The organism is Mycobacterium appelbergii, from assembly GCF_032883035.1.
Taxonomy (GTDB): domain Bacteria; phylum Actinomycetota; class Actinomycetes; order Mycobacteriales; family Mycobacteriaceae; genus Mycobacterium; species Mycobacterium appelbergii.
In genome coordinates, this window is the sequence record NZ_JAMQTH010000012.1 from 173,014 (window position 1) to 230,684 (window position 57,671).

Below are 57,671 nucleotides of genomic sequence, written 5' to 3' on the forward strand. Positions count from 1 at the left end.
CGCAGCCGACGCAAGGCTCGGAAGAGTGTCGCGCGCACTTGAGATCCGACGCCACCTCGGGATCCCCTCAGGTTGGGGGAGCGCAGCGGCTCACGCGGCTATTGGGAACGTTGACGCTGCGGACACTCGACTGTGCCGATAACGTTCAGTTAAACAGACGCTTGTACTTTCACCGCGTGGATTGCGGGTATGAGGTGTTCTCCGGCGAAATCGAGGAACTTGTCGATCTCGGTCGAACCGTCGACGAAGACGATCCCGTCGATGCCTGCCGCGGCATATGTTTGGGCTCGAGTCAGATAATCGGTGGGGTCGGAACCAGCTACGAGGATGGAGACCAGGTCACTGGGTTGGACGGACTGCGTGGCGGATACGAAGACCGACGCTCTTGGGATCTCTGAGAGGGCGACTGTGCCGAGCTCGGCCCAGCGGATGGAACGCAATGAGCTTTCACCACATTAATGTCCGGTGAGGTCATGAACATGCCGCCGTAGTCGGCGGCGATGCGCAGCCTTCGGACCGCTGGCTGCGACGAGGGAGGGCGCTCGTGCCACCCATCTGTCCAAACGAGCGATCGGCGCTGAGCATTCGGTATTACGGTGCTGTGGAGGATCTTTCGGTACTACTGCAAGCTCCGGCACCCCGCGGGCACATGCTGATCGGGCTGACTTTGCCACGCTACCTGATGGCAGGGCCGCGTTGTTGTCGTTGTGTGGGATGGGGCTCTGCGACAGCCGCATCAGACTGGATCTCCATCCACGGTGACCAGCTGCGATCGCTCTAATGAGGCAGGTGACGCTCCCGCGGCGCGTCGACGCCTTTTGTAGACGGCTACGAAACGTACGTCACAGCATTGAGTTTCTGTCTGTAGACGGTGCTTCACTCCAGGTCGGATAGTGACGTGGGCGTCCACTTCTCGTTCGACCTGCGTGGTCGGGTGGTAGCCACGGAAGGCGCATATTCCCAAGGAGTCGCCGTTGTTAACCCGCATCACCCGCCGCCGCCCCGCGCGGTTGAGGTCCAATCCCGTGCGACAGCTGATGGCGGCTTTCGTCGGCAACGCTGTCGAGTGGTTCGACTGGTATGTCTACGCGCTGCTCGCCGTGTATTTCGCGAACCAGTTCTTCCCGTCGAACACCGACAACACACTCGTCCCTCTCTTGGGCACTTTCGCAGTCTTTGCAGTCGGGTTCTTTGCCCGGCCCCTCGGAGGGCTGGCGATCGGTGTGTTCGCCGACCGTCGCGGGCGCAAAGCTGCACTCAGCGCGACGGTTATCGGGATGGGAGCTGGCAGTCTTGCCATCGCGGTGGCCCCGACCTACGAACAGGTGGGTGCGCTCGCGCCCGCTATTCTGGTCGGCGCGCGTCTTGTGCAGGGCATCTCGGCGGGCGGTGAGTTGTCGGCCAGCGCGGCCTTTCTGGTCGAATCCGCCCCTTCGTGCCGCCGCGGGCTGTTCTCGAGCTTCTTCTACATCAGCGCGACAACGGCCAACCTGGCCGCGATCGGCATCAGTGTGCTGCTCGTGAGCACACTGAGCGAGGATGCCATGTCCACGTGGGGCTGGCGTATCCCGTTCGTGCTCGGTGGGTTGCTCGCACTCGCGGGCTTCTGGATTCGTTCTCGAGCCGCGGAAACCCATCTGGCCAAAGACGCTGAGAAATCGGCGCAACGCGGCGACAAATCTGGTCGGTTCCGGTTCGTTCGCACGCATCGGCGCGAGTCACTGATGGTCTTCGGCATGATCGCCGCGCCTGCGCTGGTGTACTACGTCTGGACATCGTTCCTCCCGACCTACGCGAGTATCACGGTGGGCCTCGATACCACCAAAGGCCTTCTTTCCAGCGTGATTTCACTCGTGTGGTTTATGGCACTCCAGCCTCTGTTCGGGGTGCTCTCGGATCGGATCGGGCGCAAACCGTTGGCCCTGAGCTTCTCTATCGCGTTCACGTTCGGCTCGGTTCCGCTGCTGGGGTTGCTCAGCGACTCTTTTGTCAGCTTGCTGCTAGTGCAGATGGTCGGCCTGACTTTCATCGCTTGCTGGAGTTCGATCTCGTTGGCTGTGGTGACGGAGCTGTTCCCGGCGGAGGTGCGAGCGGCCGGGGTGGGGTTCCCCTATGCGGTGGGGGTGGCACTGTTCGGCGGGACTGGGCCGTATGTGGCGACGTGGCTCGCCGATTACGGCGACCCCACGATGTTTGCCTGGTATGTCGCCGCCATTTCGTTGCTGAGCTTGGCGTTCTTTGTCTTCATGCCTGAAACGGGACGTCGACCGCTCCGCTAAGCGCATGTCTGGGCGGGAAGAAAGGATGCGACGACCCCGAATGGCCATCATCGACTTTCTCGATCCAGGTCGCGTGCATCGCCCTTGCCGAGATGGCCGGAGGCTTCAGCAACCCCGAGGTCGCGGTCTGCGTGGTCAGGATCCTGCACCGCGGCTAGACCCACTGTGCAAGAATTCCGGGCACCATGGCAACGGTCGCGAGCGCTGATGGCAAGCACTGACCTTCGTCGGAACCTGCTGCGTCAGGTGCTTTGCTAGTGGCCGTCACGTTGCCGTCGCCGGCTCTGAGAAGCCTCGTCGAGGCACTACTGACCCAAGGGCAGAGGTGGGATGAGGTGGTTGTGCGTGAGGGGCGATCCCTCGTACCGGCCTACGACACCGTTCCCACCGGGGCACTGATCCGCGGTGTTCGTCGTAACCGCGAGCTTGCCGGACGGGTCCTCCTCACCGGGGTGGTGCCGAACATCGAGGACATCACCGAGGCGGACCTCATGACCGCGGAGAGACTGCACCAGGGCGTCGAGATCCAAGACGTAATGGCCGGCTTCCGAGTCGTGATCGGAGCGGTGCGGCGTTGGCTGATCGACAACGCATCGGGATTCGGTGTCGACAGTGACGAGGCGCTCCAGGTGGCACAAACGCTGTGGGGACTCAGCGACGCGTTCCTCGCGCGCGCTGCGATGACGTTCCGACGCGAAAGCATTGCGCAGGCGCTCGCCGATGAGCAGATGCGGGCGCAGTGGGCGCTCGAACTGTTGGCCGGAACTCTCGACTCGCGGAGGATCGACCACGGCTGTGATCTATACGGATTGGATCGGGACGCTCTGTACCATCCCTTCTGCACCCCAACTCTTCCGCACGACCAGGGATGGCGGGTCCGCCAGGAGTTGGGACGAACGAGTTCGACACAGGCTGGCAGCGAAAGCCAGGCTATCGTTGCGCCCGACGGCGGCCGGCTCGTGGGAGTGATGGCCGCCCCGCCGACCCATTGCACCGCCTTGGTGGGCCTGGGGCCGCCGGTTCGCCTGGAAGCCATGGCCACGGCATACGTTGTAGCCCAGCAGGTGCTGGCTGCCGCGACGTTGTCTGCCGACCACGGGATCAACACCGTCGACACGATGAGCTGGCGGCTCGCTGTGCCGGCGCATGAAGAGGTCAGCCGACTTTTGCTCGCCCGCTACGTCGACCCGTTGAAGACACAGGGAGGGTTCGGCCAGGTGGTGCTTGAAGCCGTCGACGCTTGGCTTGACAACGGCCGCAGCATTCCCCAAACCGCAGCCAAGATCCACGTCCACGTCAACACCCTGCGATACCGGTTGGCACGTTACGAATCATTGGTGGGGCGAACACTTGACGACACCGAGACCCTCATCGAACTGAGTTGGGCACTTCTGGCGCGCCGGGCCACATCAAACCCCTGATCAATGCGGGGTTTCGTACACACCTACGAAGCGTGCTGCACAACATTGAGCCTTCATCTGTAGACCGGTGCGCAGTCAGACCGGATAGTGGCATCGGCGCGAAAACAAAGCGGCACAACACTTCTGTGCCTAGTCAAGAAGAGGATCCTATTCATGAACGAGCTCGCGGGAAAAATTGCCGCCGTCGTCGGCGCCGGGTGCGTCGGTGACGAAATTGGCAACGGTCGCGCGACCGCCCTCACTCTCGCCCGAGAAGGGGCGACAGTCGTGTGCGCAGACATCGACATGACGTCGGCCGACCGCACCGCAGAAATGATCGCCGGCGAGGGCGGGCAATCCACCGGCGTACAACTGGACATCACCGACGAAGACGCTGTTGCAAGTTTTATCGAGGACATCGTGTCCGACCATGGCCGACTCGACATTCTGGACAACAACGCCGGAATTGGGGTGGTTGGCGGTGTGGCCGACCTTGACCGTGCAGACTGGGACCGCGTGTTCGCTGTCAACGTAACCGGTCCATATCTGACGATGAAGCACGCCATCCCTTACATGGTCACTCAGGGCTGCGGTTCCATCGTGAACATCTCGTCCATTGCGGGAATCCGATTCAGTGGCGTGCCATACGCGGCGTACTACGCCAGCAAGGCCGCGCTCAACCACCTCACTCGCACCACCGCGGTAGAGTTCGCGTCGAGCAATGTCCGCGTCAACGCAGTTCTGCCCGGGCTAATGAAAACTCCCATGGTGTCGGGAGCCTCTGGGCTCACAGCTGCCTATTCGGCCGCGGATGTCGAAGCCATGTGGGCGGCGCGTGATCGGCAGGTTCCCCTCGGACACATGGGAAGTCCGTGGGACGTCGCGAACGCCGTGCTCTACCTGGCCAGCGACCGCGCTTCCTACGTGACGGGGACCGAGCTGTGCGTCGACGGCGGCATCTCGGTCCATATCAACAGATGAAACTCGTCCGGCCACACACCCAGGAAACAACGTTATGACCTTCACGTCAGCTGACAGCCTACCCGTTCAGCGCACTTACCACGAAACAGCGTCGTGGGTTGACCTCCACGACAAAAACTTTGGAGGCGACGCGGCCGCGGTTGCCATTGGGCCCGATGACCTACTGTACGTATTCAATCGGGGCCAGGAGCGCATGGTCATTCTCGACAAAGAGGGCAAGTACAAGGGCGGCTGGGGAGATGCGGCTACCTATCCGAGACCGCACGGTGCCGCGTTCTGCGCCGACGGTGACCTGCTGCTGGTTGACGCCGGTTCCCACGTCGTGGTCAAGGCGCACCGAAACGGTGAGCAAGTGCTGACAATCGGCAGGCATGGGGTAGCGGCACCGCTCTACTCTGGTCAGCCCTTCAACCAGCCGACCGACGCCTTCGAGGATCCGCTCAGCCGCGACATCTTCGTCGCGGACGGCTATGGCAACTCCAGCATCCACCGGTTTGATGCCTCCGGAGAACACATCGCCTCGTGGGGGGAGCCGGGAAGCGGGGACGCGCAGCTGTCCAACCCGCACGGCATGTGCCTCCTAGACGACGACCACCTTGCAGTGTGCGACCGTGAGAATTACCGGATTCTGATTTTTGACCTGGCCGGCAAACTCGTCGACAGGTGGCATTGGCACCACCCCAGCGCTATCAGGGTCGTCGGCGATCTCCTGTACATCGCCGAACTGGGGCCGCCGGCGTACCTGCACGGGAAGATCCCGAACATGGGATGCACCGTGTCCGTCTGCACCAGGACCGGTAAAGTCCTCGAACGGTTGGGCGCTGAGCTTCCCGGTCTGGGGACCGGGCATTTTCTGGCCCCTCATAGCCTCGCGATCGACGAGGCGGGAACGGTGTACGTCGCCGAGGCGAATGCTGCCTACCTCAGCCTGTTGGGTACGCCAGCTGCGCGTGCGGAGTCACTGGCGTGTCTGCGGCGTTGGTCTGCGGCCTGACGCGGTGTAGGCGACAGCACCTCACGCGGTGGGGGGGTGAACCACGGCCCCGTTACTGCGCCGGGTGGCACTTAGGCTCGGTCTTCGAGTCATGCTGCGGTGGATGCCATCAGCTCAATGAAGGAAGTGGAACAATGCCTCCAGTAGGCCAAGATTCGCAATGTTTCGAGATCGCCGGCAAGAAGGTGTCGAGGCTCGGATTCGGCTCCATGCGGCTGACCGGCCGTGGGATCTGGGGTGAACCACTGGATCGCGATGAATGTGTCGCTGTCGCTCGCCGGGCCGTTGAACTGGGTGTGCAGTTCATCGACACCGCCGACTCGTACGGTCCCCATGTCGCAGAACAGATCCTTCGGGAGGCACTTCACCCGTATCCCGACGACGTCGTGATCGCCACGAAGGCCGGGCTGACGCGCAATGGCCCCGACCTGATCGACACCGAGAACGGGCCTAAACGGCTCGGACCCGCGGCCTGGCCGCCGCTCGGGCGGCCCGAGTATCTGCGGCAGCAGGTGCTGATGAGTATGCGGCGTCTAGGCGTGGACCAGATCGACCTGCTCCAGCTGCACCGTGTGGACCCCAAGGTGCCGCTGGCCGATCAAGTGGGAGAACTGAAGTCGCTTCAGGACGAAGGCAAGATCGTCGAGATCGGCATGTCGCAGTGCACGCCAGCACAACTCGCAGAAGCGCGGACGATCGCCGACATCGCGACCGTGCAGAGTCGCTATAACGTGATCGACCGCAGCGCCCAGGAGGTACTGGAAACCTGTCAACGTGACGGGCTCGGTTTCATTCCCTGGGCGCCGGTCGCGCAGGGCGGTCTCGGACAGGCGCACGCCGCACTCGCGGACGTCGCTCGGGCACATGACCGCACCGACGGGCAGGTGGCGATCGCGTGGTTACTCCAGGTTTCGCCAGTCATGCTTCCCATCCCCGGCACCTCGCGTCGTGCGCACTTGGAGGAGAACATGGCTGCGGCCGAAATTCGCCTGACTCCCGAAGAGATTGACAGGCTCTCCACAGCGGTGGCCTGATAGCAGAAAGCTTCTGATGCTCAATACCGTGAGGCGCTTCGTGCCCGCAACCGCTGCCGTCCTCGTGGGTGTCTGCAGCTCCGTACCGATGGCGCATGCTGACGATGCTGGTCCGCTGTATCGATTGGTAGACACAGCAGCGCAGCGCCTTCTGACCGCCGATCCGGTGGCCGCGTTCAAGTGGGTCAAAGGCGGCTCGATCGAGGACAGCGTCAGAGCGAACAAGGTGCTCGACGCAGTCGCCGCCGATGCCCGCAACCGAAGGCTCGACGACCAGTACGTCAGGCGAACCTTTGAGAATCAGATTCACGCCACCGAAGGCGTGGAGTACACGCGCTTCGCGCAGTGGAAAATGGACCCGGCGCATGCGCCGATCTCGGCTGAGGACCTTTCCCAAAGTCGGGCAGAAATAGACGGTTTCAACCGCGACATGGTCGCCGAGATGGCCGCCCAGCGCGATGTTCTACTAGGCCCGGGTTGCGCCATCGCCCTTAATATCGCGCGTGATTCGGTGACCGCCGGGCGCGCACTCGACCCGCTCTATCGGCAGGGGCTCGACGTCGCGACGTCGAGCTACTGCCGTTGACCGCTGTGCATCAGACTGCCCGGCTGTTGACGCCGGGCGAGGTACGTTCCACTGACCGCACGACATTCGCACGCGGAGGTGTTCGGTATGAATGAATCTGTCGTCCCTGCCGTTTTATCATTTTGATACGGCATTCTTCGAGACTGTTGTCCCGCAACGCAATGACACGCCTGGACGAGGCGGGCCCGCAGGTTCTCGGCGGCCAGATCAACGACGCTGCGATCGATCACCGTACGCCGTATGACTATTTCGTAGAGACGCTCTACGACACCGTGCGGATAGATGAACCTACCGTCGACCTGGGTGTGGGCGTCCATCTCTGTAGCAACACCACAATGGAAGGGAAGCATCAGACCGGTGAAACTTGGAATGGGACTACCGCAGTACGGATCGGCCATGGGTAGCGCCACAGATTTGTGCCGCTTCGCAACGCACATCGAAGAGATGGGTTACGACTCGCTCTGGGCTGGCGATCGGTTGTTCAGTCCGCTGACGATCCATAGCTATCCTCCCGGAGGTAATGACGACTTTTGGGCGGCGTACTTGGAAACGCTCAGCGCCTTTGGCGATCCGTTCCCGGTCATTGCCGCCGCTGCAGCTGTCACTACCCGGATACGGTTCAACATCGGGACTCTGAACGCACCGCTGTATCAACCGATTCACCTGGCCCGCACGCTGACAACGTTGGACGTTCTCTGCGACGGCCGGCTCGACGTCGGGCTCGGCCTCGGATGGATGCGCGACGAGTACGACGCGTTGAGATTGCCATGGTCGTCGCGCGGGCAGCGGCTCGATGACATCCTGTCGTTTCTGCACATCTGGTGGACTGCCAACCCGGTTGAGTACGAGAGTCCTTTCATCTCCGTGCCGCCGACCCGGGTTGATCTGCGCCCGATTCAACCCGGTGGGCCACCGATCTTCCTCGGCGGCTCAAGCCCCGCTGCGCTCGCCCGGGTCGGGCAGCGTGCCCGTGGATGGATCGGGTTTGACACGCTTCCTGAGGACACGGTCACGTCGTTGTGGTCGACGGCTCGCCGCGCGGCCGAGGAGAGTGGGCGCGACCCCGATGCACTGAAGAAAGTTGTCCGCGTCAACGGTGTGCAGGGTGAATCCTTGCGCCAATTGGCTGATCGCCTCACCCGCCTTGCTGAGCAGGACACTGACGAAGTGGTCGTGGACTTCGCCTTCACCTACTCGACCATCGACGAAAGGTTGGACGCCGCAGACCGTCTCAAGCACATGGCGGCGTGGTAGGCGCTGTAAGCCAAAACACTGTTCGGCTGTATCTCCGTCCATTCGTGAAAGGGGGGTCGGCAGATGACACTGCATACGCTCGCAGCAGGTTCGGCAGATGAGCAGACGGTCGTAGAAGAAGTTGTCGTACTCGTCAACACCGTGTACGCCGTGGCAGAGGAGGGGCTTTGGGCGGCAGGCGCATTGCGTACGTCGGCGGAGGAGATAGCGGACTACATACGCAGCGGACAGATCACCGTTTCAATTCTGGGTGACCGCATCGTCGGCTGCATCCGCACTCAGCAACTGGACGGCTACACCGGCGAATTCGGGATGCTTGCCGTCGCCGAGGGTCACCGCGGGACTGGATTGGGCTGTGAGCTCGTCGCGTTCGCCGAGCGGCAGAGTCTCGAGCAGGGGCGAGCCACGATGCAACTGGAGCTCTTGGTCCCTCGGACCTGGTCGCACACATCGAAGGAGTTTCTGGCCGGCTGGTATCGCCGTATCGGGTACCGCATCATTCGCAGAGGGACGATCGATGAGTACTATCCCCACCTCGCGCCACTGTTGGCGACGCCGTGTGACTTCGTCATATACAGCAAGGACCTGACGTCGCAATCAGCAGATTGATGGCGTTAGTTCTCCGAGTGCTTCCTTGACGATCAGTCGGCATGATGCGTACGATTGAACCGCACAGTGGTTTGGAAAACCGTTCTACGGTTAGATTGGGCTGATGGTCATGGCTGAAGAGTCGTCGGTGCGGGTCCTTGAACGGGCCTGCCAGGTTCTCGACTGCTTTACGGCGGATGCACCGCGGTTGAAGATCGCCGACCTTCGCCAGCTCACCGGGCTTCCTGCCACAACAGTCGCGCGTATCGTGAAAACGCTTGTCAGCCAGGACTTGCTGGACAGGGACGGTGACGAGTACCGGCTCGGCCTTCGGGTCCTGGTGTGGTCGGCTCCCGCGACCGTGGGGTCGGACGTCATTGCGGCTGCGGGACCGGTTGTCGAGCAGGTGCGCGACCTCACCCATGAGACGTCCGGGTTGTATGTTCGCCAAGGCGCGAGCCGTGTCACGGTGGCCGCGGAACTGTCTACGTACTCAGTTGTGTACCGCGCCTACGTCGGTCAAGTCCGCCCGCTGCACGCCGGTGCTGCGGGCAAGGTCTTCATGGCCGCTGACGGTGCGGCCCTCGATGCGGCGCTGAAGAAAGGTCTCAGCCGATTCACTCCTAGCACCACCTGCGATCCTGAGGCCTTGCAGCGCGAGCTCGATCTCGTCCGGGATCAGGGATGGGCGTTCGCCGCAGAAGAGATCGAGGTCGGGTTGAACTCAGTTGCTGCCCCGGTGTACGGGGCGACCGGCGCTGTGGTGGGCGTCCTGGCGTGTGGTGGTCCATCCTTACGTCTGACCGCGGAATCGGCCGATGAATACGGACCGATGCTGGCGGCTATCGGCCTGGCGTTGTCGAAGCGTCTCGGTTACACCCACCACCTCGATGCCATCGTCCCGGGAAGCCGGATGGCGGAGTGAGCGACACCATCCTCGCGCTACACGATCCGCAGGACGTCGCCATCGTGTCCTCGAACCACAGCTCGAAATTCTGCGAGAGGAGTTATCTGTGAGCAGGTATGACATTCCGGGTGACGCCCGGAAGATCTACGAGACGGTGGTAGCCGGTGGTGCGGTGATCATGCCGGGCGACATCGGGTATGGGGCCATGGCCAGCTCATCCGGCGCGCTGCTCCGGCTCTTCCAGGCCAAGCAACGTGCACCCCACAAGCGGCATGCCATGGCGGGCAACTATGAGCTCCACCGTGAGGTCCATCAACTTGGCTCGCGCGAGCGGGACATGGTTGATGCAGTCGTGCTCGATGCGGGACTCCCACTCACCGTTGTCGCACCCTACGATGCCTCCCATCCCGTGGTGGCGGCCATCGAGTCTGACACGCTCAAGGCGAGCACTGTCGGCAGCACCTTGGCGATGCTGGTCAACGGTGGCGCGCTGCAAGATGCGGTGGTCCGGATCGCACACGGCGACGGGGTGCCGTTGTTGGGGTCATCGGCGAATCTGACGGGTACTGGCACCAAGTTTCGCGTGCAAGATATCCAGCAGCCGATCCTTGATGCCGTTGACATGGTCGTCGACTATGGACTCCGCAAGTATCACCATTACCGTCGCTCGTCGACACTCATCGACTTCTCAACGATGGAGGTCGTACGCATCGGGTCGTGCTACGAACTGATCAGCGATATCTTTGCCAACCAGTTCGGCGTCACACTTCCCGCCGATCCAGGTCGGGAGGCGCTACCTTCGGGGCACCTGCGCGAACAGGCCGTCAATAGTTGATCGGCTTGTATTCCGCTGCGTTGCAATGTGAAACACGAGGTGCCAGAACATGAGGAGTGCGACTGCCACGTCACAGGAGACCATCCCGGTAGCCATCATTCGTGGCGGTACCAGCAAGGGCCTCTACTTTCACGCCGTCGATCTCCCGCCGGCAGGACCGGAACTCGATCGGATGCTGCTGCGCCTGATGGAGTCGCCTGCCCCACTTCAGATCGACGGTCTCGGTGGATCTCGGGCAGTCACATCCAAGGTGGCCATCATTTCTCCCTCGGCACGCCTCGACGCCGACGTCGAGTACACCTTCGCGGAAGTCTCAGTCGATCCCGAAGTCGTGGAGTGGGAAGGCAACTGCGGCAACATCTTGGCGGGGGTAGGCCCGTTCGCCATCGACGAAGGACTGATCCCGGCCACCGACGGAACAACGCGGGTACGGATCTTCAACACGAATACCGAACGGCTGATCACCGCCTACGTCCCGGCCAGCGATAATCGCCACGCTGTCCGGGACGATTTCGCGATTCCAGGTGTTCCCGGAACCGGCACCGAGATCGTCATGGACTGGTCGGCCACCGTGGGTGCGCACACGGGGCGACTGCTCCCGACCGGCAATGCGGTTGACGTTATGACGCTTAGTGACCGCAGCACTGTACGGGTCACCGTGTGTGACGTGGCGAACCCCATGGTCTGGGTGCACGCTGACGATGTGGGTGCTCGCGGCGATGAGTCGAAGGCCGAGATCTATCATTCCGGACGGTTGCTCGCCCGGCTGCGCGAGATTCGTTCCAGGACAGCTGAACTTCTCGGTATCGGGGTGAGCTGGCAGATGGCCGACGAGCAGTCCCCGGCCTTACCGCTTGTGGGTATGGTGGCGCCTCCGGTGAGCTACTACGCGTTGGACGGCACGCACATCGATTCAGACGCCATGGACGTGGCCGTGCGTTTGATGTACATGGGGCACCTGCACGAGAGCCTGGCGGGCACGGCTGCCATTAATCTCGGTGCCGCCTCCCGTGTTCCAGGCTCTACTGTCGCCGACGCGGCATCGCGTGTCGACTCGGGAATTCTGCGCGCAGGCCATATTTCGGGTGTGATGCCCGTGTCGGTCGAGCGCGACGGAGCCATTGACGACACGGCCACGATGTTCTCTGTCCTAGCGATCAGCAGAACATCGCGTCGGCTCACCGATGCCCGTGTCTACCTGCCCCGGCTAGTCTTCTAAGTCGGAGAAGCTCCCGGCGAGTTGTGGACCGGCTGCGCTGCCTTCGCGGTTTCCGGCCTGGGAGCTGTCGCCTCTGCGGATGTGGGGCGAGGGATCACAAACGACATGGCGAATGCGCCCGCCAGCATCAACACGCTGCCGATCACGGCGGCTATGTAACCGGCGGCGGGCATTGCGGGATCGGTGGTCGCGGCGGCCTGGATCGCGTATATGACAACGAAACTGAGGCCCGCGCCGATGTTGAACGCCCCGGTGTTCAGGCCGGGGAGGGAGCCTGGTCGCTCCGGAGGGCTCAGGACGACTCCAAGTCCGTTGAGCATGATGTTCGCCATGCCCGCGTACGTGATGCCCACACAGATGGCGACGATGAACAGGAATGCCGGCTCGTTACTGTGCACTCCGAAGGCGAGCGCGGTCATCCCCACCACCGTGCCGATCAGCCCCAACCGCAGAATGCTCTTGTAACCGAAGCTTGCGGCGAGTCGCCCGGACAGCGGTCCCATGAGCAGCCCGGCAATCGCGTACGGCGTCAGAGTAAGCGCTGACGTCGTTTCCGCGTCGAGGCGGAAACCGAGGGCGTCGTCCTGGGCGAGGGCAGGGACTATGCCGTTCATCATGGCGAACACGCCGCCCAGAGCGAGCGCCGTTGTGCTGATCAGGGCCCAGGTGGACCGTTGTCGCATCTGACTAACGGGGACCAGCGGCGCGGGAATTCGCTCCTCGACCATCCAGAACAGGGTGAAGGCAACCACTGCGAACACGGCAGTTCCGGTCGCGATCCACCAGTTTGCATTTCCGAGTTTGCCGGTCTCGTTGATGGCGATCAAGGCAGCACCGACGGCGAGGACCAGCAGCACTGTACCGCTGATATCCAGACGTCGACGGTCTGCCCCGAAAGACTCGCGGGTCATGATGCGAACGAGGATCGCCGCGATGACGGCCACGGCCCCCATCGTCCAGAAGATGGAGTGAAATCCGTGATTGGTCACGAGATAGCCACCGAGGAGGGCGTCGAATCCGGCGATCCCGCCGTTGACTGCGGTCACCACGCCTAGGAGTGTCCCGTACTTCTTCGGCTCGGGCACCTCGACGCGCAGCATGACCAGTGCAATCGGGATCACCGGCCCGGACGCGCCCTGGATGATCCGACCGACGAAGAGCATCTGGATGTTCGTTGCGAGCGCGGAAATTACGCATCCAACCGTCATGATCATCAACGCCGCGCACAGGACGCGACGTCGGCCCACGATGTCGGCCAACCGGGGCAGAAACAGTGCGAACATGGCGGCAGCGATGAAGAATGCGCTCTGAGTGTTGGCGACAGCGCCCGCGGTGACGTTCAGTTGACGTTCGATTGATACGAGTGCCGGACTGAGCATGCTCGCGTTGAGCTGGAACGCCAGGCACGCGGAAAGAAGTGCCAGCATCAGTGTGGTGACCGAGGGGCCGGACCGAGTTTGGTGCGATGATGTCATGGGTGATTCCTCAGTGCGGCGGCGCTGATTTCGGACAGTAGGGGGACGGAGTCGATGGCACCGGGCCGCGTGACGGTGATACTTGCGGCCCGCACCGCATGTTCGACGGCGCCGCTGAGGTTGTCGGGGTCGGCGGCGAGAGCGGCGGCGAGGTAGCCGATGAAGGTGTCGCCCGCCGCGGTGGTGTCAACCGCGCTCACCACAGGTGCCTCAAAGTGGGCTGCGTGGTCACCGATCCATACGTAAGCGCCCGCATTGCCTGCTGTGCAGATGACCGTCGCGCCTGAAGCGCGTGCGACTTCGCTGATATCGTGCTCGAGGTCGCGAATGCCATCGCATTCCAGCAATTCTGCGATCCTGGCGAGTTCGTGCTCATTGATCACCAGCAGGTCGGTAAGGGTGAACAGGTCGTGGACCGTATCGGGTACGGGCGCGGCGTTGACAACCACGGTGGCGCCGGCGTCGTGTGCGGTGCGGGCGGCGTACAGGACCAGCGACATAGGCGTTTCCAGCTGCAGTAGCAGGTGGTCGCCGGGGCCGATGCCGTCCAATCCCGCCGCTACGGCATCGGGCGTGAGTTCGCTGTTGGCGCCGGGTGATACGACGATCGTATTCTCACCGGTGTCGTCGACGGTGATCATCGCTCGCCCGGTTGGCGCTGACGTGACGATGTGAAGATGGCTGGTATCGACGAACTCAACGGCGAGTGCCCGTCGGATTACCTCACCATCGGCGTCTTCGCCGAGGAGGCCGACGATCCGCGTTGGGGCGCCGGCCCGCGCCGCCGCGACAGCCTGATTCGCGCCTTTCCCGCCGGCGGCGACCCTCACGCCGGATCCGACTATGGTTTCGCCCGGCTTCGGGATTCCGGCGACACGGACGCGGTGGTCGGCGTTGAGGCTGCCGACGACGAACACCCGGCGTTTACGCGTCGAAATGTGTTGTGGCCACACGGCGCTATTTGAGGTTCGCGATCGCGTCGCGAATCAGCTGCCAGAACTTGGGTACGTCCAGCGTGATCGCGACGTCGGCATTCGACTCATTCTTGAGCATGTTGTGCAGGTCGACCGCAGTCGCTCCAGAGGTGAATTCACCTTTGGTCTCGACGTCGACGTGGCTGCGCTGAATGGTCGCCACAGCTCGGTCGATGGCGATCGCAACGGTGATGGGATCGTGCAGTGGCCCCTCTGGCATGCCTTCGACCGCGTCGTAGGTGCTGCAGAAGAATCGGAGCAGTTCCACACCGAACGAGCTGGTTTCGTTCCCGATCGCACCGATCGACTCGATCACTTCTTCGGTGATGAGGGCCTGGTGAGAGATGTTCAGTCCGACCATCGTGAGTGAAAGGCCGGACTTGAAGACGATGTCGGCCGCCTCCGGGTCCACCCAGGCATTGAACTCGGGGTACGCGCCGACGTTGCCTCGGCCCGTCGATCCTCCCATCCAGATGATCTCTTTGATCTTGTCGCGGAGTTCGGATCGTTGTTCGAGGAGCATCGCGATGTTGGTGAGCGGTCCGGTTGGGATCAGAGTGACAGGTTCGGCCGCACTCTCAAGGATGTCGCTGATCAGTTCCATCGCGCTGCGTTCGTCCAACGGGACTGTTGGCGTCGGCAAGACCGGACCTCCGAGTGCATTGTCGCCGTGAATCCAGGTGGCCGGAGTGAGTTCCCGGCGGAGCGGTTTGTCGGCCCCGGCGGCGACCGGTACGCCCTGGATTCCAGCCACAGTGAGGGCGACCTGTGCGTTGTTCGTCGTGTGTTTCAGGCTGCCGTTGCCGCCGACGGTGGTGACGCCGAGCAATTCGATCTCCGGTGTTCCGGCGGCGAGCCAGAGGGCGAAGACGTCGTCGTGACCGGGGTCGCAGTCAATGATGACTGGAGTGGGCATGTCGCTCCTTTGCGGGCGAGTAGTAGATTTGGCATATTTTGGAATTCCAAAAGTGGAGCATGGAAATTAAATCAGCACCAGTCGGCGCTTGACAAGAGGCCCGGAGGTGCAAGATTTTTGGTTTGGTAACGCTGCGCGCCGGAACGGTTCGACCTTGACCAAAGTGCTGCTGTACCACGAAGAGTGGTCATGCTACGCGCGGCGGGGTGGGCTTTTCGAGGGATTTGACGGGCACTGTCGAAAGGCATCTCGGCCTGGGGGTGACAGTCGTGGGAAGCAAGATTTGGGATGCCAAAAAAGCGACATGGAGCAGAAGGTGGATCCGGCGCTAAGTCGCGGAATTCCCCGACGTCGTTGGGTCAGGCCGAATCCAGCCATGCGCCAGCCCTTGTCTTACCAGCAGATCGGCCAAGCCCCCGAGCGAGGTGGAGGTTGCTACGGTCCCCGCTTCCCGAGCGCGCACGGTCGCCTCGTTGGCGTCCGGCATCTGCCATGTCCCGCCGCGGTTGAGCCAGTTGAGCAACATGGGCTCCAGTCGGTCCATCGACTTGGCGAACCGCGCCTCTGGCGATTCAGCGTTCTCGAACTCCTCCCATAGTGAGTGCATCAGTCCCATCTGGTCGTTGGGCAACAGGGTGAACAAGCGGTCGGCGGCGGCCTTTTCCCGCTCACGTTGGTCGATCATCGCGCCGGAATCGAAAACGGGGCTATCGCCTGCGTAGACCTCTACCAGGTCGTGGACGATGACGAGTTTCATCGTGTGACCGATATCGATTGGCTCGTCCGCATATTCAGCCAGGAGCAATACCATCAACGCCAAATGCCATGAGTGTTCTGCGTCGTTCTCGCGTCGATCGACCGCGGCCAGCGTAGAGGCGCGCACGATGGTCTTCAGCCGGTCAGCCTCGGCGATGAACGTGATCTGCGCCCGGAGTCGATCGCCAACTCCATCGGGAAGTGGATTCTGATCGATGACCTTGTCGTGACGCATGGTCACTGTGCCACCGCAACTTCGCGACCTGGCGACGTCTCACCAGCTACCGTCGAACGGTCGTGAGGAAACTGCCGCGCAGCGCGGAATGCTGCGGTATCGAGCGCAGGTCGGAGGTATGCACAGGCCCGGGTTATCAGCAGGACGTCTAGACGGGGAAGCGTGCGCGCATGCGCGGCGTAGAGGCTTACTGTCGCGACAAAACGCCTGCCAAGTGTTTTGGTCGTGATTCCGAACTGGCAGAAAGTCTCGTCCGCTGGAGGCCCGCCGTATGGTGCCCAGGACAGGACGAACTCGAGCAGACGCCGGTCGAATGCGTCCATGAGCATCACGTTGCGAAGGCCCTTCTGCCGGTATTTCAGGTGGACGAGACGGAATCGGCCCCATCGAGTGCGGCAATGGTTCTTGAAAGGACCTGTACGCCCGCTGCTATGTCGGTGAATTCAGTCCATTCTTCGGGGCAGTGGCTCCGTCCCGCTCGAGAAGGTACGAAGACCATGCCCATGGGACACAACCGTGCGAGATGGACCGCGTCATGGGTGGCCCCGCTGGGTACGGCTCGCCAAGTGAGACCGGACTGTTCCGCGGACGTTGCGACAATGTCCTGGATCGGGGGCGCTGTGCGGCTGATCTCGTTGTCGGTGACCCAGTCGAATTCGACGTCCACCCCTTCCCTGTGCGCCTCATCAACGACGTCCGCCACGATCTGCTGCTTGGCCATCGAGAGCCAGTCGGCGTCGATGCTTCGCAGCTCGGATCGCATCTGCACCTCCCCGGGAACAACGTTCGGTGATGCAAACCTGTTCGCGAGCCGTGTAGTTGTGGCCACACCATGCTTCGTTGCGCCGCAACCGATCCGCTGCACCGACAGCACGGCGCGGGCAGCTGCGACCATGGCGTCGTGGCGGTCGTCCATAGGCCTCGTCCCGGCATGATCGGCTCTACCGACGAATGTTGCGAGCATGCGCTCGATACCCGCGATCGCGGTCACTACCCCGATCTGGGTGTCGTGTCGTTCGAGCAATGGACCTTGTTCGATGTGTAGCTCGACGTAGGCGTGCAGCGGGGTGCTACGCAGCCACTGAGTAGACATCACCGCCGACGGACTCAGCCCGAAATCGTGGTACCTGTCGCCGAGGCGCCGGCCCTGCCCGTCTCTGCGCTCCAGGTCTGCTGGTGTCAACTCGCCTGCGAGTGATCGACTGCCCAGGCAACTGAGGCCCCAGTCGTTGGATTCTTCGCCGAGAAAGTCGACCACGATCAGATCACGCGTGAGCGTGATGTCGTTCTCCCGGAGCTGCCGAACCAGCTCAAGGGCACCAATCACACCGACGATGCCGTCGAAGCGGCCACCTCCGGTCACGGTGTCGGTGTGCGAACCAGTGACCAGTGCCGGTGCGGCAGAGGAACTTCCGCGGAGAACTCCGACAATGTTTCCGGCCGTGTCGATGTGTACCTCGAGCCCGCACTGCCGCATCTTTGTGGCGACCAGGTCCCGCGATGATCTGTACGGCTCACTGAAAACTTGTCGCGTCCAGCCTTGTTGGTCGGGCTCGTGCAAATTTGACAGCTCGATGATATCGGATTCGATCCGGTCCACGAGGGGCTCGAAGGTCGTAGTAATGGACAACGAATCTCCTAAGGATGATTGCGAACTCGGCTGACTACTGGGACGCCCGCGCAACAAATCGTCCACGGCCCGGTTTGGCTGCGCACTGTCCGTTCTCGACGATGAGTTCACCACGGGAGTAGACGGCCGTCACCGCACCCGGTATGGTCCAGCCCTCGTACGGCGTGTAATCCATTCGTTGCTGTTGTGTGGTCGCGGAGATCGTCGTGCGGGCGCCGGGGTCGAACACCGTGATGTCGGCATCGAAGCCGGCGGCGATAGCTCCCTTCGTGGTTAGCCCGAACTGCCTGGCGGGTGTGGTCGAGGTGAGGTCGACGAACTTCTGTAGTGAAATTCGGTTCTGTGCAACACCTTCGGCGTACATAACCAGCATGCGGTGCTCCACGCCAGGTCCACCGTTCGGGATCAGCCGGAAGTCCTGTTCGCCGAGGCGTCGTTTCTCCTCGAAACAGAAGGGGCAGTGGTCTGAGCTTACGACGCCGAGTGAGCCGGCTCGCAGCCCTCGCCACAACGCGTCGCGGTGCTCCTGCGTCCGCAGCGGAGGAGTGAGAACCACCTTCGCGGCCTCGAACCCCGGCTGATCGTAGAGCGCGCGGTCCAGAGTCAGGTAGTGGGTGCAGGTTTCACCGGCGATCGCCCAATCGTTGGCTCGTGCTTCTGCTACCGCCTCGACCGAACCCTCTGTGGAAAGATGGACGAAATATAGGGGCGCGTCAGCCATCCGCGCGATGCGAATGGCTCGGCGGACTGCTTCGACTTCCGTCGACGGAGGCCGCGAGATCTCATGGGAACCCGGTCCGGTTCGTCCATCTGCCACCAGATCGGCGGCGAGACGGTCGATCACATCGCCGTTCTCGGCATGTACGCAAACCTGTCCACCGGCCTTGCTGGACTCCCGTAGGACATCGAACAATGCTCCGTCATGCAGCATGAGGGTGCCGCGGTAGGCCATGAACACCTTGAAACTGCTCACTCCGGTTTGCACGATCTCCGGAAACTCGCCGACGGCATTGTCGTACAGATCGGTGACGCACATGTGGAACCCGTAGTCGATGATGGCCTTGCCCGACGCCTTGGCATGGTGGGTCGCGAGCGAGTCCAACAGGGTCTTGCCGGGCAGTTGCATCGCGAAGTCGACCACCGTGGTGGTGCCGCCACAGGCTGCGGCCCGGGTGGCGCTTTCGAAGTCGTCGGCGGTGACTGTTCCCATCATCGGGGAATCGATATGGGTGTGGACGTCGACACCTCCGGGAAAGATCAGTGATCCCGAATGGTCGATGCGCTCAAGACCTTCGATCGTTACGCCGTCGAAGTTGCCGACGGCTTCGATCATGCCGTCCTTGATAAGCACGTCAGCGTCGGTGGTGGTCGTGCTGTTCACCACGGTCCCGCCTGTCAACAATGTGTATGCGGTCATGTATCACTCCTCGTGTGGGCTGGGTTAGGTTCCGTGATGAGATGCGGGATGGGCGTTCCGCCGATTGGCCTGAGCACGACCGTCATCGAACGAGAGGTGCCACCGCGGGTCGCGTCGCCCGCTGGGCCCAGTTGGCCGCGGGATGGATTGCACCACGGGATCTTCGGAGTCGAGCGCCGCTGCCGCCCCGGGCTTCGGCGATGATTTCCGCCGCGACCGACACTGCGGTCTCCTCGGGCGTATGCGCACCCAGGTCGAGCCCAATAGGCGAGTGCAGTGCCTCAAGCTCTGTCTCGGTCAGTCCACATTCACGCAGTGCGGTGAGCCGCTTGCGGTGGGTTCGTCGGCTTCCCATCGCCCCGACATAAGCCACTGGCAGCCGCAGAGCCATTCTTAGTACCGGGATGTCGAACTTCTCGTCGTGGGTGAGGACGCAGATGACCGTTCGCTCATCGGTGGAGGTCTGTTGCAGGTACCGATGTGGCCATGACACAACCACCTCGTCGGCGTCCGGAAAACGGGCCGCGGTGGTGAACGTGGACCGCGCGTCGCAGATCGTGACGTGGTAACCAAGGAATTTTCCGATCTCGGTGACGGCTCGCGCGAAGTCGATGGCACCGAACACGATCATCCGCGGGTGGGGAGCGAAACTCTGGACCAGGAACACCTGGTCCCCGCACATCGCGCCGTTGCGTCCACACTCGACCACACCATCTGCAGCCCGGTTCAGCAGAGCATGTGCCGCAGCAGAGACCATGTCATCGACACGCCGATCACCGAACGAACCGCTGAACCCGCCCGGACCGAGCAGAAAGTGGGTGCCCGCATAATCACCTGAGACACAGGTGACCAGGGCGGTCGGTGCTACGTGGACGTGATCCGTGTGCAGCGTATTGAGGTCGACGCTAGTGGGGTCGGGCCCGGGCCGGACGAACACCTCCAAGGTCCCTCCGCAGGTCAAACCCGTTTCGAATGCCTCGTCATCACTGACTCCGTAGCGGATCAGCTGGGGCTGTCCGGTAGCGAGGACTTCCTCGGCCACGGCGTACACCGCACCTTCGACGCATCCTCCAGAGAGGCTGCCGACGACCGCGCCGGTCTCGGATACTGCCATTGACGCCCCTGTTCCGCGCGGCGCGGACTGCCAGGTCCGAACGATCGAAGCCACTGCAAACCGGGTCCGTGAGTGTTGCCAGTTGGACAGTTCGGTGAGGATGTCGCGCATGAGCGCCTCCGTTGACAATCAAATGCGGGAGGGCGGCCACCGGCCGCAAACGTTTGGTATTCCAAAATGGACCTTACGTCGCATCGTCGCGTTCGACAAGGGGGTACCCGAGGGCGCCTTGGTGTGGCCTTGGGGTGCCTCAGTCGCAGGGGAACAGGCTCGCCAGCGCGAGTGCGCAGCTGTGCTTGACGTGCGCGAGCGCGAATTCACGTGCGGCAGCTTCACTGTGGGTTGCGATGAGCTGAACGAGGATTGCGTGCTCTTCCATCAGTCGAGACCAGTCTTCGTTTTGTTGCATCAGCCATCGCATACGCCCCTGGATCGTTTGCATCAGGAGATGCAACTGCTCGTTGGCGGCGATCTCGGTGACGACGTCATGGAAGTCGGCGCTGAGCCTGTGCAGTACCGTTTCGTCGGTCGCCGAGTGGGTTTCATCCAGGAGACGGGTCAGCCGCCCGACGTCCTCAGATGTCGCCCGACGTGCAGCCAGTGCGGTAACTGCCGGTTCGAGGGCCTCGCGGACCTCGAACAGGTTCTCCACGTCGCGACGCGACCAACGGCGGACCGCCACCTTGCGAGGCGTCTCGGCGACCAGGAACCCTTCGAAGATCAAAACCTGCAGTGCTTCCCGGACGGGGCTGCGTGAAACCCCCAGCCGTTCGGCCACGGAACGCTCCACCAGCCGCTCGCCGGGGCGAAGTTCGCCTTCGATGATCTGGCGCCGGATCTCCTGGGTGACCTCTCCGCGCATCGCTGCCAGGGCGGTCGTAAGCGGAGTAGTCCCGTTCGGCGGTGCCGCCGCATTGGTTGCCATGGATGAGATTGTGGCAGACCGGTGGCAGGCCAGCGGCAACGCGGTGTGCAGGCAATATGAGGTGTGTCACTTCCTTTGGAATACCAAATCTTGACTTTGAGTTGTGAACGAGCGCATCATTGCCGCAATCGTTTGTGATTGATCTCGCATCAGCCCGCTGTCGACCACCTCATGACCAGCCTCGGGGCGCATGAACCGGCCGCCTGCTCACATAGGAAGCGCAATATGACGTTAGCGAAGCCTAAATCTCTTCCGTTGCTGGAGGAATCATTCACCGACGACCCCGCGGTAGTGCAGCGGCAGAAGACCGACGACTACTCAGCCCATGTCGTCCCGATGACATGGCGAGCCGGTCGCTGGTCGATGGCTATGGCATGGTACGCACTGGCCAGCGCGATGGCATGGCTGCTTACGGCAGGTGTGGCTGCGGTTGAGGTGGGACCGCGTGACGCCCTGATCGGAGCAGGCTTGTCGGTCTTTGCCTACAGCGCCATCTGTTCGGCGATGGCGACCTACGCGGCACGGACTGGAACCAACATAAACATGTTCTCCCGCATGATCTTCGGGCTGCGCGGAGGCGTTATCGCGACACTCGTGCTGTTCGCGATTGCGACGTTCTACGCCACCTTCGAAGGTGCTGTCGTCGCACACGCATTCTCGGTGGAGTTCGGGGGACCGTCCCTGAGCATCTGGTACTTGATCGTCGTGTTGTACAGCGTCCCGTTGGCGGTCGGCGGTGTGCGGGTATTCCTTGACAAGTTCAACGGCGCCTTGCTGCCGATTTACATCATCGGGCTCGTTGTCGCGGTGGTGTGGACCATCAGCGAACGCGGCTACAAGGCCGATTGGCTCAGCGGTCAGGGTGCCTCCACCGTTGTGGGACCGGGTTGGGTCTACAGCTTTTCGCTGTACATGGGTGTTTGGGTGCTGATGATGTTCACCGGTGACCTCGCCCGTCAGGCGAAGGTCGAGGATCTGCGGTTCCACCGATGGTTCACTTTCGGACCCGTCTTCCACGGTTTCACCCTTTTCGTGAACGCAGTGGTCGGGATCTTCCTGGCCGAACATCTGGTTGTCGGAGAGTTGACCGAGTTATCGGCAGTCGACGGCATGCTCGCGCTGATGGGGGTTTGGGCGGTGGTCCTGATCTGGGTCACTCAAAGCCGTATCAATACGGCCAATTACTATGTGGCATCGAGTAATCTGGCGAATCTTGTCGGCCGGGTGATCCCACGAAGCATCCCGCGCTGGGTCTGGGTGGTGGTACTCGGTGGCCTGGTGTACCTGCTCATGCTGCAGGACTTGTTACACAAGCTGTCTATTGCCCTGCAGTACAGCGGAATCATCACGGTCGCCTGGGTGGGCGCGGTCCTTGCCTACATGGCGTGGGCGAAAGTCCAGGGCATCCCACCAGAGGATGTTGAGTACCGACCCGGCCGGGTGCTCACGGTGAATTGGCCCGGGGTCGTCGCCTGGGTGGCCGGCACCGCGGTAGGAGTTGTTTTGCTGAACTGGGGAGGATCGGCCGGTCTGACCTGGTTTGCCCCCGGGGCGGTGGTCGTGTCGTTCGTGGTGTACAGCACGGCACTGCTGCTCAAGGGCGATGCCAGCTTCGCATTGTCGCGGCCGGCAGACCCGCGTAGCGAGGTTGCCGATGCTTGGGAATCGCGCGTCAGGTGTCACCACTGTGAGCATTCCTATGTCGCCCAGGAGATGGATCGTGATCCCAGTGCCGGTCACCAGGCCATCTGCTGTGAGTGTGCAGCCGCGAGTCGTCAGTTCCTCGAGGCCGCACACCACGAGGCGACAACCGCCGAAAGGATCCAAACCACCGTGAAATGCCAACTGGCCATGAGGGTCTTCACCCACTTCCTCAATCGCACGCCCGAGGTCCTGCCCCTTCTGGAGGGCTGGGACAAGACCCTGCAGTTCGACCTTGAAGGTGAACGAACCTTCCACATTGTCGTCGAGAACGGAAAAGCACGAGTCGTACGGGGGCCGGCCACCGATGCCGACGTCGTCATCGAGGCACCTGCAGAGCTGTTTCTGACGATGATGCTCGACACCGGCGTTGCCGACGAGGCGTACATGAATAAGAAGTACGAGGTCTACGGGCCGCCGGCGGACGCGACCCGGTTCCGCCACCTCGGCGAAAGAGTTCAGGAGTGCCATCCGCTCGTCTTTAAGCCGTTGCACAAGATCGCCCCGATCGCCCTTCGAGTGATGTAGGAAATCCGATGCCCACACTGTTATTCCAACCCGAGGACTACCGCTTCCCGACGTCGATCGACGAGGTGCTGACCGCCCTGGCAGAGCAGGGGGACAAGGCTCGGGTGATCGCCGGCGGAACGACAGTCCACGAACTCGCCTACCGCCGCGCGATGGGAGACGTCCGCACCCTGCTCGACGTCACCCGGCTTCCTTTGCGCCAGATCGCCGAAGCAGACGGCACAATGCATGTGGGCGCGACCGTCACCTTCACCGAACTGGCGGATTACATCTCAGCTCACCACCAGCCGACCCTGGCGATCATCGCCGACGCGATCGCCGGTATCCGACCGATGCAAATCCGCAACGTCGGAACCGTCGGTGGGTCCATTTGCTCCAGCCTGCCGTTCTTCGACTTGCCTGCGGCGCTGGTTGCGCTCGACGCCAGGATCACCACGCACAGCGTGGCGCGTGCGGCCCGCACGATACCGATTGAGGACTTTTTCCAAGACTTCTTCCTGCCGGATCTCCGGTTCGGAGAGTTCCTCACCGAGGCGGAATTCGCACTGCCCGGGCGCAACTCGTCAGGGGCTTTCCAGAAGTTCGAATCCAACTCGGTGGACTGGGCACTCGTCAGCATCGGGGCCCAGGTGAGCGTCGACGCCGGCCGTTTTACGGCGGTCCGCATCGCGCTTGGTGGTGGAATCGGCCGTAGGGTCACCCGCGCCAGAACCGTTGAGAACGCGCTGCTGGGCGCGCCGGTCGATGACCGAACCATCGAGCAGGCCGTGCTCCACGTCGCCGACGACGTTCGCGCCTTCAGCGACTTCCGGGGTTCGGCGAAGTTCCGCAACCACCTGCTCAAAGTCTATGTCGCTCGGTGCTTGAAGCAAGCAGCAAGGAGAATCCGATGACCCGCACCAACGACCCCCGTCACGTCCGCCCGAGGACGCCGACGGCGGACGAATCCGGGCCGGCACGAACCGCGCCCTCCCGGGTGCTCAACATTGTCGTCAACGGCGAACCTCATGCCGTCGCGGTAGGTCCGTACGAGAGCCTGAACTCTGTTCTGCGGGATCGCCTCAATCTGACCGGAACCAAACGCGGTTGTGACACCGGAGGATGCGGCACATGCACGGTCCAGGTTGACGGGCAGGCGGTGTACTCCTGCATGTATCCCTCACTGCGTGCCGAGGGCAAGAACGTTTCCACCGTCGAAGGGTTGTCGCGCAACGGCGTTCCCAACATGATGCAGCAGGCATTGGTCGACGGAGGTGGAGTCCAGTGCGGATATTGCACTCCTGGTGCGCTGATGGCCTGTGACGCCATCTTCCGTGAGCACCCAGAGGCCGATGCCGATGTCATCGCTGAGGAACTCGCCGGAAATCTCTGTCGCTGCACTGGTTACGTGAAGTTGGTGGAGGCTCTTGCCCAAGCTGGAAAGACGCGGAAGGAGTCACAGTGACCGAGACCATGCCGGTGTCCGCCGAGTACCAGAACATCGGCAGACGGGTGCCCAAGTTCGACGCTGTGCACAAGGCTACTGGCCAACTGAAATTCGTCGGGGACATCCGTCTGCCGAGGATGTTGGACATCAAGATCCTGCGCAGCCCGCACCCGCACGCAGAAATCGTCCGAATCGATATCACTCGGGCGTTGGCCATACCCGGTGTCAAGGCGATCGTCACACACGAGGACGCGCCGTCGCACCCCTACGGCCGGGAGTTCGCGCTACCCCCCGAGTACATGCCGCGCGACAACTTCGTCATCCCGGATAAGGCGCGCTACGTAGGTGACGTGGTGGCCGCCGTCGCCGCTACCAGCACAGAGGTCGCGGCACAGGCAGTTGCCGCCATCGAGGTCGAATATCGGAAGTTGCCTGCAGCCTTGGACCCGTTCAAGGCGATCGCACCGGGTGCCCCCCAGCTACATCGCACGGTCTTCTGGGGTGATGAGCGAGATGACTTGTCGGGCAACATCTTGCGCACCGTGAAGATGGGTGTCGGAGATGTCGAGAAGGGTTTCGCGGAGGCGGATCTGGTCATCGAGAACACCTTTACTGTACCCAAGCAGCAGCAGAGTCCCATGGAGCGACGCTGCATCGTGGTCAACCCGCTACCAGACGGCCGACTCGACGTGTGGTGCACCACGCAGTCCATCCACGGCCTTCGGCACAACATGGCGCGCGCACTCGGCATCCCGTACAGCCGGATAAACGTCCATCAGGTGTTCCTGGGCGGCGCGTTCGGTGCACGACTGGACATGAATGTCGACGAACCCATCGCGGCCCTGTTGGCCATGAAGGCAGGCCAGCCGGTGCGCCTGCAGCTGACGCGGGAGGAAGATATGATGTCGACCAGCCGCCATCCTGCGACGGTGACGTTGAGAACCGGTGCCAAGCGAGACGGCACATTGGTCGCACATCAGATGACCGCGCACGTCGATACCGGCGCTTACGCGTGTTCGGGGGAGTGGGTCACCAAGTGCATGGGCGGGTGGTTCATGTCGATGTACCGCGTACCCAACCAAGATTTCACCGGTCACGTCATCTACACCAATACGCCTCCTGCGGCGGGCTTCCGCGGCTTCGGCAACCCGCAGGCCAACGTTCCGGTGGAGTCCCACATGGATATCCTGGCCGACAAACTGGGTATCGATCCGGTCGAGATGCGGCTACGTAACTACATTCGCGAAGGGGACGCCTACTTCGCGCAGGGGCCCAATGTCGTCGACTACATAAAGAGTTGCGGTGTCGAGGAGATCCTGACGGAAGGGGCACGCAGGATCGGTTGGCATCGACGCGCAGAGTTCGCGGCGCAACCGAAGACCCAGAAGATTCTCAAGGGAATCGGAATGGGCCGTGCGTTCCACACGTCTGGCTGCGGGCAGGCCAACGAGGTCTCCGACATCCTCGAGTACGCCGGCAGCATCATCAAGATGAACGAGGACGGCACTGCCAGCCTCACCACGGCATTGATCGACATGGGCACCGGAAATCTCATGGGGCACGCGCAGATCGTTGCCGAGGTCCTGGGCCTGCGTGTCGAGGACATCACCGTCAACACGACCGATACGGACTCGTCGCCGTACGACGTGGTTACCCACGCCAGCCGTAGTACCTACGTGTCCGGGATGGTCGCGAAGCTGTGCGCGGAGAAGGTCCGGACCATCCTGTGCCAGATGGCTGGACGCATCCTGGAAGCCGACCCGGGCGACATTGTGCTCGCGGGGGGCCGGGCGCATGTGAGAGGACCGTCTGAAGTCGGGGCGTTGCAACCCTCGATCAGCATCACGGAAATCACCCGGACCGCGCAGATGCGGCAGTGGGGCACCATCATGGCAGAGGAAAGCCGCCGCGCGGTCACAACCGCTTCGCATTTCACGTGCAAGTTCATCGAGGTGTCGGTAGACACTGAGACCGGCCACATCTCCATCGACAAGGTCGTCGCAGGATCCGATGTGGGACAGGTTATCAACCCGGTTCTCGTGGAAGGACAGATCCACGGCGGCGCGGCCCAGGCGTTCGGTTACGCGTTGCTCGAGGAGATCCAGGTTGACCGCGAGACGGGCCGCACGCTCAATGCCGATTTCCTGAACTACAAGATCTTCACGTCCAGGGACATGTGCCGTGATTTCGATGTCTTCTTCTCCGCCACGCATGAGGATTCGGGCCCGTTCGGCGCCAAGGGAATCGGCGAGGCCGCCAACAACGACGGAGCCGGTGCTGTGGTCAACGCCGTGGCAAACGCGCTCGGTGTTCACATCAAGGATCTCCCGCTGACGCCGGAACGTGTGCTCGAGGCGCTCGGAAAGATCTGATGACCGGCCGCGGCGGAGTCGGTCGAGTGAGTATCGGGGTCTTCTTCCATGGATGGGCGACCCCGGACCGATCAGATGCAGACGTGCTTGACGAGATCCTCGAATCCACCGAATGCGCCGACCTGCTCGGCTTCGATATCGCCTGGTACACCGAACAACACACGCGTTCGTTCGGGAACATCTGGGGCCGGGTGGCAGCGCCCCAATTGCTGATAGCCAATGCCTCGGCCCGGACCAGCGCCATCGGCCTGGGATCCGCGGTCCGACTGGCCGTCGACGTCGATGCGTCAACTCTGGTCGAGGAGATGCTTACCTTGGATGCTCTCAGCCGCGGGCGGGCCCAGTTCGGATTCGGCGCAGGTATGCCCGGGACCGGGCAGGGACACAGCGCACGTGAACTGCGTCGGGAGGCCCTGCGGGCGCGCGTTGAGGAGGTGGCCGACATTCTCGAGGACGGTCAGCGTGGGACGAAGGGCAGCATGGGTATGCAGAACCGTGATCTGACTGATCGTATTCACCTGGCATCCATCGACGAACAGACGATCGAAATGGCCGCCCGCCGCGGATTCGGTTACTTCGCAGGACTGTTTGGGGGCGCGCGGCAGGCCCGACTGGCCAGAAGCTTCCGGGCGGCTGGGGGGCGAGGGCCCGTACGCGCGGTTCGCATGGTGTTCGTGGGAGCCGACGATACGAACGCGAGGGACCTCGCCGAGCCCGCGGTCATGTATTTCTGGAGCAACTTCACCCCGCCGTCGCCCGAATGGCGCAGAGCCGTCGAGAAGGCAGGCACGATGACCTACGAGCAGATCATTGCCGAATTGGGCTGGATCGTGGGGGGCGCCGAGAAGGTGGCAGAGGAACTCCACGGTTACATGACCGAGTCAAGCCTCGACGGACTCGACGTAGCGTTCCACGCTCCTGGTCTCGACAGTGCGAGCGCGGACCGATCGATGGAACGGTTCGCCCGGCACGTGCTTCCCGCCATACGCCCATCGACCGCCCTCAGCTGCGCGTGATCGGGCGCTAGTGAGCGGTTCGGTCGTCTCGCCTCGGGTGACGTTGTCGACAGTGGCGAGCCATGCGGGGCTTCATCCGTCGACAGTCTCGAGGGCGCTGAGTGACGTCCCGGTCGGAGTGAGCAAGGGGACTGTCGCGCGGGTTCGGAGCATTGCCGACGAGCTTGGCTATTTCCGCGATATCACCGGCGCTGCACTGCGAACCGGACGGACCAGGATGATCGGTGTTCTCGTGCCTCGCCTCACCGACGTGGTACTCGCGCAGATCTACGAGTCGATCGACGACACCGCTCGCGCCGCAGGTTACAACACGGTCGTGGCGAACACGCGCGACGATCCGGAGGTGCAACGCATGCGTTTGGACGGGCTGCTCTCACGGCGAGTGGACGGATTGATCGTCGGCGATCTTCGAGAGGGCGACGCGCTTGTCGATCGGATTCTGGCTTCAGGTGTGCCGTTCGTCCTCGTCATGCGCCGCGGTGGCCGCCACCCGTCGGTCACCACCGACGACCTTGAAGGTGGTCGACTGGCCGCCGAGCATTTCCTGGAATTGGGGCATTCAGTCGTCGGCGTGATTGCCGGCGACCCCCTCACGAGTACTGGACGTGAACGCCGCGGCGGTTTCGTCGGAAGATATGCAGAGTCCGGGATCGACATTCCGGACCGCTACGTCGTGGATTCTGCGTTCGACCTCGATAGCGGACGATCCGCTGCCGAGGGGTTGCTCGCGCTTACCCCACGGCCGACTGCGGTGTTCGCGGTCAATGATTTCACCGCGATCGGCGCCATCGGAGCGCTGCGCGAACTAGACCTCGAACTCGGGCGTGATGTTGCAGTGCTCGGGTACAACGACGTTCCGGTTGCCGCGCAGCTGTCAATTCCACTGTCCTCGATCCGTTCGCCTCTCGAGGACATGGGCAGGTTGAGCACCGAAATGCTGCTCGATCGACTCGAAGGCCGGCAGATGAGTTCGATCAGACTCAGCCCGACGCTGGTCGCACGAGCATCCACGCTGTTGAGCAATATGACCAAGGACTCCCGATAGAGAGTGCGGCGGGCTCCGCCATGTCGTCATGATTTGAACTGGACCTTCTATCAGAAGGTAGCGTGCCCGGGGCATGGCTGCCGCGGCGTCTACTGTGAAGTAATCCTTCGGTTCAGGTATCAAGTGGCCCTGGAGGATTGACACTCCCGATCGCTGGAGCGAGCTTGTTGCCGGAGTTGTCGTAGGCGTAGAAGCCGCGGCCGGTCTTGCGGCCGAGATGGCCTTGTTCGACGAGCTGGGTGACTGTCCGGGACGGAGCGTCTATCGGGTCCTGGGATGCGTTGAATCGGGCCTGCTTGACGTGGTAACCAATGTCGATCCCGGTGAGGTCCATGAGTTCGAAGGGCCCCATTGGGTATCCCAGTGCGGTGCGGCAAGCGGTGTCGATGGCGTCAACCGACGCGATATCGTTCTCGTAGAGAGAGATTGCTTCGTCGCGGACGGCATTGAGGATTCTGTTGGCGATGAAGCCGGGAATCTCCTTGTCGAGGACAACGGGGGTCTTGCCGAGTCGCTGAACCAGTGCGATGGCAGTATCGATAGTCGCTGCAGTGGTGGCGGGGCCCGCCACGATCTCCACGCATTCCATCACCAGGGCGGGATTGAAGAAGTGGACGTTGCACACCTGGCCGGGCCGTCGGGTGGCGTCGGCAAGTTGGGACGGCATGAACCCCGATGAATTGGTGGCCAAGATCGCGTTGCTGGGTGTGTGACGGTCGAGGTTGGCGAACAGGTCCCGTTTGACGTCGAGGTCTTCGAGGGCCGCTTCGATGACAAAATCAGCACCGACGGCCAGTTCAGTGAGATTGGTACCGAATTCGAGTCGGGCGAACGCGGCGTCCTCGTCCGTGGCACTTCGGTTGCCCTTGGCGATGTCACGGGCGCTTCGGTTGCGAAGATGACGCACGGCGCGGGCGAGCCGGGCTGCGTCGATGTCGTGGCAGCTCACCGACAGGCCGGCACGGGCGCTGACCAATGCGATCTGGGAGCCCATTGCACCCGCGCCGACGACGAGTACGCGGTTGATGTCCATGCGATGGTGTCCTATCTTCCGGAAAATTCGGGTGGCCGTTTGGCGAGGAAGGCATCGACGCCTTCACGCTTGTCGTCGGTGTCGTAGAGCAGCGCTTGTGCCAACCGCTCGACGACCAAGCCGCTGCGCTGGTCGGTATCAGCACCGGTGCGCACCACCAACTTGGCCAGCCGCGTAGCCTGCGGCCCGCGGGCGATCACTGAGCCGGCGAGTTGCCGGGTGGTGATGTTGAGGTCGGCGTCGGGGACCACTCGTGAAACCAGGCCCATGGCAAGCGCTTCGGGTGCGGATACGACGCGTCCAGTGAGCACCATGTCCAAAGCATGCCCAATCCCGACGAGTCGCGAAAGCCGTTGTGTCCCGCCGGCACCGGGCAGGATACCGAGGCCTGTCTCGGGCAGCCCGAGGCAAGCCGATTCGGCGGCAATGCGAACGTCGCAGGCCATCGCCAGCTCGCAGCCACCACCGAGGGCGTATCCGTTGATTGCCGCGAACGTCGGGATCGTCAGTGCCTCAAGCTGATCGAACAGCCGCTGCATCGCTGAGCGCAGGGCAGTACGTCGGTCGTAGTCGCGTGAACGGCGAATATCAGCGCCGGCTGCGAAGGCCTTTTCCCCGCCACCGGTGACAATGAGAGCTTGGGCGCTTTCGTCGCTTGCGATCGAGTCGAGTACGGCGCCTAGTTCGGTCTGGACCGTGAGGTCGATGGCGTTGCGACGCTCGGGTCGGTTGATCGTCACCACCGCCACGCCCTGTTCGCGTTCGACGTTGAGGGTCTCGTACACGGGCCCGTCGCTCATGCCCACGCCTTTCTCTTCGCGGACTTCAGCGGGAAGGGCCCTATCGGCGTCGTCGGGCATGTGCAATTGCCGCGAATGTATGTCGACATATTGACGATCGTAACTTAACCGTGGCATGGTGACGAGGTGAGCACTTCATCTCCCGTGGCAGTGGTCACGGGCGCGGGCCGGGGGATCGGCCGCGCGGTCGCGATACGGCTCAGCGCTGAGGGGTACCGCGTTGCGCTGACCTCGCGTACGCGGGTCGATCTGGACGAGACCGCACGGCTGTGCCGCGGCGAAACCCTCGTGGTGCCAGCCGATATGACCGACACGGCGGCCATCGACGCTTTATTCACCGGGCTGGAAACGACGTGGGGAGCGCCGGCGGAGGTGGTGGTTGTTGCCGCTGGTGTGTCGGTGGCAGCACCGTTAGCCAAGACGACAGACGAGCAATGGCAGTCGATGCTCGAGGTCAACCTCACCGCGCCGTTTCGCTGCATCCGGCGCGCCGTACCGGCGATGGTGCTGCGGGGGCACGGGCGCATCGTGGTGATCGCCTCGGTAGCCGCCAAACACGGTGAGCCTTACATCAGTGCCTACACGGCCAGCAAGCATGGCGTGTTGGGTGTGGTGCGCTCGGCTGCAGCGGAACTGGCGAGCAAGGGGGTGACCGTCAATGCGGTGTGCCCGGGCTATGTCGACACTCCGATGACCGATCAGACCGTGGCCAACATCGCGCGTGTGACCGGTCGTGCACCTGAGGACGCGCGCGCGGTACTCGCGGCGAAACAGCCGAACCGCCGTCTGGTGACCGTCGAGGAAGTGGCAGAAGCCACTTGGTCGTGCATCGCCAACGCGGCAATCAACGGCCAGGGCCTCACCGTGGACGGAGGCGCAGTCCAATCGTGAACCGTAAATTCCATCGCTCCGAGGAGTCAACATGAGTCTAGAGTTGGTCAATCCCACAGAACTCGGTACTCCGCAAGGCTTCTCGCATGCCGCCGTGGGCAGTGGGCGGATCGTGTTCCTAGCCGGGCAGACTGCGTTGGACGCGTCCGGGCGCATCGTCGGCACCACGGTCGTCGAACAGTTCGAGAAGGCGCTGAGTAACCTGCTGGTGGCATTGAGAGCCGCCGGGGGTGAGCCCCATGACCTCGCCAGCATGACCATTTTCATCGTCGACATCGAGGACTACCGTGCGCACTCTCGCGCAATCGGCGCGGTATGGAAACGCCTGATCGGCCAACACTATCCAGCGCTGGCCGGGATCGGCGTGGCCCGACTCTGGGACACCGAGGCCCTTGTGGAAGTTCAGGGAATGGCCGTCTTGCCCACCTGAGCGCAACAGACCACGGCACGCGTGTTTCACACCGACAGCGGGCCGCGGGACCGCCATACCCATTAGGTGCCCGCCAGGCACCCTTCGTGAGAGAAGGCGCGATGTCCCATCCATCATCGGCCCACGTCGACACCTTCTGCCGAGATCAGCTGCCGCCACGGCACCTCTGGCCCGAGCTGCGGCTGGAGGAGGCAGGTCTGCACTATCCCGATCGTCTGAACTGTGCGGTGGAGTTGCTCGACGAGGTGAGTCGTCGCCTCGGTCCCGATCGTGTCTGCTTGCTTGCCCCCGGTGGACAGCAGTGGAGCTACGGCGAACTCTCGACGTTGTCGAATCAGATCGCTCAGGTCCTCATCGAGGACTACGGGATCGTGCCAGGAAACCGAATCCTGTTGCGCGGGCCCAACAATCCGTGGACGGTGGCCTGCTGGTTCGCCGTGATGAAGGCGGGCGCAATCGCCGTGTCGACGATGCCGATGCTGCGTGCGGTCGAGCTGACCAAGATCGCCGAAGTGGCCAAGGTCGACCTTTCCCTGTGTGACGCCCGCTTCACCGACGAACTCGTCGCCGCAGCAATACCCGGCCTGCGCGTGGTGCCCTTCGGTGCAGACACAGCCCTCACCACCGCCGCAACCACGAAGGCCGATCGGTTCACCCCGGTGGATACCGCCGCCGACGACGTGGCGCTACTGGCATTCACGTCGGGGACAACCGGCCGGGCCAAGGCCACCATGCACTTCCACCGCGACCTGTTGGCGATCGCCGACACCTTCTCCGCCCACGTCCTCAAACCCGCAGCCACAGACGTCTTCACCGGCACCCCACCGATCGCGTTCACCTTCGGTCTCGGCGGTCTGGTGGTGTTTCCCCTTCGTGTGGGGGCCGCGACACTGCTGCTGGAGAAGGCAACACCGGACGAACTCGCCGACCACATCGCCGAACACGGTGTGACCGTCTGTTTCACCGCGCCGACGGCTTATCGGGCGATGGTGTCATCGGGTAACGCCCACAAACTCGGTACCCTGCGGCGGGCGGTTTCAGCCGGTGAACACCTTGCTGTCAGCACCTGGCGAGCGGTGTTCGACGCCACCGGCGTTCGGCTCATCGACGGCATCGGTTCCACCGAGATGCTGCACATCTTCATCTCCTCATCCGACAACGACATTCAGCCCGGTTCCACCGGTCGCGCCGTACCCGGCTATGTAGCCGCCGTACTCGACGACCAGGGGCGCCCCGTGTCGCCGGGAACGCCGGGCCGGTTGGCCGTCAAAGGCCCCACCGGATGCCGCTATCTGGCCGATGACCGGCAAGGAGAGTACGTCCGTGACGGCTGGAACATAACCGGCGATACCTTCGTGCAGGACGCTGACGGGTACTTCTGGTACCAGGCGCGCAGCGACGACATGATCGTCTCGTCGGGATACAACATCGCCGGCCCGGAGGTGGAGGAAGCGCTCCTACAACATCCCGACGTCATCGAGTGCGGTGTCACGGGAACCGCCGACGCCGACCGCGGGCAACTGGTCACCGCGTTCGTGGTTCTGCGTGACGGCGTCGTCGGCGACACCGAAATGATCACCGCACTACAGGATTACATTAAAGAGACGATCGCGCCGTATAAGTACCCGCGTCGGGTGGTCTTCGTCGACTCGCTCCCGAAGACTGCGACCGGCAAGTTGCAGCGCTTTCGTCTGAAAGAGCTGGCACCGAATTCATCGGCCGGCGTCTGAAACACAACGAAAGCACCACACAACGGGGCTCAGCCCCGAACAGGAGAAAGACATGCGCATCGCCGTGATCGGTGGCGGGCCCGGCGGATTGTATTTCGCGGCGTTGACCAAGCAGCTTGGACCGCACCACGACATCACTGTCTGGGAACGTAACGCTGCGGACGACACCTTCGGGTTCGGTGTGGTGTTCTCCGACGAGACCTTGGGCGGGATCGAGCACGCCGACGAAGAGATCTACCGCAGTATGGAGCGTGAGTTCGCCCAATGGGATGACATCGACGTGCACTTCCGCGGGGAGACCATCACCAGTGGCGGACACGCCTTCGCAGCGATGAGCCGCAAGCGCCTGCTGCACATCCTGCAGCAGCGCTGCCGCGGGCTCGGAGTGCCCGTGCACTTCCAGACTGAGGCGCCCGACATCGCGATACTGGCGGCCGGCCACGATCTAGTTGTCGCGGCCGACGGTGTGAACTCCGCGGTGCGCTCGGCGTTTTCGCAGTCGTTCCAGCCCACCCTGAGCATCGAGGCGTGCAAGTACATGTGGCTGGGCACAGACAGGGTGTTCGACGCGTTCAAGTTTTACATCGCCGAGACGCCCCACGGGGTGATGCAGATCCACGGCTACCCCTACGACGCCACCGGCAGCACCTTCATCATTGAGATGACTGAACAAGTCTGGCGTAACGCCGGTTTCGACGCATTCGCCGCCCGGGACTTCAAGCCCGGCGAATCCGACGAGAAGTCCATCCAGCTGGTTCGTGAGCTGTTCAGCGATGTTCTCGACGGACATGAGGTGATGGCCAACAACTCGAAGTGGATCAACTTCACCACCGTCAGCAACGCGCATTGGCGCCACGACAACATCGTTCTGCTGGGCGACGCCGCGCACACCGCGCACTTCTCCATCGGGTCGGGTACCAAGCTGGCGATGGAGGACGCGCTGTCGCTGGCGGCATGCCTGCACGAGAACGACACCGTCGACGACGCGCTTTCGGAGTACGAAGCCGAACGCAAGGCCGTGGTGCTGTCGACCCAACGCGCCGCCCGAGCCAGCCTGGAATGGTTCGAGAACCTCCACCAGTACGTCGACCAACACCCCGTGCAGTTCGCCTTCAACGTCATGACCCGCAGCCGCCGCGTCACCTACGAGAACCTGCAGTTACGCGATCCCCAGTTCGTCGAACGCACCACATCGTGGTTCACCGCGCAGGACCCTGCGCACAACGCCGATACGCCCCCGATGTTCCAACCGTTCACCATCGGCGGACTCAACCTGGTCAACCGCGTCGTGGTCTCCTCGATGGACATGTATCGCGCGGTCGACGGACTGCCCAATGACTTCCATCTCGTCCACCTCGGCGGCAAGGCGCTGGGCGGCGCCGGGCTGGTGATGACCGAAATGGTCTGCGTCAGCGAGTCCGGACGCATCACTCCGGGATGCACCGGCCTCTGGTCGGATGCCCAGACCTCGGAGTGGAGTCGGCTGACCCGTTTTGTCCACGACCAGACCCGGGCCAAGATCGGCATCCAGATCGGACACTCCGGCCGCAAGGGCTCGACGCGGCTGATGTGGGACGGAATCGACCAACCGCTCGACGAGGGCAACTGGGAGATCGTGGCACCGTCGCCGCTTCCGTACCGCGCCGGAGTCAACCAAATCCCCCGCGAACTCGACGAGGCAGATCTGGCACGCATAACCGGCGAGTTCGTGGAAGCCGCCCGGCGCGCGGACGAAGCTGAGTTCGATCTAATCGAATTACACTGTGCCCATGGCTATCTGCTGTCCTCATTCATCTCGCCGCTGACCAATCAGCGCACCGATCGCTACGGCGGAAACCTCGACGGCAGAATGCGCTACCCTTTGGAGGTATTCGCCGCCATGCGTGTGGTGTGGCCTGCGCACAAACCGATGACGGTACGTATCTCGGCCACCGACTGGGTCGAGGGCGGCATCAGCGGTGACGACGCCGTCCACATCGCGCAGGCATTCAAAGACGCTGGGGCGGCGGCCATCGACGTGTCCTCAGGACAAGTGACCCCAGATGAGGAACCGGCGTTCGGACGCTCGTACCAGACACCGTTCGCCGACAAGATCCGCAACAAGGTCGACATACCGACCATCGCGGTGGGCGTCATCTCCTCCCACGACGACGTGAATTCGCTGCTGCTGGCCGGTCGCGCCGATCTGTGTGCCCTCGGTAGGGCGCACCTCTACGACCCCAGCTGGACCCTGCACGCCGCGGTCGAACAGGACTATGCCGGACCGGGAGCGCACTGGCCCAGACCCTGGCGCGCGGGCCGGCGCAAACCGCAGACCGGACGCAGCGACGGCCCCAAACCGCGCCTGCAACTGATCCGGGCCGGAGGAGCGGGCGTATCGCACCGCCGGTGGCGGCCGATGGTCGAGGGCAAGTCGTGACCGCGTTGAGTGCCGACGAGCGTGCCTATACCGAGCGCGTTCGCCGGCACGCCGCCCAGCGTCTGGTCGCGCTCGCCGAAGCCGGTGAACCAGGACGGGTCAACCGCGACCTGTTGCAGGAGATGGGCCGACTGGGTCTGCTGCGCGACCTCTTCGGCGGGAACCCCGACCAGCCACCCACCGATGCCGCGGCGATGCGGCTGTGCCTGCTGCGGGAGAGTCTGGCCTCGGTGTCGACCGAAGCCGAAACAGCCTTGGCACTCCAGGGTTTGGGCAGCTACCCGATCTTGCAGTCAGGGAAACCGCAGACGGTGGACCGTTGGATCCCAGGAGTCGTCGCAGGCACGACGGTCGCCGCGTTCGCGCTGACCGAACCGGACGCGGGCTCCGACGCAGCCGCCTTGGCATTGCGGGCCGAGCCTGACGATCACGGCTGGCGATTGTCGGGGGAGAAGCTGTGGATCTCCAATGCCCCCGACGCCGACGTCTACACCGTATTCGCGCGCACCATCCCTGGCGCGGGAGCCCGGGGGGTGAGCGCCTTCGCGGTCGCAGGCGATGCCGAAGGGCTCTCGGGGCAGCCCTTGGATCTGCTGGCCCCGCACGCGATCGGCCGTCTGCAATTCGATGGGGTGCGCGTGGGTCCTGATGATGTTCTGGGCACGGTCGACGCAGGATTCAAAGTGGCGATGCGCACGCTGGACCTCTTCCGTCCCAGTGTCGGAGCGTTCGCCGTGGGGATGGCGCAGGCTGCCCTCGACGTCACCTTGGAACATGTGAAGACGAGAAGCGTATACGGTGGGCCGCTGGCCGACCAGCAGGCCGTGGCGCACAAGCTGGCCGACCTGGCGACCCGGTTGCAGGCTGCGCGCCTCCTGGTCTACAGCGCGGCACGCACCTATGACGGCGGCGCCGCCCGCGACGAGATCACCCGTTCGGCCGCAATGGCGAAGCTTTACGCCACCGAAGCCGCTCAGGAGATCGTCGATCAAGCCGTGCAGCTGCACGGAGCGGTCGCCCTGGAGCGAGGGCATCTGCTGGAACACCTGTATCGCGACGTGCGGGCGCCCCGGATCTACGAAGGCGCCTCGGAAGTCCAGCGCACCATCATCGCTCGCCAGTTGCTCAAGGAAGGGAATCGTTCATGACCCGTTTTCGGGCGTCGGTGCCGCTGACCACCGACTGGAAGCACTTCGACTTCACCGTCGAGGGCCGCGTGGCCACTGTGACCCTGAATCGCCCCGAGAAATTCAACCCGCTGACGTTCGAGGCCTATGCCGATCTGCGGGATCTGCTCGCCGAGCTACCCCACCACGGGAACATCAAGGTGCTGGTCATTCAGGGCCGGGGGCGGGCCTTCTGCGGTGGCGGTGACGTCAACGAGATCATCGGCGAGCTGATCAAGATGAGACCCGGTGAGCTGATGGGGTTCACCAAGATGACCGGAGAGGTCATCGCCGCGATGCGGCACTGCCCGGTCCCGATCATAGTCAAGGTGCACGGGATGGCGGCCGGCGCCGGCGCCGTGGTCGCCCTGGCCGCGGATTTCCGCGTCGTCGGGCGCGCCGGTCGGTTCGCCTTCCTGTTCACCAAGGTCGGTCTTTCCGGCGGCGACATGGGTGCGGCCTACCTGCTGCCGCGGGTGGTGGGCCTGGGCCGGGCGACCTCTCTGCTGATGCTGGGTGACACGATCGACGCCGACACCGCCGACCGCTATGGTCTGGCCTCGATGGTGGTAGACGACGCCGACATCGACGACGCCGTCCAGGCGCTGGCCGACCGCATCGCCACCGGTCCGACACTGGCGCTGGCGCAAACGAAGTCGCTGCTCACTCGCGAGTTGGACATGTCGATGTCCGCGGCGATGGAACTCGACGCCATGACTCAAGCCCTGCTGATGACCACTGACGACCACGCCGAATTCCACGCGGCGTTCAACTCCCGACGCCAGCCGGAATGGAAGGGACAATGATGGATCCGGTCGACTTCTTGCAGATCGACGATCTGCTGGGCCGAGAGGAACACGAAATCGCCACTGCGGTACGAGATTATGCGCGTTCCGAACTCGCTCCGCACATCTCTGACTGGTACGAGGAAGGCTGTATCCCGCGTGACATCGCGCTGGGACTTGGCCGGCTGGGCCTGCTCGGCATGCATCTGCAGGGGTACGAATGCACCGGCACCAGCGCGACCGCGTACGGGTTGGCGTGCCGCGAACTGGAGGCCGTCGACTCCGGTTTGCGCAGCCTGGTATCGGTGCAGGGCTCGTTGGCGATGTTCGCCATTCGTCACTTGGGCACCGAAGAGCAGCGTCGAGAATGGCTACCGCGCATGGCTTCCGGCGAGGCGATCGGATGCTTTGGGTTGACTGAAGCCGAGTCCGGCAGCGACCCCGGATCCATGCGAACCCGCGCCCGCCGCGACGGTCGGGACTGGGTGCTCAACGGGACCAAGATGTGGATCACCAACGGAACCATCGCCGATGTCGCCGTGGTGTGGGCGCAAACCGATGACGGTATACGCGGGTTCGTCGTTCCTACCGACACCACGGGTTTCTCGGCTTGGGTCATCAAACGCAAACTCTCACTGCGGGCATCGATCACCGCCGAGTTGGCGCTCGACGACGTGCGCCTGCCCGGATCGGCACTGTTGCCGGAGGGCACCGGACTCAAGGGCCCGCTGTCGTGTCTTAATGAGGCTCGCTACGGAATCCTCTGGGGAGCCGTCGGCGCTGCACGAGCGTGCTTCAGCGAGGCGCTGGAGTACACAATGACCCGCCGGCAGTTCGGCAAGCCGCTGGCGGCGTTCCAGCTGACCCAGGGGAAACTGGCCGGCATGTCGGTCGCGCTGGCCAACGCCTCGCTGACCGCGGTGCAGCTGGGCAGGCTCAAGGATGCCGGCACGATCACGCCGGAACATGTCAGTCACGGCAAACTGGCCAATGTGCGTGCGGCTCTGGACATCGCTCGTACCTCGCGGGCGATGCTGGGCGCAGCCGGAATCACCTTGGACCACTCGGTGATGCGTCACATGAACAATCTGGAGACAGTCGCGACGTATGAGGGAACCGAGGAGATGCACGCGTTGAGCATCGGACGCAAACTCACGGGTATCGCAGCCTTCCGCTGACCAGCGGTTCGGTGTGTCAGCGGGAAGGCTTGGTCGCGGTGCCATGGATCAGGCGCATCGCGTGCCGTTGCGCCAGTGGAGCCAGAGCATCGTGCAGCGCGTCGAACAACTCCCCGGCGGCCTCGCCGTTCCAGGCTGGGGGCAATACCGCTAACGGTAGGCCTGGATCGCGGTAGGGCAGTTGCCGCCATTGCGTGACCATGGGCACGAAAATGCAGAATGCCTCATGCGGGGTGAGCGTGCCTTCGGTGCAATGGTGCAAGGCCGGTCGGAAGCGCTGCAGGAAGTCTGCGTAGAGCGCGGCCAGCTCATCGAGGTCCCACCACGCGGTCACCTCGGTGCGCAGATCGCCGAACGCCAGATAGTCACCAGTGAAGATATCGACGTAATGATGCAAATCTCGACGTTGGAGGGCATGACGGGCTTCGGCGGCCAGGTTGCCCGGCGCCAGCCACACCCCGGAAGCGGCCGTACCGAAGCCTAGACGTGTCAGACTGGCCCGCAGTGCGTGCCGCTTGTCGCGTTCGGCCTCGGGCACCGAGAAGACAACGAGGACCCACCCGTCCTCCAGGGTGGCCCGGCGGCGTTCGAAGATCCTGACGTCACCCTCGGCGAGCACGTCTAGGGTCGACGCCGACGCTGAATAGCCGGCCGCACCACCGTGGCGTTCGCTCAGCAGGATGCCGCGCCGCTTCATCCGCGAGATCGACGATCGCGTCGCCTGTCCGTCGCCACCCAGGTCGGCGCTCATCGCCACGAGCGAGGCCACCGAGAGCCAGTTGCCTTCGGCGCGTGCATACAGGCCGAACAACGAGACAATGAGCTGCGCCAGTCGGGTGTCGCGACCCTCACCGGCACGCAGCGGCTGCTGAGAAGTCGTGGCCGTCATGCCACCACCGTACCCCTCTCGTATTGAGGATTTGACGACCGTTGGAATACCACGATGACCGACTCTCACTCGGAATTGCTTCAGCCGAATGAGTTGTGGATCAACGTTACTGCTCCGCAGTTAAGCCGTGACGGATGGCTGGACCACTTTTCGGCACTACCGCTCGTATGTAATGAAGTCGCAACGCGCGTCATCTAAAGTTTATGTCGAAAGGTTGACGAGCGTCATTGAATCGTGTCATTGTCGATGCGTGTCCGACGGTCTGTCGCGCACTCAGCACCTGCGATGGAGGATCACCCATGAGGTCGCCCTTTGGTTCGGTCGGCTTGAGCGTTGCTTCTGCTTCTGCTGCTGTGGCACTGCTGTCGGCGTGCGGTGCCGGCGGGTCGCCGGCACCGGACGGGGCTGCGACGGAGAGCTTTTCCTGCGATGCCCCAACGAGTGCCTCCTCAACGACGACTGTGTCGGTGGCCGCGCTGCCGCTTACGACATCGGGCGCTCTGTACATGGGCATCAATGACGGTACTTTCGAGAAATACGGCCTCGACGTGGAGATCCAGCCCGTCGCTGACATCGCTGCGGCGATGGCATCAGTGCAGGGAGGTGCGAGCAACTTTGCGTTCGCGCCGACGATCTCGCTCTTCGCCGCAGACGCGAACGGGGCCCCGTTGAAGATGGTGGCACCGTTCGCGGGCATCGCGCCCGGTTATTACGACAAGATGAAGGCTGGCGAGCCGGGGTGGGAGATCGAAGCCGCGGCGCTGGTTACCAAGAGCGACAGCGGGTTGGACAATGCCGGCGACCTCGACGGTCGCACCGTCGGGCTGATCGACGTCAAGGGTCAGTCCGAGTTGGCCACTCGCGCCGTGATCGACGACAACGGCGGCGACTCGGACTCCGTCAAGTTCCTGAACATGCCTCTGGCGGATGGGTTGAATGCATTCCTTGCGGGCAAGGTCGACGCCATCTACACGACTGATCCGTTCCTCGGCCGAGCTGTCGAGGCAGGCGGACAGGTCATTTCGTGGGTTGGGGTGGAGGCACTGCGCCAGGGCCTGAATTCCTCGATGGTGGCGTCGGAGTCATACATCGCCGAGAACCCGGGCACCGTTGCGCGTTTCAACTGCGCCATGCGTGAGTCGAACGTGAACGCCAACGCCAACCACGACGGCGTCCGGCGGGCCATCGCGCAGGCTCAGGACGTTCCCTTCAGCACTTTCGAGAACGCGACCATGGCCTACTTCTATTCGTGCGCTCCCAAGAACGACCTCGAGAACTTTCAGGACCTGATGCTCGAGTACGACATGCTCTCCGAGAAGGTGGACGTGGAGGACCTCCTCATTCCGGAAACCCTCTGCGAAGAGCCGGATCTGAGCAGCTATCGCCCGAACTCCTGAACAGGTCGAGCCAAATGTTGATGATCAGGCCGAGCGGTGACCAGCGCGCCACCCGTCTGCGGCGCCTCGTGCTCGGTGTGTGTGGGATTGGGCTGTGGCTTCTGGGGTGGCAGTACTTCGTAACTGTCGGTCCACTTCGCGACACGGCCGGACTCGCGACAGCTTCGGAGGCGATTCGAAGAACCGCAGAGTTGTCGACGGACGGCAGTTTCTGGCAGGCCGTCGGTGAGACCCTTGTCATGGCGGCTTCAGGGACGATGATTTCCCTGCTGATCGGTGCGGTGCTCGGCTTGGCTATGGGTCTCAATCCGTCCATCTCGGCCGCCCTTGATCCCTTGGTGCAGGTTCTGAAGCCGATCCCACCGGTCGTGATCTTGCCACTCGCACTCCTGGCTCTCGGTCCGACCCGCGATCTAGGCGTCCTCCTGGCGACGATCGCGGCATTGTGGCCGATTCTCATCCAGGTTCAGACCGGAGCCCGAGATGTCGACCCTGTCGCGCTCGACACTGCACGCGCGCTTCGCTTGAGCGTTGCAAGAACGCAGCTTTCGGTAGTGCTGCCGAGCGTCATTCCCTATCTCTTGTCCGGTCTGCGCATCGGGTCGGCGACGGCTCTGATGATGTCCGTGGGAGCTGGGTTGTTGGCTGGAGCTCCTGGTCTAGGCCGCCTCATCCTGATCGCGCAGCAAAGTGGTCAAGGTGCAACGGTATTCTCCGGGACGCTCTGCGCCGGTGCGCTGGGAGTATTGCTCACCATGGTGCTGGCCGTAACGCAGCGCATCATCACCCGTGACAACTGGGGACGAGGGACACCGTCATGAAGCTACTCTCGCGCGCGCTCCTCGGTCTCGTACTTCCCTGTGTGTTGTTCTTCCTATACGTGCGATTCGCATCGAGTTCGCCGAGCCCTTACTTCCCGCCGCCCGGCAAGATTTGGGCGAGGTTTCAGGACACGTGGTTGTTCGCACACGTCGCGACGGACGTTGCGCCCAGCCTCAGGAACCTTGTGGTCGGCTTCTCTGCATCTGCCGTGACGGGGGTGACCCTGGGCCTGGTCTTGGGTCGCGTGACCTGGCTCCAGCAACTCTTCATGCCGCTCGTGCATTTCTTCCGGTCCACCCCTCCGATCATGCTCATCCCGCCCCTGGTGCTCATCGTCGGCACGGGCGACACCTCCAAGATCGCCATCATCTTCGTGGGCTCACTGTTCCCGATCCTCATTGCCACGCTGGACGGTGTCCGCAGCGTCGACCCAATGCTCACCGACGTGGCGCGGGGATTGCGGATCAGCCGTCTCAGGGCGATTTCGCAACTCTACGGACCGGCGGCGGGACCAGCGATTTTCGGCGGCCTCGAGACGGGCCTGCAGATTTCGGTTGTGTTGATGGTGGCCAGCGAAATGATTGCAGCAACTCACGGCATCGGTTACCTGACAATGCAGGCGCAGGCGACCTTCGACGCCGTGGGTGTGTGGTCGGGCATCTTGTTGCTGTCCGTAATCGGATTCCTGATCGCTGCCCTCTTCAAGGCTGCACGGTCGCGCGTGCTGGCCTGGCACATTCAAATGAGTCGTGTTGCACGCGACAGATAGGAGTTGGAGATGACTGTGTCCATTCAGGACACGACTCACCGCCTACGCGTCAACGGCGTGAGCAAGTCGTACGGTGGCGGATCGGAGCGCGTCGACGTGCTCGCAGACATCTCCGCCGACATCCTCGACGGCGAATTGCTGTGCATCGTAGGGCCATCCGGTGCCGGTAAGACGACACTCTTGCGCTGCCTCACAGGTTTGATGCCTCCAACCGCAGGCTCCATCTCCCTCGACGGGGAACAGCTTCGCGGACCTGATGAGCGTATTTCAATCGTTTTCCAGGACTACACCCGGTCCTTGTTCCCGTGGATGACGGTTTCACGAAACATCGAGCTGCCGCTGCGGGCGAGAGGGGTGCAACGTCAGATCAGACGGCAGCGGGTCGCCCGTGTATTGGATGACGTCGGCCTCGCGGCGACAGAGAAGAAGTATCCCTGGCAACTGTCCGGCGGTATGCAGCAGCGAGTCGCGATCGCTCGCGCGCTCGTCACCGAGCCCGAGGTGCTCGTGATGGATGAACCCTTCGCATCGGTTGATGCCCAAACCCGCCTGGAGCTAGAGGATCTCACCCTCACCCTCAAACGAGACCAGGGCGTCACGGTCGTGGTGGTAACCCACGACATCGACGAGGCTGTCTACATGTCGGATCGGATCGTCGTCTTGTCGAAGAATCCAGCGACCGTCCAAGAGATCGTATCGACTGACTTCGGTCCCGACCGAAACCAGTTCGAAACGAGGGAGGATCCGAGATTCGGCGAGCTCCGATCACACATTCTCGCCCTCATCAGAACAGCGCAGCTCAAAGTTACCTGACACGATGCTCGCAAATCGAACATGTTGCACTCGAAAGGGTTTCCCAAATGATCAGTAGAAGTGACTCCGTGCGCAGACTCCTGGAGGGTGAGTCTGTTGTTGGTACCTTTGTCGGCATCAGCAGTCCGACAGCGGTCGAGATTCTTGCGCGACGTGGGTTCGACCCGGTGTGTATCGACTCAGAGCACACCGCGCTGAGTCCTGAGCTTATCGAGAACATGATCAGGGCCGCCGATGCGTTTGATGCGGCTGCGCTCGTGCGGGTTCCGGGTATCGGACCAGAGATCGGACGCGCACTGGATTCGGGGGCTCTCGGCGTGGTTGTTCCCCGCATCGAGACAGTTGAGCAGGCTCGAGCGTGTGTCGGCCTGGTGCGGTATCCGCCCGAGGGGCATCGTGGGGCAGGTCCTGGCCGAAGCACTGCGTTCGGTAAGGACATGGCCGCCTCGATCGGCAGGGCAAATTCGTCCGTCGGGTTGATCCTCCAGGTGGAGACTGAACTTGGTTTGCAGAACGCATACGACATCGCCGCTGTCGACGGTGTCGATATGATCTTTGTCGGGCCGGGCGACCTCGCGGTGTCGATGGGTGTCGCCATGGCGTCGGAGCAGCACACCGCGGCGGTGGCCGGGATCCTTGCCGAGGTTAAGCGTGCAGGCAAGCTGAGCGGGATGTTTTCCTTGACCGGGAACGACCTGCCGCATTGGCGGGATCTCGGGGCGACGTTCTTCCTGCTGAGCGGCGACGTCTCGTTTCTCGGCGAGTACGCAGAGGCGGAACGAACGCGCGTCCTCGAGATCCTCGGTGAATGAGTAGGACACATCGCCGTTTCTGCTCACGGTGTCCGACAACGAAAGTGAGAACGCGATGACGAAGATCATCGATCAGGAAGACGGCGTCGGTATTGCGAGGTTGATCGCGGCCGGCGAGGTATCGGCAGTTGAAGTGCTAGAGGCAACCATCGAGCGCATCGAGGAATTGAACCCGCATTTCAACGCCGTGGTGTACAAGGCATACGATGACGCGCGGCAGCTGGCACGCGAGGTCACTCCAACGAGTAGCGCCCTTGCGGGGGTACCCTTTGTCGCAAAGGATCTTGCTCTTGACTGGGCGGGCATGCCGACCACCAATTCCTGCTCGTTCTATGCCGGTCCCGTCGCGACGTCGGATTCTGAGATCGCGCGACGTGTCAAGGTTGCCGGCATCATTCCGGTCGGAAAGTCGAACGTCCCGGAAAACGGCTGGTGTTACTCAACTGAGCCCCGTTTTCACGGTAGGACCTTGAACCCTTGGGACGAGTCTCTCGTGCCCGGCGGTTCGAGCGGCGGTTCGGCTGTTGCGGTTGCTACGCACATGGTTCCGATCGGAGACGCGAGCGATCTCGGCGGTTCGATCCGCGTTCCTGCTGCAATCAACGGCCTCGTCGGTCTCAAGATCTCCCGCGGACGCACGACGTTGGGTCCGGGCGTTGTCGACCTCTGGTCTGGGTCGGCAGTGTTCAACTGCGTGACCCGGACCGTGCGCGACACGGCCGCCTACCTCGACGCGGTAGGTGGCGCACTTCCTGGCGAGCCGTATGCCCTGGCAATGCCCCGTGTGTCATTTCTTGAGAGCGCGGCAATCCCGCGAGACCGCTTGCGCATTGGTGTCATGCTCACGTGTCCGGATGGTGAGGCGGTGGATCCGGAGGTCCGAGCCGCCGTCGAGGCGGCGGCGGAGCTTTGTGCGACCCTCGGCCACGAGATCGTGGACTTCGACTTGCGCTATGACTGGGGGCACATCCGGGAGTTCTTCGTTCGTATCACGGCTGTGACCGCAACGATGATGTTCGATGGCGCCGGCCGGGCGATGGGGCGTCAAGTGACGCCCGCAGACGTTGAGCCCGTCACGTGGGAGATGATCGAATTCGGTCGTCAATTCAGCGCGGTCGACTACGCCCTCGATACGGAGCAGCTGCGGCAGGTGGGTCAGCAGCTCATCGTGGATCAACTGCCGTTCGACGTGGTGATCACGCCGGTCATGCCCGTGGTTAGCCGGCCTCTTGGGTGGTATGACATGTCATTGCCCAGTCTCGACAGTTATCACGACCGACTGCTTGCGGACATGCAGTTCATGGTTCCGTTTAACCTGGCCGGGCAGCCCGCCATCAGTCTGCCGCTCGGGTCGACTTCGGCGGGCTTGCCGCTTGGCGTGCAGTTTGTCGGCGGGATCGGCGATGAAGATGTACTCCTCTCACTCGCAACGCAACTTGAGCAGGCTGCTCCTTGGAAGGTTCGGATGGTGCCTCCGGCCGTGCGAGGAGCGAAAGGTACGAACGCCCCGGTAGCGTGACCGTAGCTGCTGCCGGGGATGGCCCCAATTATGGGGCGAATCGTTGACGATCGTCGCAATAGCGTGATACACCTGGGCCCGTTGTTCTTGAAGGAGGAAGCAGCTATGGGCTACCGAATCGACAAGCTGGACCCCACTCGCACGGCTCTACTGGTCATCGATATGCAGCACGACTTCCTCGCGCCTGGCGCACCACTAGAAACGCGCGCCGGTCGAGAGATGATCCCAACACTGAACGAAATGATCCGCTTCTCTCGAGGCAAGCAGATCCCAGTCATTTTCACGGCCCATGTCCACCACGAAGATGGTTCAGACATGGGCCTTTACGCAGACCTCTACCCGCCCATCGCTGCGCGTTCTGCGCTCATCGATGGAACGCCAGGGTCTGAGATCTACGCCGAAGTCGATATTCTGCCGAGCGACCGGCTCATTCGAAAGCACCGATATAGCGCCTTTCACGCCACTGATTTGGAAATGATTCTTCGGGGACTCGGGGTAACCGACGTTGTCGTCACAGGCGTTACTACCGAGGACTGTGTGCACGCCACGGCGCGCGACGCCATGTTCCGAAACTTCCGGACAGCCGTGATTTCTGACGCGGCCGGTACCTACGACCACCCGGACCTCGGATTGGGCGCCATGTCTGCCGAGCAGGTCCACCAGGCGACTCTGGTCGTTCTGGCTCAATCCACGGCCGCCATCATCAGCTCGCGCGAGTTCTACGGGCTGCTTTCCCATGGTGATTGAGGAGTCCCACGGCGAAACCGCGTAGTCGCAGGCAGCCCCGCACGCGAATGGACTATACGCACAGACCGTTCCAGATACACGTGACCGCACATGCAGGTGAGACGAATTGAGCAAGTATAGGTTGGCGTGACGGCAATGTACCCAACCCATTCCAAGGAGGAACGGTCATGATGCAACCACAAAGCACGGTCTTGTAGATCGCCCACGTTGTGAGGGATCTCGGCGCAGCAATCGCCGAGTTCGGGATGTTTTGGGGTGCCGGCCCGTTTTACACCACCATCATCAAAGCCGAGTCAGGGCACTATTATCGCGGAGAAGAAGCCCCGATAGCGATTGACGTGGGTATGGCGCTCTCCGGCGGCGGGCTCGTAGAACTTCTGCAGCCTCTGGACGGCGACCGATCGGTCTTCAGCGAAGCACTGGATGCGCGCGGACCGGTTTTTCATCACATTGTTCGGCGCGAGACCTTCGAGGCCGGCACCGCCCACTGCGAGCGGGCTGGCTACCCCAGAGCCCTGGAAATGACGACAGCGGCCGGGGAACGTTCGGTGTTGTTCGACACCACCACGTCGAACGGGGGGTACCCGGAGGTCATAGACGTCAACGTCACCTTCGAACCGCTGATGGGCCGCCTCGCCGAGGCACACGCTCGCTGGCTGGCAGGGCCGCACCGAGCCGCGCCGGTCTCTTGCATCGCTGTTCGACGATTCCATTGGAGTCTGAGGTGGCAAGCCCAACGAGTCGATCGCGCTGCTACGGGCGGCGACGACGCTGTATCAAAGCGGTGCAAAGATACTGCGCATCACCGTCGACGCGTCGGTGAAGTTCTTCACGTCTGCCATCACGCGCTTGGTTTCCGGTGCAGCCAGGGCGGCGTCGATGTTGGCGTCCTCCAGGAAGCGGTAGACCCCGATCGATACCCAGCCGTCGCCTTCGCCTGCTGGGAAGAAGGCGTCCACCGCCTGCAGGCCGTACCTTCCCCAGCACTCCATGGCGAGTGGAAAATGTTGATTGACATAGTATTCGCGATCGAATCGAGTGTGGCTATCGCCTGTGCAGACAACGATCATTCTGGTCATGGGGCGTCCCTCGTCGGTCGGTTGAACGGTAGGTGGCCGCCAAGCAGACAGCTACCCGGTCGCCGCCGTAAGCGGCGCCGTTTTGATCTGTGCTCAGATGAACTTGGGCCGCAGCCAGATTCGTCACGAGGTGTGTGCGCTGGGATTGGCCAAGGATGGACGTCGTGTTGAAAGGTATGTCGCGCCGTCAGGTGTGTCATGCCGTCAGCGCCGGCCGCATGGCGAAGCGCGAGGGCGTGATGTCGGTGAAGGTGGTGATGTCAGCCATGATCGGTGCGGTCTCAGGAGCCGCCAATGCTCGCTCTAGAGCGGGGCGATCGATGAAATGGCACAGACATGTTGCGGCCACCGTCTGATCGGGGGCGGTCTGGTCAGTAAAGAACACTTCGACGCGTTTCAGACCGAAGGGTTGCCAGGTCTTGACGACAAGCGGGATATGGTGGGCGAGATACCGGTCGCGGTCGAATCGGCTGTCGCTGTCACCGACATAGTTCACCATCAGGGTTGTCACCGTTACTCCTCGCTGCACTGCCCGGATAAGCCGATCTTCGAGACCTGGCGTCCCTGCCCACGATAAGGACACGAATGCACGGCCTGGGGGGTGCATTGCGGCCCCGCAATGCACCCGCGGCACCGCCCATCAATTCGTTAGCGACTCGTCGATCCCCCTCGTCGGGCAATGCCACAATCAGCCTGTTAGTTCGGCGCGAGAAACCAGCGCGGTGACTGCGTCGGCAGACGGCCCTCCGTCGGGCGCGCAGTAGACAAATATTCGCTGATCAGGGGCATCGGCGATCTCCAATGCGTCGAAATGCAGGCGTAGCTCGCCGAGTTCGGGGTGATTGAAGAGTTTGTCTTCGCTGGTGCGCGGTCCTACCTTGTTCGTCGCCCACAGCCCCGCGAACGCGGGGCTACGAACCGAAATCTCCTCGACGACATCGGTGATGCGGCGGTCACCGGGGAAATGGGTTAAACCCGAGCGCAGATTTGCAACGATCTGAGTGGCGACCTGTTGCCAGTGGACGTAGAAGTGTTCGGCCGCGGGGTCGAGGAACACCATGCGGGCGAGGTTGTCGATGCTGTCAAACCCGGTGTACATCGCTCGGCCGAACGAGTTGATCGCCAGGATGTTCAGTCCGAGGTCTACGACCAAGGCCGGTGTGCGCAAGGCCGTGTGGAGGAGGTGTTCGATGCCCGCCGACACCATCGTGTTCGGGCGGACCGACTTCGCGAAGGGGACAGGGTGCACCAACGAGACGAGGTAGGCGGTTGCATGCGAATCCAGCTGTAACGCGCGCGCAATCGCGACCAGCACCTGCAGTGACGGGCGGTGCTCTCGCCCCTGCTCGAGTCTGCGGTAATAGTCGGTGCTGAGCCCGGCGAGCAGGGCAACCTCCTCGCGTCGAAGACCCCGCACGCGTCGACCGCCGCCGGGGATCAACCCCGCGTCTTGAGGGGTTACCGCCTCGCGGTGGGCGCGCAAAAATGAACACAACTCCGCAGATCGACGTGCCATGAGACCCTCCGTAGCCGAACTTTTCGGCCTCCAACATGGAACTACTTCAGGGTGGGCGTGCATTCCCCTCAGCCGGACTGTTGTTGCTGAAGACATCGACGTGACGATCGCTTTAGGCGTCTCGGTGGCCTCCACGCCAGTCTAGGTAAAGAGGTGGGGCAACCTTCCGGCGAGTTCCACGGGGTGCTACTCGCGGACTAGGCTGCGCAGTATTGGTGCGCTGATCCACTGGAGTGAATGTGACGGGCGAACGGGAGCGACGACGGCCGACGTTGGCTGACGTTGCGCGGATGGCCGAGGTTGATCCGAGTCTGGTGTCGCGGGTGCTCCGCAATGACATGCGCGGCTTCGCCTCGGCGGAGACCCGCGACCGGATACATCGCGCGGCCAGTGAGATCGGCTACCGGGCCAACGCTTCTGCCCGCGGCCTGCGGAGCAACCGCACAATGGCGCTGGGGTTGTTGTTGCCGGGGTTCTCGAGCCCGGTGTACTCGGCCATCGCCCACGGTGTTGAGATGCGCGCCAACCAATTTGGCTATGGCCTGGTGTTGGGCACGCACGCGGCGGGTGATCCGCACGAGACCATCTCCGAGATGCTCATGCGCGGCAGCGTCGACGCGCTGATGGTGTCGTCGGGCCACATCGAGGACGACGCGTTGCGCCGGCTGGTCAACCAGATGCCGCAGTCGTTGGTGCTGGTGAACCGGCAGGTCCGCGGGGTGGCGGCGAGCGTGGTGCTGCGCGACGCGGATGCCGCCGCGGTTGCGGTGCGGCATCTCGTCGACCTGGGTCACCGCCGCCTGTGTGCGATTCTCGGGCCGCGAAACCTCGACACGATGGTGCGGCGGCGCCGGGGGTTTGTCAGCGAATGCGAGAAGCTGGGCGTCGGGGCGACGACGATCGAGATGCCCGAACGTGACCGCGCGGCCGGATTCGACGCGACGATGCGGGTGCTAGAACGCCGGCTCCAGCCCACGGCCATCGTGGCGGCGACGTTTCCGATGGCCGTCGGGGCGCTGGCCGCCTTGCATCAACGCGACATGGCGGTGCCCGACGAGCTGTCGGTGGTGTCGCTGCACGACGACGATCTCGCGAATTTCCTTGTCCCGCCGTTGACAACGGTCTGGCTGCCGACGGAGAGGCTTGGGGCAGAGGCGGTCGACCTTGCGCTGGCGCTGATCGAGGGTGGTCGACCGCGCCGCGTGACGGTCCCCGACGAACCCCACATCGTGCGTCGCCACTCGACGGCCGCCCCAGCCGCCTGAGCTGCGCATTCCGCCCTTCTTGACCGCTTTGATATCAAACGATTGACTCGTTTTCCGAGCCGTTGGTAGCTTGCGACACAGTGCGATGCCCAACCGGGGATGCGTCACCGTGAAACGTGAAGGGAGTTCAGCGATGGCCCGCTTCGTGGACATCTCGATGTCGTTGCAGAACGACGTTCCCGCTGATCCGCCGGGGTACGAATTCTCCATCGAGTACATCAGCCACCAGGACACGCTTCCCATGTTGCAGCGTCGATACGACGGTCTTCAACCGGACGAATTGCCGAATGCCGAGGCCTTTGCGCTGGAAACCGTGCACCTGTCGACCCATAACGGGACGCACGTGGACGCGCCGTGGCACTACTCGTCGATGATGGAGGACGGTAGTCGCCCACTGACCATCGACGAGATGCCGCTGGACTGGTTCATGCGGCCCGCCGTGAAATTGGACTTCCGCCACCTCGCCGACGGTTACGTCGTCACCGCCACCGACCTCGAGCAGGAACTCGACCGCGTCGGCTACCGGCTGCAGCCGCTGGACATCGTCGTGATCAATACCTCGGCCGGCGAGCAGTTCGGTACCCCGCAATACCCGCAGAGCGGGTGCGGCGTGGGCCGGGAGGCGACCCTGTGGTTGTGTGACCGCGGTGTGCGCGTGGTTGGCACAGACGCGTGGAGTTGGGATGCGCCGTTCTCCTTCGTCGCCGAACGCTACGCGCGTGATCGCGACGCCTCCATCATCTGGGAGGGGCACAAGGCCGGCCGCCGGACCGGCTACTGCCAGATCGAGAAACTGCGACACCTCGACGAACTACCCGACCACGGCTTCACCATCGCCTGTTTCCCCGTGAAGATCCACGCCGCATCCGCCGGTTGGACGCGTGCGGTGGCCATTTTCGACGACCAGAACGGAGCACACCAGTGACCAGTACCGCCGACCACGCGGCCGCGATGACGCACCTGGAGCGCGGTTCTACCTCGTTCGATTCCTACAAGGATCGGTATAAGACGATCCGCATGCAGCGCACCGACGGCGTCCTGGAATTGCACTTCCACTCCGATGGTGGTCCGCTGCAGTGGAGTTTGTTGGCGCACAACGAGTTCGAGGAAGCGTTTCTTGAGATCGGCCGCGACCGCGAGAACGATGTCATCATCATGACCGGCACCGGCGATGAGTTCAGCGGACCCGCCATCGCGCCGGGGCAGCATCCCAACCGCAAGATCATGACCCCGGAGACCTACGATCCCATCCAATGGGAGGGCAAGCAGTTGCTGCCCAATCTGCTCTCGATCCAGGCGCCGATCATCGCGGCCATCAACGGCCCCGCGGTCCGGCACGCCGAAATTCCCTTGGTATCCGACATCGTGCTCGCCGCCGAGGACACCTACTTCCAGGACACCGCGCACTTTCCCGGCGGGATGGTTCCCGGAGACGGCATGCACATCGTCATGCCGCTGCTGATGGGCTCGACCCGGGCCAGTTACTTCCTGCTCACCGGACAGCGATTGTCCGTGGCGGAGGCCCGCGACATCGGTTTGGTCAACGAAGTGTTGCCGCGCGCAGAGCTGTTGGGACGCGCGCGGGAGTTGGCCGCCACCCTGATGGCCCAGCCGCGCTTGGTGCGCCGCTACACCCGGACCGTGCTCACCGAGGATCTGCGCCAGCGCATGCATGGTCTGCTCGGTTACGGGCTCGCACTGGAAGGCATCGCCCGCATGAAGAGCTGAGGGAAGGAAGGCGCCCGGGCGCGGGGCCTTTCCTGATCGTCACCCCAATCGATCTCGACGAGGAGAACGATGAACATCACGACCGCCACCGCGGGAATATGGCCGAAGCGAAACGCTTTCGACTTTGTCTCTGGCCAGACGGCGTTCGTCGACGATCTGCGGCCTGAGGGGCTGCTGCACATGGCGGTGGTGCGCAGCGCCCGTGCCCACGCCCGCCTCGTTGGTGTCGACACGACCGAGGCGCGGGCGTGTGCCGGAGTCGTGCGTGTGCTCGATGGGCGTGAGGCCGCGCAACTCCTCACCATCTTGCCGTATCAATTCGGCGAACCTGAACTACTTGGGGCGCAGAATGTTCCACTGCGCGCGTTGCCGATCGACGAGGTGCGCTACGTCGGTGAGCCCATCGCCGTGGTGGCGGCGCACAATCCCCGGGCAGCGCGCGCCGCGGCGGCCACGGTGGCGGTGGAGTATGACGATCTGCCTGCTGTCATCGATCCGCGCAGATTCTGGGACCGCGAACAGCTTTCGGTCGACGACTCTGCTCTCGTCCTGGCGGAGAACCACTTCTGTAGCGGTACGCCGGACGCGGCCCTTCGGTCTGCGCCTCATGTTCTGGAAACCGAATTCGTCCTCGGCCGTAGCACCACGGCGCCGTTGGAGGCGCGCGGGTATCTGGCGTCGTGGGACCGGGCCGCCGGGCAGCTGACAGTTCATGCGTCCCACCAACAACCGTTTCAATTACGCGCCGAACTTGCCGACGTGCTCGGCCTCGACATCGCGGCGATCCGCGTGATCGTTCCCCCCGTCGGGGGATCGTTCGGGCTGAAGATGACCGGTCAGGTGGAAGAGCCGCTCATCTGCGTGATGAGCATGCTGTGTGAGCGTCCGGTCAAGTGGATTGAGTCGCGGGCCGAGTGTTTCCTGGGTGGCGCTCGCGAGCAGTTCCACCGTGTCCGAGTCGGTTTCGACGAGAACGGCCGGATCGGTGCGTTGCTCGACGACATGGTGGTACCGGTGGGCGCGCGATCGGTGTCGCCGGGTTGGCGGCAAGCCTACGTCAGTGCCGCGGCCTTCCCGACGGCCTACGACATCGCACACGTCGACGTCCGGTCGAGCGTTGTGGCGACGAATCTGCCGCCGTGGCACTCGTGCCGAGGGTTCGGCAAGGAGGCGCCCATCTTCGTGATGGAGCGCGTCATGGACCAGATCGCCCGCCACCTGGACTTGGATCCCGCCACGGTGCGGCGCCGGAATCTGCTGCAGACCGAACACTTTCCGCACCGGATGCCGTCCGGATACCAGATCGACAGTGGCGACTTCAGCGCCGTGCTGGATCAGGCGTTGGACCTCGCCGATTACCCGGGTGCCTGTGTGGCCGCGGCCGCGGCCCGCGGCCCGATGGTCCGCGGGGTCGGCATCGCCGTGGAGATCACTCCTGAAGGGGGCGGGCACGCATCCGGCCGGTCGACCGTCGGTGGTCCCGCCACCGTTGCTGCCGCCGAAGCGGCAACCGTGCGCGTGGATGCACAGGGTCACGTCACGGTGCTCAGCGGTGTCACCAATCCGGGCGGCGGCAACGACGCGGTACTGGCCGGGCTGGCTGCCGACGTACTGGGTACCACGTCCACGAATGTCAGGGTGGTCCAAGGCGACACCGAGGTGTGCCCTCCCGGTACCGGAAACGCCAGCAGCCGTGGGGCTGCCGTCGGTGGAGCAGCGGTAGTGCTGGCGGCGCAAGACGTGGCCGCCGACCTTCGCGCGACCGCGGCCGACATGTTGGGTGTGGCCGAGCACCAGGTATGGCTCGCCGACAATGCGGTGCGCGCCGAAGGCTGCGTGCCGTTGGCTCTGGGCGACGTGTGCAGACGGGCCGCCGGCGGCCCGGACGGGCTGGTTTCACGCACGCGCAGCTACCATCCCACACCGCCTGACGACCCTGCGTTCCAATACAGCTATCCGTATTTCTCGAGCGGCGCCTACGTGGCGGTCGTCGACGTGGACGCCTACACGGGCGTGGTCAAGGTGTGCGCCCTCACCGCAGTCCACGACTGCGGACGGGTGTTGCAGCCGGTGCTGGTCGAGGGGCAACTTCAGGGCGCGATCGCTATGGGAGTGGGCCTGGCGCTATTTGAGGAAAGCGGCTTCGACACTACGGGGGCATTGACAACGTCGTCGTTCAAAGAGTACCTGGTGCCCAGGGCGAACGACCTGCCCGACTTCGTCATCGGGCACCATGAGACACCGGCGCCGTACACGCTGTTGGGGGCCAAGGGCGCCGGCGAGGCCGGCGTCGGGGGAGCCCTCGCTGCGGTCGCCAACGCCGTCGACGACGCGCTGCACCGCGTGCCCGGTGTCTCTGCGGCGGTGACGATGGTTCCGCTGTCGCCTCCGGCGGTACTGGCGTTGATGCCCGAGCCGGATAGCGGCCCATGAGTACGTTCCGTGTGACGCTACCTCGCAACGAACACGACATCGCCGACAGCTTGGCGCGCATCGTCGCCGGCGGGGGTGAACCCGTCGTGATCGGCGGAGGAACGTTGACCGTGCCCGCCCTCGCCCGCGGCGACATCGATGCCCCCGAGGTTGTCGATCTGGGGCGGACCGGACTGAATGGTCTTGTCGTGGAGAACGGTTCGCTTCACCTCGGCGCCCTGGTCTGCTATCAGCAGCTGCTGGAGTCCGCCGAGGTCCGACTCCGTTTTCCGCTGCTACACCGCCTGTGCGCCGGAATCACCGGCGGCGTCCAGATCCGTAATCAGGGGACGATTATCGGTGCGTTGTGCGCAGCGCGGCCGCAGTCCGACATCCCGGCCGCATTGGTCGCGCTCGCCGCCGAGGTGGTGGTCAAATCGACGGCAGGAACACGCACGGTGAGCGCTTCTGCATTCCTCCATGACGCGGAGAAAACCGGCTTGGCCCCAACCGAATTCGTGTCGGCTGTGCGCATCTCTACGCAACCCGGTAGATCCGGCTACGTCAAGGTGAAGGCATCCGAGTCTTCGTGGCCGGTGGTCACCGCCGCGGCAATCGTTCCAGGGCGCGTCGTACTCGGTGGGGTGTCCCGCATCCCGCACCGAATACCACTGACAGAGAACATGTTCGACAGCAACTACGACGGCGTACGTGCCGCGGTGACGGATCAACTGGACCGCCTACCGGTAGCGCAACGCTGGTCGGACCTCCGTGCGGACTGGACCTATCGCCGACGCATCGCCCCCGAAGTCGCGGTGCGCGCCGTGCGTACGGCCCTGGAGCGACGGGATACCGACTGTGAGTGAGAAATTTGTGGGCGTCGATGCCGTCACCGTCGATCTGACCGTCGACCGGAAGCATGTGAGGGTCACGGTTGCGGCCGACCTGACGCTCCTCGACGTTCTGCGCGAGGAACTAGGACTGACGGGGGTGCGGGCCGGTTGTCGCAACGGCGACTGCGGCGTCTGCACCGCCATGGTGGACGGGCGGTGCGTGAAGACCTGCCTGACCCTGGCAGGGCGGGCCGACGGCGCCACAGTGCAGACGATCGCCGCGCTCGCCGACGGCGTCGAACCCAATCCGGTGCAACAAGCCTTCGCCGAGCTGTACGGCTTTCAGTGTGGTTTCTGCCTGCCCGGCATGCTGCTGTCCGCCACCGATCTGCTCGACCGCAATCCGGACCCGTCTGTCGCGCAGATCCGAGAAGCCCTCAGCGGCAACCTGTGCCGCTGTACCGGATACGTCAATGCGGTCCGCGCCGTGATACGAGCCGCCCAACTGCGCCGCCCGCCGCTGGCCTGACACACCTTCATACGGACCGCCGGGCGCTCTACCGCCGAGGCGGCGATTTCACCTGCCAAAGGAGCCGCAATGACCATTCCCCATCAACAACTCAGCGACGAATCCATCCGGCATGACCCACCGCCACTGCGCCCGGTGCGCACACTGCTGGGCGCGGGTGTCGGCAATGCGCTCGAGTGGTACGACTGGAGCGTCTACGCGATCTTCGCCCCGTTCTTTGCCGCGCAGTTCTTCGTCGACGACGGCGGCGCCGGAGCATTGTTGTCGACGCTGGCCGTATTCGCCGTCGGGTTCTTGATGCGGCCGGTCGGTGGGTTCATTTTCGGGTGGCTGGCCGATCGATACGGGCGCCGGTTCTCGATGACCGCGTGCATGATGCTGATGGCGGCGGGCAGCCTCCTGATCGGGATCGCCCCTGTCGACTCTCAGGTCGGAGTGTGGGCTGCCGTAATCCTTGTTGTGGCACGGCTTGCGCAGGGCCTCGCTCACGGCGGCGAGATTG

The 57,671-nt window shown here is 63.2% G+C and carries 53 protein-coding genes and 1 pseudogene (1 of these 54 running past the window's edge); 39 read left to right on the forward strand and 15 right to left on the reverse strand.

Annotated features, from left to right (window positions below):
• Positions 1 to 149 precede the first annotated feature (149 nt).
• Entirely contained in the window at positions 150 to 440 is a 291-nt protein-coding gene (locus M1247_RS25935; protein WP_317159274.1) for a hypothetical protein, read from the reverse strand.
• Between the two features lie 534 nt (positions 441 to 974).
• On the opposite strand from M1247_RS25935, the gene M1247_RS25940 reads away from it, so the two are divergent.
• The 11 genes from M1247_RS25940 to M1247_RS25990 all read left to right on the forward strand — a co-directional run bounded on the left by M1247_RS25940 (position 975) and on the right by M1247_RS25990 (position 12,077).
• Complete coding sequence (locus M1247_RS25940; RefSeq protein WP_317159275.1) at positions 975 to 2,279, forward strand: MFS transporter; 1,305 nt, start codon at positions 975 to 977, stop codon at positions 2,277 to 2,279.
• Positions 2,280 to 2,614: 335 nt separating this feature from the next.
• A complete protein-coding gene (locus M1247_RS25945; RefSeq protein WP_317159276.1) occupies positions 2,615 to 3,700 on the forward strand; it encodes a PucR family transcriptional regulator in 1,086 nt (361 codons plus the stop codon).
• A gap of 87 nt (positions 3,701 to 3,787) precedes the next feature.
• On the forward strand, positions 3,788 to 4,660 hold the full coding sequence (locus tag M1247_RS25950) for an SDR family NAD(P)-dependent oxidoreductase (protein WP_317159277.1): 873 nt from the start codon (positions 3,788 to 3,790) through the stop codon (positions 4,658 to 4,660).
• Positions 4,661 to 4,853: 193 nt separating this feature from the next.
• Positions 4,854 to 5,654, forward strand: a complete 801-nt coding sequence (locus tag M1247_RS25955; RefSeq protein WP_317159278.1) for an NHL repeat-containing protein — start codon at positions 4,854 to 4,856, stop codon at positions 5,652 to 5,654.
• Positions 5,655 to 5,788: 134 nt separating this feature from the next.
• A complete protein-coding gene (locus M1247_RS25960) occupies positions 5,789 to 6,688 on the forward strand; it encodes an aldo/keto reductase (protein ID WP_317159279.1) in 900 nt (299 codons plus the stop codon).
• 16 nt (positions 6,689 to 6,704) lie between these two features.
• Positions 6,705 to 7,274, forward strand: a complete 570-nt coding sequence (locus M1247_RS25965) for a chorismate mutase (RefSeq protein WP_317159280.1) — start codon at positions 6,705 to 6,707, stop codon at positions 7,272 to 7,274.
• A gap of 357 nt (positions 7,275 to 7,631) precedes the next feature.
• Positions 7,632 to 8,528, forward strand: a complete 897-nt coding sequence (locus M1247_RS25970) for a TIGR03619 family F420-dependent LLM class oxidoreductase (protein WP_317159281.1) — start codon at positions 7,632 to 7,634, stop codon at positions 8,526 to 8,528.
• A 63-nt stretch (positions 8,529 to 8,591) separates the two neighbouring features.
• Positions 8,592 to 9,137 (forward strand): GNAT family N-acetyltransferase, encoded by a 546-nt coding sequence (locus tag M1247_RS25975; RefSeq protein ID WP_317159282.1) that lies wholly within the window; start codon positions 8,592 to 8,594, stop codon positions 9,135 to 9,137.
• A 103-nt stretch (positions 9,138 to 9,240) separates the two neighbouring features.
• Positions 9,241 to 10,041 carry an IclR family transcriptional regulator gene (locus tag M1247_RS25980; RefSeq protein WP_317159283.1) on the forward strand — a complete coding sequence of 267 codons (801 nt, stop codon included), beginning with the start codon at positions 9,241 to 9,243 and terminating at the stop codon, positions 10,039 to 10,041.
• An 88-nt stretch (positions 10,042 to 10,129) separates the two neighbouring features.
• Positions 10,130 to 10,858: a Sua5/YciO/YrdC/YwlC family protein gene (locus M1247_RS25985; protein ID WP_317159284.1), complete on the forward strand. Its 729-nt coding sequence runs from the start codon at positions 10,130 to 10,132 to the stop codon at positions 10,856 to 10,858.
• A 49-nt stretch (positions 10,859 to 10,907) separates the two neighbouring features.
• A complete protein-coding gene (locus M1247_RS25990; RefSeq protein WP_317159285.1) occupies positions 10,908 to 12,077 on the forward strand; it encodes a PrpF domain-containing protein in 1,170 nt (389 codons plus the stop codon).
• On the opposite strand, the gene M1247_RS25995 is transcribed toward M1247_RS25990, so the two are convergent.
• The 8 genes from M1247_RS25995 to M1247_RS26030 form a co-directional block, all read right to left on the reverse strand.
• Positions 12,074 to 13,552 carry an MFS transporter gene (locus tag M1247_RS25995; RefSeq protein ID WP_317159286.1) on the reverse strand — a complete coding sequence of 493 codons (1,479 nt, stop codon included), beginning with the start codon at positions 13,550 to 13,552 and terminating at the stop codon, positions 12,074 to 12,076. The two genes, M1247_RS25990 and M1247_RS25995, sit on opposite strands and share 4 nt — an antisense overlap.
• The gene (locus tag M1247_RS26000) at positions 13,549 to 14,505 is read right to left on the reverse strand and encodes a ribokinase (protein ID WP_317159287.1); all 957 of its coding nucleotides are present in this window, start codon (positions 14,503 to 14,505) and stop codon (positions 13,549 to 13,551) included. Before M1247_RS26000 ends, M1247_RS25995 begins: the two co-directional genes overlap by 4 nt.
• Before the next feature lie 4 nt (positions 14,506 to 14,509).
• Positions 14,510 to 15,442 (reverse strand): nucleoside hydrolase, encoded by a 933-nt coding sequence (locus M1247_RS26005; protein WP_317159288.1) that lies wholly within the window; start codon positions 15,440 to 15,442, stop codon positions 14,510 to 14,512.
• Between the two features lie 328 nt (positions 15,443 to 15,770).
• Positions 15,771 to 16,433 (reverse strand): HD domain-containing protein, encoded by a 663-nt coding sequence (locus tag M1247_RS26010; protein WP_317159369.1) that lies wholly within the window; start codon positions 16,431 to 16,433, stop codon positions 15,771 to 15,773.
• A 358-nt stretch (positions 16,434 to 16,791) separates the two neighbouring features.
• Positions 16,792 to 18,177, reverse strand: a complete 1,386-nt coding sequence (locus M1247_RS26015) for a M20 family metallo-hydrolase (RefSeq protein WP_317159289.1) — start codon at positions 18,175 to 18,177, stop codon at positions 16,792 to 16,794.
• Positions 18,098 to 19,480: a dihydropyrimidinase gene (gene hydA, locus M1247_RS26020; protein WP_317159290.1), complete on the reverse strand. Its 1,383-nt coding sequence runs from the start codon at positions 19,478 to 19,480 to the stop codon at positions 18,098 to 18,100. The genes M1247_RS26015 and hydA overlap by 80 nt, the downstream gene beginning before the upstream one ends.
• A gap of 82 nt (positions 19,481 to 19,562) precedes the next feature.
• Positions 19,563 to 20,705, reverse strand: a complete 1,143-nt coding sequence (locus M1247_RS26025; protein ID WP_317159291.1) for an XdhC family protein — start codon at positions 20,703 to 20,705, stop codon at positions 19,563 to 19,565.
• A 139-nt stretch (positions 20,706 to 20,844) separates the two neighbouring features.
• Positions 20,845 to 21,519 (reverse strand): GntR family transcriptional regulator, encoded by a 675-nt coding sequence (locus tag M1247_RS26030; protein ID WP_317159292.1) that lies wholly within the window; start codon positions 21,517 to 21,519, stop codon positions 20,845 to 20,847.
• Positions 21,520 to 21,744: 225 nt separating this feature from the next.
• Between M1247_RS26030 and M1247_RS26035 the strand changes: the two genes are divergently transcribed.
• The 6 genes from M1247_RS26035 to M1247_RS26060 are packed head-to-tail and all read left to right on the forward strand — an operon-like array spanning position 21,745 to position 29,607.
• Complete coding sequence (locus M1247_RS26035) at positions 21,745 to 23,748, forward strand: SCP2 sterol-binding domain-containing protein (protein WP_317159293.1); 2,004 nt, start codon at positions 21,745 to 21,747, stop codon at positions 23,746 to 23,748.
• Positions 23,749 to 23,756: 8 nt separating this feature from the next.
• On the forward strand, positions 23,757 to 24,641 hold the full coding sequence (locus tag M1247_RS26040) for an FAD binding domain-containing protein (protein WP_317159294.1): 885 nt from the start codon (positions 23,757 to 23,759) through the stop codon (positions 24,639 to 24,641).
• The gene (locus M1247_RS26045; protein ID WP_317159295.1) at positions 24,638 to 25,192 is read left to right on the forward strand and encodes a (2Fe-2S)-binding protein; all 555 of its coding nucleotides are present in this window, start codon (positions 24,638 to 24,640) and stop codon (positions 25,190 to 25,192) included. Before M1247_RS26040 ends, M1247_RS26045 begins: the two co-directional genes overlap by 4 nt.
• Positions 25,189 to 27,546 (forward strand): xanthine dehydrogenase family protein molybdopterin-binding subunit, encoded by a 2,358-nt coding sequence (locus M1247_RS26050; RefSeq protein ID WP_317159296.1) that lies wholly within the window; start codon positions 25,189 to 25,191, stop codon positions 27,544 to 27,546. Before M1247_RS26045 ends, M1247_RS26050 begins: the two co-directional genes overlap by 4 nt.
• A 26-nt stretch (positions 27,547 to 27,572) precedes the next feature.
• Positions 27,573 to 28,562 (forward strand): LLM class flavin-dependent oxidoreductase, encoded by a 990-nt coding sequence (locus M1247_RS26055; protein ID WP_317159297.1) that lies wholly within the window; start codon positions 27,573 to 27,575, stop codon positions 28,560 to 28,562.
• Between the two features lie 52 nt (positions 28,563 to 28,614).
• Positions 28,615 to 29,607, forward strand: a complete 993-nt coding sequence (locus tag M1247_RS26060) for a LacI family DNA-binding transcriptional regulator (RefSeq protein ID WP_317159298.1) — start codon at positions 28,615 to 28,617, stop codon at positions 29,605 to 29,607.
• A gap of 112 nt (positions 29,608 to 29,719) precedes the next feature.
• On the opposite strand, the gene M1247_RS26065 is transcribed toward M1247_RS26060, so the two are convergent.
• Both M1247_RS26065 and M1247_RS26070 read right to left on the reverse strand, forming a co-directional pair.
• Positions 29,720 to 30,640: a 3-hydroxyacyl-CoA dehydrogenase family protein gene (locus M1247_RS26065; protein ID WP_317159299.1), complete on the reverse strand. Its 921-nt coding sequence runs from the start codon at positions 30,638 to 30,640 to the stop codon at positions 29,720 to 29,722.
• 11 nt (positions 30,641 to 30,651) lie between these two features.
• A complete protein-coding gene (locus M1247_RS26070) occupies positions 30,652 to 31,440 on the reverse strand; it encodes an enoyl-CoA hydratase/isomerase family protein (protein WP_317159300.1) in 789 nt (262 codons plus the stop codon).
• 126 nt (positions 31,441 to 31,566) lie between these two features.
• Here M1247_RS26070 and M1247_RS26075 point away from each other — a divergent pair, with 126 nt between their 5' ends.
• The 7 genes from M1247_RS26075 to M1247_RS26105 all read left to right on the forward strand — a co-directional run bounded on the left by M1247_RS26075 (position 31,567) and on the right by M1247_RS26105 (position 40,039).
• Positions 31,567 to 32,331, forward strand: a complete 765-nt coding sequence (locus M1247_RS26075; RefSeq protein ID WP_317159301.1) for an SDR family NAD(P)-dependent oxidoreductase — start codon at positions 31,567 to 31,569, stop codon at positions 32,329 to 32,331.
• A 31-nt stretch (positions 32,332 to 32,362) separates the two neighbouring features.
• Positions 32,363 to 32,761 carry a RidA family protein gene (locus M1247_RS26080; RefSeq protein WP_317159302.1) on the forward strand — a complete coding sequence of 133 codons (399 nt, stop codon included), beginning with the start codon at positions 32,363 to 32,365 and terminating at the stop codon, positions 32,759 to 32,761.
• A 101-nt stretch (positions 32,762 to 32,862) separates the two neighbouring features.
• Positions 32,863 to 34,491 (forward strand): AMP-binding protein, encoded by a 1,629-nt coding sequence (locus M1247_RS26085; protein ID WP_317159303.1) that lies wholly within the window; start codon positions 32,863 to 32,865, stop codon positions 34,489 to 34,491.
• 52 nt (positions 34,492 to 34,543) lie between these two features.
• Positions 34,544 to 36,910: a bifunctional salicylyl-CoA 5-hydroxylase/oxidoreductase gene (locus M1247_RS26090; protein ID WP_317159304.1), complete on the forward strand. Its 2,367-nt coding sequence runs from the start codon at positions 34,544 to 34,546 to the stop codon at positions 36,908 to 36,910.
• The gene (locus M1247_RS26095) at positions 36,907 to 38,058 is read left to right on the forward strand and encodes an acyl-CoA dehydrogenase family protein (RefSeq protein ID WP_317159305.1); all 1,152 of its coding nucleotides are present in this window, start codon (positions 36,907 to 36,909) and stop codon (positions 38,056 to 38,058) included. The genes M1247_RS26090 and M1247_RS26095 overlap by 4 nt, the downstream gene beginning before the upstream one ends.
• Entirely contained in the window at positions 38,055 to 38,882 is an 828-nt protein-coding gene (locus M1247_RS26100; RefSeq protein ID WP_317159306.1) for an enoyl-CoA hydratase family protein, read from the forward strand. The genes M1247_RS26095 and M1247_RS26100 overlap by 4 nt, the downstream gene beginning before the upstream one ends.
• On the forward strand, positions 38,879 to 40,039 hold the full coding sequence (locus tag M1247_RS26105) for an acyl-CoA dehydrogenase family protein (protein ID WP_317159307.1): 1,161 nt from the start codon (positions 38,879 to 38,881) through the stop codon (positions 40,037 to 40,039). Before M1247_RS26100 ends, M1247_RS26105 begins: the two co-directional genes overlap by 4 nt.
• 16 nt (positions 40,040 to 40,055) lie before the next feature.
• Here the strand turns inward: M1247_RS26105 and M1247_RS26110 are convergent, their stop codons facing one another.
• Positions 40,056 to 40,928, reverse strand: a complete 873-nt coding sequence (locus M1247_RS26110) for a PaaX family transcriptional regulator (protein WP_317159308.1) — start codon at positions 40,926 to 40,928, stop codon at positions 40,056 to 40,058.
• 299 nt (positions 40,929 to 41,227) lie between these two features.
• Between M1247_RS26110 and M1247_RS26115 the strand changes: the two genes are divergently transcribed.
• The 8 genes and pseudogenes from M1247_RS26115 to M1247_RS36465 form a co-directional block, all read left to right on the forward strand.
• A complete protein-coding gene (locus tag M1247_RS26115; protein WP_317159309.1) occupies positions 41,228 to 42,325 on the forward strand; it encodes an ABC transporter substrate-binding protein in 1,098 nt (365 codons plus the stop codon).
• A 14-nt stretch (positions 42,326 to 42,339) separates the two neighbouring features.
• A complete protein-coding gene (locus M1247_RS26120) occupies positions 42,340 to 43,146 on the forward strand; it encodes an ABC transporter permease (protein WP_317159310.1) in 807 nt (268 codons plus the stop codon).
• Positions 43,143 to 43,916, forward strand: coding sequence for an ABC transporter permease (locus tag M1247_RS26125; protein WP_317159311.1), 774 nt, complete (start codon positions 43,143 to 43,145; stop codon positions 43,914 to 43,916). Before M1247_RS26120 ends, M1247_RS26125 begins: the two co-directional genes overlap by 4 nt.
• A gap of 15 nt (positions 43,917 to 43,931) precedes the next feature.
• A complete protein-coding gene (locus tag M1247_RS26130; RefSeq protein ID WP_317159312.1) occupies positions 43,932 to 44,729 on the forward strand; it encodes an ABC transporter ATP-binding protein in 798 nt (265 codons plus the stop codon).
• Between the two features lie 68 nt (positions 44,730 to 44,797).
• Positions 44,798 to 45,541: an HpcH/HpaI aldolase family protein gene (locus tag M1247_RS26135; RefSeq protein ID WP_317159313.1), complete on the forward strand. Its 744-nt coding sequence runs from the start codon at positions 44,798 to 44,800 to the stop codon at positions 45,539 to 45,541.
• 55 nt (positions 45,542 to 45,596) lie between these two features.
• Positions 45,597 to 47,060, forward strand: coding sequence for an amidase (locus tag M1247_RS26140; RefSeq protein WP_317159314.1), 1,464 nt, complete (start codon positions 45,597 to 45,599; stop codon positions 47,058 to 47,060).
• Positions 47,061 to 47,165: 105 nt separating this feature from the next.
• Complete coding sequence (locus M1247_RS26145) at positions 47,166 to 47,807, forward strand: isochorismatase family protein (protein WP_317159315.1); 642 nt, start codon at positions 47,166 to 47,168, stop codon at positions 47,805 to 47,807.
• Positions 47,808 to 48,016: 209 nt separating this feature from the next.
• Positions 48,017 to 48,349: pseudogene (locus tag M1247_RS36465) on the forward strand (hypothetical protein); the annotation flags it as partial.
• 234 nt (positions 48,350 to 48,583) lie between these two features.
• Here M1247_RS36465 and M1247_RS26150 read toward each other — a convergent pair.
• From M1247_RS26150 to M1247_RS26160, 3 genes are all read right to left on the reverse strand, one after another.
• On the reverse strand, positions 48,584 to 48,886 hold the full coding sequence (locus tag M1247_RS26150; RefSeq protein WP_317159316.1) for an EthD family reductase: 303 nt from the start codon (positions 48,884 to 48,886) through the stop codon (positions 48,584 to 48,586).
• Between the two features lie 196 nt (positions 48,887 to 49,082).
• Positions 49,083 to 49,397, reverse strand: a complete 315-nt coding sequence (locus tag M1247_RS26155) for an EthD family reductase (protein ID WP_317159317.1) — start codon at positions 49,395 to 49,397, stop codon at positions 49,083 to 49,085.
• A 177-nt stretch (positions 49,398 to 49,574) separates the two neighbouring features.
• Positions 49,575 to 50,402, reverse strand: coding sequence for a helix-turn-helix domain-containing protein (locus M1247_RS26160; protein ID WP_317159318.1), 828 nt, complete (start codon positions 50,400 to 50,402; stop codon positions 49,575 to 49,577).
• Between the two features lie 239 nt (positions 50,403 to 50,641).
• Here M1247_RS26160 and M1247_RS26165 point away from each other — a divergent pair, with 239 nt between their 5' ends.
• The 7 genes from M1247_RS26165 to M1247_RS26195 all read left to right on the forward strand — a co-directional run.
• Positions 50,642 to 51,667: a LacI family DNA-binding transcriptional regulator gene (locus M1247_RS26165; protein ID WP_317159319.1), complete on the forward strand. Its 1,026-nt coding sequence runs from the start codon at positions 50,642 to 50,644 to the stop codon at positions 51,665 to 51,667.
• A gap of 133 nt (positions 51,668 to 51,800) precedes the next feature.
• Entirely contained in the window at positions 51,801 to 52,592 is a 792-nt protein-coding gene (locus M1247_RS26170) for a cyclase family protein (RefSeq protein ID WP_317159320.1), read from the forward strand.
• Positions 52,589 to 53,395, forward strand: a complete 807-nt coding sequence (locus tag M1247_RS26175; protein ID WP_317159321.1) for an enoyl-CoA hydratase/isomerase family protein — start codon at positions 52,589 to 52,591, stop codon at positions 53,393 to 53,395. The genes M1247_RS26170 and M1247_RS26175 overlap by 4 nt, the downstream gene beginning before the upstream one ends.
• Positions 53,396 to 53,464: 69 nt before the next feature.
• Positions 53,465 to 55,828 carry a xanthine dehydrogenase family protein molybdopterin-binding subunit gene (locus M1247_RS26180; RefSeq protein ID WP_317159322.1) on the forward strand — a complete coding sequence of 788 codons (2,364 nt, stop codon included), beginning with the start codon at positions 53,465 to 53,467 and terminating at the stop codon, positions 55,826 to 55,828.
• Positions 55,825 to 56,673 (forward strand): FAD binding domain-containing protein, encoded by an 849-nt coding sequence (locus tag M1247_RS26185; protein WP_317159323.1) that lies wholly within the window; start codon positions 55,825 to 55,827, stop codon positions 56,671 to 56,673. Before M1247_RS26180 ends, M1247_RS26185 begins: the two co-directional genes overlap by 4 nt.
• Positions 56,666 to 57,169 (forward strand): (2Fe-2S)-binding protein, encoded by a 504-nt coding sequence (locus tag M1247_RS26190; protein WP_317159324.1) that lies wholly within the window; start codon positions 56,666 to 56,668, stop codon positions 57,167 to 57,169. Before M1247_RS26185 ends, M1247_RS26190 begins: the two co-directional genes overlap by 8 nt.
• A 69-nt stretch (positions 57,170 to 57,238) precedes the next feature.
• A protein-coding gene (locus M1247_RS26195; RefSeq protein WP_317159325.1) for an MFS transporter crosses the window boundary here: on the forward strand, positions 57,239 to 57,671 show its beginning. It continues 899 nt past the right edge of the window; 433 of the gene's 1,332 nt are visible here — the first part of the coding sequence; the start codon lies at positions 57,239 to 57,241; its stop codon lies off the right edge, out of view.

Excerpts from the sequence above, each read along its gene's own strand:
- M1247_RS25955 (WP_317159278.1), top strand. The coding sequence starts at position 4,854 with ATGGTCATTCTCGACAAAGAGGGCAAGTACAAGGGCGGCTGGGGAGAT.
- M1247_RS25960 (WP_317159279.1), top strand. The coding sequence starts at position 5,789 with ATGCCTCCAGTAGGCCAAGATTCGCAATGTTTCGAGATCGCCGGCAAG.
- M1247_RS25965 (WP_317159280.1), top strand. The coding sequence starts at position 6,705 with ATGCTCAATACCGTGAGGCGCTTCGTGCCCGCAACCGCTGCCGTCCTC.
- M1247_RS25975 (WP_317159282.1), top strand. The coding sequence starts at position 8,592 with ATGACACTGCATACGCTCGCAGCAGGTTCGGCAGATGAGCAGACGGTC.
- M1247_RS25980 (WP_317159283.1), top strand. The coding sequence starts at position 9,241 with ATGGTCATGGCTGAAGAGTCGTCGGTGCGGGTCCTTGAACGGGCCTGC.
- M1247_RS25990 (WP_317159285.1), top strand. The coding sequence starts at position 10,908 with ATGAGGAGTGCGACTGCCACGTCACAGGAGACCATCCCGGTAGCCATC.
- M1247_RS25995 (WP_317159286.1), bottom strand. The coding sequence starts at position 13,552 with ATGACATCATCGCACCAAACTCGGTCCGGCCCCTCGGTCACCACACTG.
- M1247_RS26005 (WP_317159288.1), bottom strand. The coding sequence starts at position 15,442 with ATGCCCACTCCAGTCATCATTGACTGCGACCCCGGTCACGACGACGTC.
- M1247_RS26010 (WP_317159369.1), bottom strand. The coding sequence starts at position 16,433 with ATGCGTCACGACAAGGTCATCGATCAGAATCCACTTCCCGATGGAGTT.
- hydA (WP_317159290.1), bottom strand. The coding sequence starts at position 19,480 with ATGACCGCATACACATTGTTGACAGGCGGGACCGTGGTGAACAGCACG.
- M1247_RS26025 (WP_317159291.1), bottom strand. The coding sequence starts at position 20,705 with ATGCGCGACATCCTCACCGAACTGTCCAACTGGCAACACTCACGGACC.
- M1247_RS26030 (WP_317159292.1), bottom strand. The coding sequence starts at position 21,519 with ATGGCAACCAATGCGGCGGCACCGCCGAACGGGACTACTCCGCTTACG.
- M1247_RS26035 (WP_317159293.1), top strand. The coding sequence starts at position 21,745 with ATGACGTTAGCGAAGCCTAAATCTCTTCCGTTGCTGGAGGAATCATTC.
- M1247_RS26040 (WP_317159294.1), top strand. The coding sequence starts at position 23,757 with ATGCCCACACTGTTATTCCAACCCGAGGACTACCGCTTCCCGACGTCG.
- M1247_RS26045 (WP_317159295.1), top strand. The coding sequence starts at position 24,638 with ATGACCCGCACCAACGACCCCCGTCACGTCCGCCCGAGGACGCCGACG.
- M1247_RS26065 (WP_317159299.1), bottom strand. The coding sequence starts at position 30,640 with ATGGACATCAACCGCGTACTCGTCGTCGGCGCGGGTGCAATGGGCTCC.
- M1247_RS26070 (WP_317159300.1), bottom strand. The coding sequence starts at position 31,440 with ATGAGCGACGGGCCCGTGTACGAGACCCTCAACGTCGAACGCGAACAG.
- M1247_RS26080 (WP_317159302.1), top strand. The coding sequence starts at position 32,363 with ATGAGTCTAGAGTTGGTCAATCCCACAGAACTCGGTACTCCGCAAGGC.
- M1247_RS26085 (WP_317159303.1), top strand. The coding sequence starts at position 32,863 with ATGTCCCATCCATCATCGGCCCACGTCGACACCTTCTGCCGAGATCAG.
- M1247_RS26090 (WP_317159304.1), top strand. The coding sequence starts at position 34,544 with ATGCGCATCGCCGTGATCGGTGGCGGGCCCGGCGGATTGTATTTCGCG.
- M1247_RS26100 (WP_317159306.1), top strand. The coding sequence starts at position 38,055 with ATGACCCGTTTTCGGGCGTCGGTGCCGCTGACCACCGACTGGAAGCAC.
- M1247_RS26105 (WP_317159307.1), top strand. The coding sequence starts at position 38,879 with ATGATGGATCCGGTCGACTTCTTGCAGATCGACGATCTGCTGGGCCGA.
- M1247_RS26110 (WP_317159308.1), bottom strand. The coding sequence starts at position 40,928 with ATGACGGCCACGACTTCTCAGCAGCCGCTGCGTGCCGGTGAGGGTCGC.
- M1247_RS26115 (WP_317159309.1), top strand. The coding sequence starts at position 41,228 with ATGAGGTCGCCCTTTGGTTCGGTCGGCTTGAGCGTTGCTTCTGCTTCT.
- M1247_RS26120 (WP_317159310.1), top strand. The coding sequence starts at position 42,340 with ATGTTGATGATCAGGCCGAGCGGTGACCAGCGCGCCACCCGTCTGCGG.
- M1247_RS26125 (WP_317159311.1), top strand. The coding sequence starts at position 43,143 with ATGAAGCTACTCTCGCGCGCGCTCCTCGGTCTCGTACTTCCCTGTGTG.
- M1247_RS26140 (WP_317159314.1), top strand. The coding sequence starts at position 45,597 with ATGACGAAGATCATCGATCAGGAAGACGGCGTCGGTATTGCGAGGTTG.
- M1247_RS26145 (WP_317159315.1), top strand. The coding sequence starts at position 47,166 with ATGGGCTACCGAATCGACAAGCTGGACCCCACTCGCACGGCTCTACTG.
- M1247_RS26150 (WP_317159316.1), bottom strand. The coding sequence starts at position 48,886 with ATGACCAGAATGATCGTTGTCTGCACAGGCGATAGCCACACTCGATTC.
- M1247_RS26160 (WP_317159318.1), bottom strand. The coding sequence starts at position 50,402 with ATGGCACGTCGATCTGCGGAGTTGTGTTCATTTTTGCGCGCCCACCGC.
- M1247_RS26170 (WP_317159320.1), top strand. The coding sequence starts at position 51,801 with ATGGCCCGCTTCGTGGACATCTCGATGTCGTTGCAGAACGACGTTCCC.
- M1247_RS26180 (WP_317159322.1), top strand. The coding sequence starts at position 53,465 with ATGAACATCACGACCGCCACCGCGGGAATATGGCCGAAGCGAAACGCT.
- M1247_RS26185 (WP_317159323.1), top strand. The coding sequence starts at position 55,825 with ATGAGTACGTTCCGTGTGACGCTACCTCGCAACGAACACGACATCGCC.